Annotated in this window: 49 protein-coding genes and 1 pseudogene (2 of these 50 running past the window's edge); 37 read left to right on the forward strand and 13 right to left on the reverse strand. The window is 43.5% G+C overall.

The genetic code is table 11. The annotated features are described in order from the left end of the window. From NLBNIHML_RS03450 to NLBNIHML_RS03495, 10 genes are all read left to right on the forward strand, one after another. Positions 1-1942 carry the 3' portion of an alpha-mannosidase gene (locus NLBNIHML_RS03450; RefSeq protein ID WP_494353783.1) on the forward strand. It extends 1133 nt beyond the left edge of the window, so 1942 of the gene's 3075 nt are visible here — the last part of the coding sequence; its start codon lies beyond the left edge, outside the window; it ends in the stop codon at positions 1940-1942. A 25-nt stretch (positions 1943-1967) separates the two neighbouring features. Next, positions 1968-2882 (forward strand): ABC transporter permease, encoded by a 915-nt coding sequence (locus NLBNIHML_RS03455; RefSeq protein ID WP_472477832.1) that lies wholly within the window; start codon positions 1968-1970, stop codon positions 2880-2882. A 12-nt stretch (positions 2883-2894) separates the two neighbouring features. Next, positions 2895-3791 (forward strand): carbohydrate ABC transporter permease, encoded by an 897-nt coding sequence (locus NLBNIHML_RS03460; RefSeq protein WP_494353784.1) that lies wholly within the window; start codon positions 2895-2897, stop codon positions 3789-3791. Between the two features lie 80 nt (positions 3792-3871). After that, the gene (locus NLBNIHML_RS03465; RefSeq protein ID WP_494353785.1) at positions 3872-5527 is read left to right on the forward strand and encodes an extracellular solute-binding protein; all 1656 of its coding nucleotides are present in this window, start codon (positions 3872-3874) and stop codon (positions 5525-5527) included. Between the two features lie 45 nt (positions 5528-5572). Then, positions 5573-7579, forward strand: coding sequence for a glutaminase family protein (locus NLBNIHML_RS03470; RefSeq protein ID WP_494353786.1), 2007 nt, complete (start codon positions 5573-5575; stop codon positions 7577-7579). A 24-nt stretch (positions 7580-7603) separates the two neighbouring features. Further along, positions 7604-9628, forward strand: coding sequence for a glycosyl hydrolase (locus NLBNIHML_RS03475; protein WP_494353787.1), 2025 nt, complete (start codon positions 7604-7606; stop codon positions 9626-9628). Beyond that, a complete protein-coding gene (locus NLBNIHML_RS03480) occupies positions 9625-10893 on the forward strand; it encodes a hypothetical protein (RefSeq protein WP_494353788.1) in 1269 nt (422 codons plus the stop codon). The genes NLBNIHML_RS03475 and NLBNIHML_RS03480 overlap by 4 nt, the downstream gene beginning before the upstream one ends. Positions 10894-10919: 26 nt before the next feature. Next, positions 10920-12956, forward strand: coding sequence for a GxGYxYP domain-containing protein (locus NLBNIHML_RS03485; protein ID WP_494353789.1), 2037 nt, complete (start codon positions 10920-10922; stop codon positions 12954-12956). 437 nt (positions 12957-13393) lie between these two features. Further along, positions 13394-14278, forward strand: a complete 885-nt coding sequence (locus tag NLBNIHML_RS03490; RefSeq protein ID WP_494353790.1) for an aminoglycoside phosphotransferase family protein — start codon at positions 13394-13396, stop codon at positions 14276-14278. 155 nt (positions 14279-14433) lie between these two features. After that, positions 14434-14559, forward strand: coding sequence for a YjcZ family sporulation protein (locus tag NLBNIHML_RS03495; RefSeq protein WP_307535788.1), 126 nt, complete (start codon positions 14434-14436; stop codon positions 14557-14559). Positions 14560-14909: 350 nt separating this feature from the next. Here NLBNIHML_RS03495 and NLBNIHML_RS03500 read toward each other — a convergent pair whose 3' ends face one another. Then, positions 14910-15698 (reverse strand): SDR family NAD(P)-dependent oxidoreductase, encoded by a 789-nt coding sequence (locus NLBNIHML_RS03500; protein ID WP_494353791.1) that lies wholly within the window; start codon positions 15696-15698, stop codon positions 14910-14912. A gap of 220 nt (positions 15699-15918) precedes the next feature. Here NLBNIHML_RS03500 and NLBNIHML_RS03505 point away from each other — a divergent pair, with 220 nt between their 5' ends. The 3 genes and pseudogenes from NLBNIHML_RS03505 to NLBNIHML_RS03515 all read left to right on the forward strand — a co-directional run. Continuing rightward, positions 15919-16302, forward strand: coding sequence for a MerR family transcriptional regulator (locus NLBNIHML_RS03505; protein ID WP_494353792.1), 384 nt, complete (start codon positions 15919-15921; stop codon positions 16300-16302). Between the two features lie 729 nt (positions 16303-17031). Beyond that, on the forward strand, positions 17032-17760 hold the full coding sequence (locus tag NLBNIHML_RS03510) for a stalk domain-containing protein (RefSeq protein WP_494353793.1): 729 nt from the start codon (positions 17032-17034) through the stop codon (positions 17758-17760). A gap of 282 nt (positions 17761-18042) precedes the next feature. Then, positions 18043-18235: pseudogene (locus NLBNIHML_RS03515) on the forward strand (hotdog family protein); the annotation flags it as partial. 135 nt (positions 18236-18370) lie between these two features. Here NLBNIHML_RS03515 and NLBNIHML_RS03520 read toward each other — a convergent pair. Further along, positions 18371-19540 carry an epoxide hydrolase family protein gene (locus tag NLBNIHML_RS03520; protein ID WP_494353794.1) on the reverse strand — a complete coding sequence of 390 codons (1170 nt, stop codon included), beginning with the start codon at positions 19538-19540 and terminating at the stop codon, positions 18371-18373. Between the two features lie 118 nt (positions 19541-19658). Here NLBNIHML_RS03520 and NLBNIHML_RS03525 point away from each other — a divergent pair, with 118 nt between their 5' ends. After that, positions 19659-20510, forward strand: coding sequence for a helix-turn-helix domain-containing protein (locus NLBNIHML_RS03525; RefSeq protein ID WP_494353795.1), 852 nt, complete (start codon positions 19659-19661; stop codon positions 20508-20510). 396 nt (positions 20511-20906) lie between these two features. Here the strand turns inward: NLBNIHML_RS03525 and NLBNIHML_RS03530 are convergent, their stop codons facing one another. Beyond that, complete coding sequence (locus NLBNIHML_RS03530) at positions 20907-21866, reverse strand: hypothetical protein (protein ID WP_494353796.1); 960 nt, start codon at positions 21864-21866, stop codon at positions 20907-20909. 156 nt (positions 21867-22022) lie between these two features. Between NLBNIHML_RS03530 and NLBNIHML_RS03535 the strand changes: the two genes are divergently transcribed. The 4 genes from NLBNIHML_RS03535 (at position 22023) to NLBNIHML_RS03550 (ending at position 24312) form a co-directional block, all read left to right on the forward strand. Further along, positions 22023-22592, forward strand: a complete 570-nt coding sequence (locus NLBNIHML_RS03535) for a TetR/AcrR family transcriptional regulator (protein ID WP_339255568.1) — start codon at positions 22023-22025, stop codon at positions 22590-22592. A 271-nt stretch (positions 22593-22863) separates the two neighbouring features. Next, the gene (locus tag NLBNIHML_RS03540) at positions 22864-23034 is read left to right on the forward strand and encodes a hypothetical protein (protein ID WP_339255570.1); all 171 of its coding nucleotides are present in this window, start codon (positions 22864-22866) and stop codon (positions 23032-23034) included. A gap of 509 nt (positions 23035-23543) precedes the next feature. Next, the gene (locus NLBNIHML_RS03545; protein ID WP_339255572.1) at positions 23544-23873 is read left to right on the forward strand and encodes a hypothetical protein; all 330 of its coding nucleotides are present in this window, start codon (positions 23544-23546) and stop codon (positions 23871-23873) included. After that, a complete protein-coding gene (locus NLBNIHML_RS03550) occupies positions 23833-24312 on the forward strand; it encodes a hypothetical protein (RefSeq protein WP_339255574.1) in 480 nt (159 codons plus the stop codon). The genes NLBNIHML_RS03545 and NLBNIHML_RS03550 overlap by 41 nt, the downstream gene beginning before the upstream one ends. A gap of 592 nt (positions 24313-24904) precedes the next feature. Here NLBNIHML_RS03550 and NLBNIHML_RS03555 read toward each other — a convergent pair. Continuing rightward, positions 24905-25894 carry a YhdH/YhfP family quinone oxidoreductase gene (locus NLBNIHML_RS03555; protein WP_339255576.1) on the reverse strand — a complete coding sequence of 330 codons (990 nt, stop codon included), beginning with the start codon at positions 25892-25894 and terminating at the stop codon, positions 24905-24907. Between the two features lie 112 nt (positions 25895-26006). On the opposite strand from NLBNIHML_RS03555, the gene NLBNIHML_RS03560 reads away from it, so the two are divergent. The 8 genes from NLBNIHML_RS03560 (at position 26007) to NLBNIHML_RS03595 (ending at position 34569) form a co-directional block, all read left to right on the forward strand. Beyond that, complete coding sequence (locus NLBNIHML_RS03560; protein ID WP_105598965.1) at positions 26007-26426, forward strand: MarR family winged helix-turn-helix transcriptional regulator; 420 nt, start codon at positions 26007-26009, stop codon at positions 26424-26426. A 671-nt stretch (positions 26427-27097) separates the two neighbouring features. Next, entirely contained in the window at positions 27098-27766 is a 669-nt protein-coding gene (locus NLBNIHML_RS03565; RefSeq protein WP_339255578.1) for a Type 1 glutamine amidotransferase-like domain-containing protein, read from the forward strand. A gap of 521 nt (positions 27767-28287) precedes the next feature. Beyond that, positions 28288-29625, forward strand: coding sequence for an ABC transporter substrate-binding protein (locus NLBNIHML_RS03570; protein ID WP_494353797.1), 1338 nt, complete (start codon positions 28288-28290; stop codon positions 29623-29625). 84 nt (positions 29626-29709) lie between these two features. Beyond that, positions 29710-30606 (forward strand): carbohydrate ABC transporter permease, encoded by an 897-nt coding sequence (locus NLBNIHML_RS03575; RefSeq protein ID WP_472477818.1) that lies wholly within the window; start codon positions 29710-29712, stop codon positions 30604-30606. A gap of 31 nt (positions 30607-30637) precedes the next feature. Next, positions 30638-31456 carry a carbohydrate ABC transporter permease gene (locus NLBNIHML_RS03580; RefSeq protein WP_494354666.1) on the forward strand — a complete coding sequence of 273 codons (819 nt, stop codon included), beginning with the start codon at positions 30638-30640 and terminating at the stop codon, positions 31454-31456. A gap of 347 nt (positions 31457-31803) precedes the next feature. Then, positions 31804-31899, forward strand: a complete 96-nt coding sequence (locus NLBNIHML_RS03585) for a hypothetical protein (protein WP_494353798.1) — start codon at positions 31804-31806, stop codon at positions 31897-31899. A 397-nt stretch (positions 31900-32296) separates the two neighbouring features. Continuing rightward, on the forward strand, positions 32297-33133 hold the full coding sequence (locus tag NLBNIHML_RS03590; protein ID WP_494353799.1) for a class I SAM-dependent methyltransferase: 837 nt from the start codon (positions 32297-32299) through the stop codon (positions 33131-33133). A 497-nt stretch (positions 33134-33630) separates the two neighbouring features. Beyond that, positions 33631-34569: a VanZ family protein gene (locus NLBNIHML_RS03595; RefSeq protein WP_494353800.1), complete on the forward strand. Its 939-nt coding sequence runs from the start codon at positions 33631-33633 to the stop codon at positions 34567-34569. Between the two features lie 266 nt (positions 34570-34835). Here NLBNIHML_RS03595 and NLBNIHML_RS03600 read toward each other — a convergent pair whose 3' ends face one another. Next, positions 34836-35414, reverse strand: a complete 579-nt coding sequence (locus tag NLBNIHML_RS03600; protein WP_339255587.1) for an isochorismatase family protein — start codon at positions 35412-35414, stop codon at positions 34836-34838. Between the two features lie 130 nt (positions 35415-35544). On the opposite strand from NLBNIHML_RS03600, the gene NLBNIHML_RS03605 reads away from it, so the two are divergent. Beyond that, positions 35545-36426: a TetR/AcrR family transcriptional regulator gene (locus NLBNIHML_RS03605; RefSeq protein ID WP_339255589.1), complete on the forward strand. Its 882-nt coding sequence runs from the start codon at positions 35545-35547 to the stop codon at positions 36424-36426. 222 nt (positions 36427-36648) lie between these two features. Here the strand turns inward: NLBNIHML_RS03605 and NLBNIHML_RS03610 are convergent, their stop codons facing one another. From NLBNIHML_RS03610 to NLBNIHML_RS03620, 3 genes are all read right to left on the reverse strand, one after another. After that, entirely contained in the window at positions 36649-37539 is an 891-nt protein-coding gene (locus tag NLBNIHML_RS03610; protein WP_339255590.1) for an alpha/beta fold hydrolase, read from the reverse strand. 274 nt (positions 37540-37813) lie between these two features. Continuing rightward, complete coding sequence (locus NLBNIHML_RS03615) at positions 37814-38425, reverse strand: DUF2239 family protein (RefSeq protein ID WP_494353801.1); 612 nt, start codon at positions 38423-38425, stop codon at positions 37814-37816. A 1366-nt stretch (positions 38426-39791) separates the two neighbouring features. Next, positions 39792-40391 carry a TetR/AcrR family transcriptional regulator gene (locus NLBNIHML_RS03620; protein WP_494353802.1) on the reverse strand — a complete coding sequence of 200 codons (600 nt, stop codon included), beginning with the start codon at positions 40389-40391 and terminating at the stop codon, positions 39792-39794. A gap of 205 nt (positions 40392-40596) precedes the next feature. Between NLBNIHML_RS03620 and NLBNIHML_RS03625 the strand changes: the two genes are divergently transcribed. After that, positions 40597-41283, forward strand: a complete 687-nt coding sequence (locus NLBNIHML_RS03625) for an NAD(P)-dependent oxidoreductase (protein WP_494353803.1) — start codon at positions 40597-40599, stop codon at positions 41281-41283. A 727-nt stretch (positions 41284-42010) separates the two neighbouring features. Here NLBNIHML_RS03625 and NLBNIHML_RS03630 read toward each other — a convergent pair. Further along, positions 42011-42706 carry an ABC transporter permease gene (locus tag NLBNIHML_RS03630; protein WP_494353804.1) on the reverse strand — a complete coding sequence of 232 codons (696 nt, stop codon included), beginning with the start codon at positions 42704-42706 and terminating at the stop codon, positions 42011-42013. Positions 42707-42983: 277 nt separating this feature from the next. Here NLBNIHML_RS03630 and NLBNIHML_RS03635 point away from each other — a divergent pair, with 277 nt between their 5' ends. Next, complete coding sequence (locus tag NLBNIHML_RS03635) at positions 42984-44453, forward strand: amidohydrolase family protein (RefSeq protein WP_494353805.1); 1470 nt, start codon at positions 42984-42986, stop codon at positions 44451-44453. A 384-nt stretch (positions 44454-44837) separates the two neighbouring features. On the opposite strand, the gene NLBNIHML_RS03640 is transcribed toward NLBNIHML_RS03635, so the two are convergent. Next, positions 44838-45722 carry a LysR family transcriptional regulator gene (locus tag NLBNIHML_RS03640; RefSeq protein WP_494353806.1) on the reverse strand — a complete coding sequence of 295 codons (885 nt, stop codon included), beginning with the start codon at positions 45720-45722 and terminating at the stop codon, positions 44838-44840. 101 nt (positions 45723-45823) lie between these two features. Between NLBNIHML_RS03640 and NLBNIHML_RS03645 the strand changes: the two genes are divergently transcribed. After that, entirely contained in the window at positions 45824-46723 is a 900-nt protein-coding gene (locus NLBNIHML_RS03645; RefSeq protein ID WP_494353807.1) for a DMT family transporter, read from the forward strand. An 87-nt stretch (positions 46724-46810) separates the two neighbouring features. On the opposite strand, the gene NLBNIHML_RS03650 is transcribed toward NLBNIHML_RS03645, so the two are convergent. Next, positions 46811-47308: a glycosyltransferase family 2 protein gene (locus tag NLBNIHML_RS03650; RefSeq protein ID WP_494353808.1), complete on the reverse strand. Its 498-nt coding sequence runs from the start codon at positions 47306-47308 to the stop codon at positions 46811-46813. A gap of 431 nt (positions 47309-47739) precedes the next feature. Between NLBNIHML_RS03650 and NLBNIHML_RS03655 the strand changes: the two genes are divergently transcribed. Both NLBNIHML_RS03655 and NLBNIHML_RS03660 read left to right on the forward strand, forming a co-directional pair. Further along, positions 47740-47979, forward strand: a complete 240-nt coding sequence (locus NLBNIHML_RS03655) for an EthD domain-containing protein (protein ID WP_339255608.1) — start codon at positions 47740-47742, stop codon at positions 47977-47979. Positions 47980-48855: 876 nt separating this feature from the next. After that, positions 48856-49839, forward strand: a complete 984-nt coding sequence (locus NLBNIHML_RS03660) for an LLM class flavin-dependent oxidoreductase (protein ID WP_494353809.1) — start codon at positions 48856-48858, stop codon at positions 49837-49839. Positions 49840-51496: 1657 nt separating this feature from the next. On the opposite strand, the gene NLBNIHML_RS03665 is transcribed toward NLBNIHML_RS03660, so the two are convergent. After that, a complete protein-coding gene (locus tag NLBNIHML_RS03665; RefSeq protein WP_494353810.1) occupies positions 51497-52237 on the reverse strand; it encodes an SDR family oxidoreductase in 741 nt (246 codons plus the stop codon). 142 nt (positions 52238-52379) lie between these two features. On the opposite strand from NLBNIHML_RS03665, the gene NLBNIHML_RS03670 reads away from it, so the two are divergent. The 3 genes from NLBNIHML_RS03670 to NLBNIHML_RS03680 all read left to right on the forward strand — a co-directional run bounded on the left by NLBNIHML_RS03670 (position 52380) and on the right by NLBNIHML_RS03680 (position 55185). Further along, positions 52380-53276: a helix-turn-helix transcriptional regulator gene (locus NLBNIHML_RS03670; protein ID WP_494353811.1), complete on the forward strand. Its 897-nt coding sequence runs from the start codon at positions 52380-52382 to the stop codon at positions 53274-53276. A gap of 423 nt (positions 53277-53699) precedes the next feature. Further along, on the forward strand, positions 53700-54191 hold the full coding sequence (locus NLBNIHML_RS03675; RefSeq protein WP_494353812.1) for a MarR family winged helix-turn-helix transcriptional regulator: 492 nt from the start codon (positions 53700-53702) through the stop codon (positions 54189-54191). Positions 54192-54366: 175 nt separating this feature from the next. Further along, on the forward strand, positions 54367-55185 hold the full coding sequence (locus tag NLBNIHML_RS03680) for an NAD(P)H-binding protein (protein ID WP_494353813.1): 819 nt from the start codon (positions 54367-54369) through the stop codon (positions 55183-55185). Between the two features lie 440 nt (positions 55186-55625). On the opposite strand, the gene NLBNIHML_RS03685 is transcribed toward NLBNIHML_RS03680, so the two are convergent. After that, positions 55626-56090 (reverse strand): arsinothricin resistance N-acetyltransferase ArsN1 family A, encoded by a 465-nt coding sequence (locus NLBNIHML_RS03685; RefSeq protein WP_494354667.1) that lies wholly within the window; start codon positions 56088-56090, stop codon positions 55626-55628. Positions 56091-56686: 596 nt separating this feature from the next. On the opposite strand from NLBNIHML_RS03685, the gene NLBNIHML_RS03690 reads away from it, so the two are divergent. Then, on the forward strand, positions 56687-57016 hold the full coding sequence (locus NLBNIHML_RS03690) for an ArsR/SmtB family transcription factor (protein ID WP_339255620.1): 330 nt from the start codon (positions 56687-56689) through the stop codon (positions 57014-57016). Further along, positions 57013-57671 carry the start of an arsenic transporter gene (locus NLBNIHML_RS03695; protein ID WP_339255622.1) on the forward strand. The gene runs 769 nt beyond the window's last position, so only the first 659 of its 1428 coding nucleotides appear in the window; the start codon lies at positions 57013-57015; the stop codon falls past the right edge of the window. The genes NLBNIHML_RS03690 and NLBNIHML_RS03695 overlap by 4 nt, the downstream gene beginning before the upstream one ends.

Genomic DNA, 57671 nt, shown 5'->3' on the forward strand with positions numbered 1-57671 from the left:
GATGACCCAGAAGCTCTCCTGGAGTGAGTACAACCGCCATCCTCACCATTCCTTTCTGTGGGAAGGGATCGACGGTTCCTCGGTGTTAACACATATGCCACCTGAGGATACGTACAACAGTCCGGCCGCCCCACGTTCCATTGCCAAAGCAGAGCGGGAGTATCTGGACAGAAATGTTTCCAGCCACGCATTGATGCTCTTCGGCATTGGAGACGGCGGCGGCGGGCCAGGAGAAGAGCATTTGGAACGGTTGGAGCGGGAGAAGAACCTGCTCGGTCTGGCACCTGTTGTGCAGGAACCTTCCTGGAAATTTTTTGAACGATTGAATGAAGAAAGAGAGCGATTCCAGACCTGGCGTGGGGAGTTGTATCTCGAAAAGCACCAAGGAACCCTGACCAGTCAGGCACGGAGCAAGTGGTATAACCGCAAGATGGAGAAAGCTCTGCGCGAGCTGGAATTTGCTGCTGTACTGGCTGCCCGCATAGGCAAGTCTTATCCGGCCGAAACATTGGAGACGATCTGGAAGGAAGTGCTTCTGTACCAGTTCCATGATATCCTCCCCGGATCTTCGATTAATCGAGTATATGATGAGTCGTTAATACGGTATGAAGCATTGCTCCAGCAGACGGAAGGCATGATCACCGAAACCTACAGCTATATTACAGATTATATCTCTTCCCAAAAGGAAAACTCCAATTCAACTGCGGTATTCAACTCACTACCGTGGGAACGTCAGGAGTGGCTGCACCTCCATGGACGATGGCATAAGGTGCAGGTTCCATCCATGGGCTACACCGTGGTATCTAATCATGAAGATCAGGAGGTCATGGGGGAGATCGCAACTGGTATTGAAACGGATATTGCTGCGCTGGAAACAGATTTCCGTGAAACAGCCAAGGAGTACAGTATGGAGAATGACATTCTCATCGTGAAATTTGACCCCAATGGCGGCATTACCTCAATCCTGGAAAAGCTGGAGGCACGTGAAGTTATCCTGCAAGGACAGCGGGGGAACGATCTTCGTGTATATCATGACGAAGGCGATGCCTGGGATTTCCGCCATGAGTATTCAGCGCAAGTGGGGATGCCATTAATTCTGAATGATATCTGTGAGCTTCGGGATGGTCCGAAAGTTGGGCTGGTTTTTGATTACAGCTACGGAGAATCGTCTCTAACCCAAACCGTTATTTTAACGGAGGGCAGTCGGCGTATTGATTTTGAGACGATCGTGGATTGGCGGGAAAATGGTAAAATGTTACGCACTTCGTTCCCGGTGCAGATTCGTACCGATCAGGTACACTGTGAAATCCAGTTTGGCAGCCTGAGCAGGCCGACTCACCGCAATACGATGTGGGACTTTGCCAAGGATGAGATTTGCGCTCACCAATGGGTGGATATATCAGAACCGGATTACGGAGTCGCCTTACTCAACGATTGCAAATACGGGCATCGAGCCATTAACAATGTGCTTGACCTTCATTTGCTGCGCAGCAGTTCGTACCCGGATCCGGTGGCGGATCGTGCAGAGCACCAATTCACCTATTCGTTATATCCGCATCAGGGGAACCATGTTCAGGCTGAAATCTATCGAAGAGGCAATGAGCTCAATATTCCGCTGCGCCTGAGTTCCTTGCCTGCACCTTCAATGGATGTCGAAGAGGAAAAGCTGCCTTACACGAAAACATTCCTGCAGCCAGATCATCCGCACATCATGGTGGAGTCCATCAAAAAAGCCGAGGACAGCAATGACATTATTGTCCGTCTGTATGAGACCTCGGGAACCCAGGTTAAAACGAAACTGTCTATCGGATGGGATACTGCTGAAGTTTGGGCGGTTGATCTCATGGAAAATAACATTTCATCGCTGGAGCTTCAGGATCAATCTGACGTAGTTGTATCCTTCACACCATTCGAGATCATCTCGCTGCGATTGAAAGGTTAGTTTAAGAGAAAGGAGCGTTGGGAATGTGATTAAGAACAGTGTGTTAATGAAGCGAATCTGGAAGCATAAACTCTTTTACTTGTTCATGTTACCTGGCATTATCTGGTTTTTCTTATTCTCCTATGTTCCCTTATATGGAATCCAGGTTGCCTTCAGGGACTATACCTTCGTTGGCGGTTTTACCGGAAGCCCTTGGGCAGGTTTCAAGTACTTTCAACAGTTCTTTAACTACTATCAATCTGGTGATATCATCCGCAACACAGTGATCATCAGTCTCATGAAGCTGTTAATCGGCTTTCCGATGCCAATCATTCTCGCCATTCTTTTAAACGAAATCCGCATGATCAGGTTCAAGAAAACCGTTCAGACACTTTCCTATTTACCCTACTTTGTATCCTGGATTGTGGTTGTCACCCTGATGCAGAGATTGCTCACGCCATACGGTGGACCAGTGAATGATTTGCTGGGGTCGTTCGGAACTGATCCAATCCAATTCCTGAACAATCCCACCTGGTTCTATCAGATGATTGTTGGATCGGATATTTGGAAGAACATCGGCTGGAACTCCATCATATTCATGGCTGCGATTGCCGGAATTGACCAGCAGCAATATGAAGCTGCCAAGATCGATGGTGCAGGGCGTTTCCAACAGGTGTGGCATGTGACCCTGCCGGGTATCCGTAATGTCGCCATTATATTATTTATTCTCGCCGTGGGTAACTTGATGAGCGCGGGTTATGAGCAGCTACTTCTTCTGAATGGACCTGCGACCGCTGGCATGGGCAGTGTACTCGACGTGCACGCCATTAACTCGGGTATCCGGGAAGGGCGTCTGAGTTACGCGGCAGCTGTGGGGCTGTTCCAGAGTGTAATTGGGCTTATTTTGGTGCTAACGGTCAACCGGATTGCCCGCAAAGTCAGTGATGTATCCCTGTTCTAAGGAGGTGATGTGATGACACGCAAATGGTCCTTATTCTCAGTTATAAACTATACCATTCTCGCTTTGGTCGGATTCTCCATGATCTACCCGTTTATTTACATCCTGGCGTACTCGCTGAATGACGGCAAAGATTCCATGCAGGGCGCGATCTATTTCCTTCCACGACAATTTACATTGGAGAACTATGCCCAGGTATTTGATAATGCACGCATCTGGAAGGCGTACCAGATCACCATCATGCGAACCGTGCTGGGTACGTTCCTTCATGTGATTCTGTGTACATTGATGGCTTACGCGCTCTCGAAGAAATCATTGCCGGGCCGTGCATTTTTCACCTTTTACATCTTTTTGCCTACGATTTTCAGTGCCGGATTCATCCCGTTCTTCATTACGCTTCAGAAGCTACATCTGATCAATACCTTCTGGGTGTACGTCTTGACGCTGTTATTCAACTTCATGCATATCATCATTATCCGGACCTTTCTGCAAGGAATTCCCGAAGAGCTGGAGGAATCAGCCCACATTGACGGGTACGGGGATTTTCAAATCTTCATTCGCATCATTCTGCCTCTCTCGGGACCCGTACTGGCAACCATCTCCCTCTTCATTGGGGTCGCCCACTGGAATGACTGGTTCTCGGGTGCCTACTATGTATCCAACAAGGATCTGATTCCGGTGCAAACCCTCTTGCAGGAGATGCTGACCGAAGCGGAGTCGCTGTCCAATTCGATGCAGCGCGCAGCACAACAGGGCGGGCAGACGATTGGCAGTTCAGGCGGAGCGGGTGCGACACCCGAATCCCTGCGTATGGCTTTGCTTGTCATTACCGTCTTCCCGATCCTGTGTATCTACCCGTTCCTGCAACGATATTTCGTAAAAGGAGTGATGATCGGTTCGGTGAAAGGTTAGGTGATCCTAACCTGGAATTTGCTGAGTTTTATCAGGCTTGACCCAGATCATTCATCATCATATTTCAGGAGGCGATTGGTTTGAACCGAATTTGGTCGAAAGGCGTATCCGTATTACTCGTGTCCATCTTGGTTGGAGGATCGTTGAGCGGATGCACGGATTCATCAGGAAACGGGAATAGCGGAGAAGCAGCTGATGGTTCATACAAGCTCAAAATATTGCACAACTGGAACGGTTCAGGTGGTTCGGACAACGGAATAACGCCTGTGGAAGAAGTCATCAAGGAGAAGACTGGCGTCACGCTGGATTGGGAGTATACCAAAGGCAGTGAGACCGAGAAGGTAAACCATATATTTGCCACGCAGGATCTGCCGGATATCTATACCGGACCCGCATGGGGAGGTGAGCTGGATGGCATTATCAAGGCGGCCAAAGAAGGGCAGCTCGTCGATATTTCCGACAAATTGGGGGACTATCCTAACCTCGCGAAATCCATTGCTGAAGAAAATGTACCCCCAGCGCTCTACGAAAAAGCGATTAATGCCTATGACGGCAAAAAATATCTACTCCTGCAAAACCAGCCTGCCCAGAATGAAGATGGCATGGATTGGCTGTACGGCTTCTATGTTCGCAAGGATATCGCGGATAAGGTGGGTATAGACCCTCAATCGGTCGTGACAAAGGAGGAATTCTATAACTTCCTCAAAGCAATCAAGGATGCCAATCTGCAAGAGAACGGGCAGCCGGTCTTTCCACTGGGTGGCTTCAGCAACGGCTGGTCCGTCGGCATCGGCAATACCATGTTCAATTCGGGTGGCAGTTATGTTGACAAAGGTGACGGAACGGTAGAGCATAACTTTTTCACCAAAGGTTATGAAGAATACACCCTGTTCTATCGGAAACTGGTTGAAGAAGGGTTAATGGACCCGGAAGCATTCACCCAGACTGACCCGATCGCCAAGGAGAAAATCAATCAGGGCCGCATCGCCATTCTGGCCGCACACTATCCGGCCATTCTGGATGCCTCCAAAGAGTATGTTACTTCACACCCTGGAAGCGATTACATCCCGATCGGCCCTTTAGAGCGTGCAGATGTTGAAACGAATCGCCCTGCGGATCTGGGCATTCAGGGCAACAACGTAACAGTGATCACCAAAAACTGCAAGGGCGCATGTGTAGATGCGGCGCTGAAGTTCCTCGATTACATGGCTTCCGATGAAGGATTTATGCTGGCAAGATACGGAGTGCAGGGCGTTCATTGGGATATGAAGGAGGGTAAACCTGTTGCCAAAAAGGAGTGGTTCGATAAATTTACGGCAGATCAATCGGGTAAAGTTCGCAAGAACGAAGGCATTTCCATTGGTTTGGAATCCATCACGGGGCCTGATCGAATCAATTCGGTCGCAGGCGGAGATATCTGGGCCGATCAGAAACGGCTGGATGCGATGGAACAAGCCAGAAAAATTCTGCGTCCTAATGGCATTCATGTCATTACAGCCTATAACCCGGGCGATGTGATGACCAAAGCACCGGAATGGGAGATGCTGAAGCCTTCCATGGATCGGATGGGTGATGCCTGGAAGGAAGCCATCTTTGCGAAATCGGATGAAGCGGCGTTGGGCATTATCAACGAGCTTCGCGAGCAGCTTCGGAAGACCGGATATGATCAAGCCATGCAGTTTACGAACGAAAACTTGAAAGGAAAAGACGTAGTTACCGTTCAGATGCCGAACTGATCACCCCCCATATTCTTAATTTTAATTTGAAGGAGTTGCATTCATATGACGACTGAGTTCAGACCACCTGCCGTACCTCTGGTTACTGTGGACCCTTATTTTAGCGTATGGTCAGCCGCGGACCATCTGTATGAAGATCATACCCGGCATTGGACGAACAAAACGAATGGCATGGTGGGCTTGGCGGTGATCGATGGAAAGCTTCGACGATTTATGGGGAAAGTGGGATCGGAGGAGCGTACAGCTGTCCAGGAACCTGGAGTGCTGGTGCAGACCAACCTGACTGTCCAGCCTGTAACGACTCGATATACGTTTCAAGGGGAAGGAATTGAACTTCATGTTCAGTTCCATACACCTTTATTGCTGGATGATCTGGACCTGTTATCCAGGCCGGTGACGTATTTGACTTTTCAGGCCAAATCCATCGATGGGGCATCCCATCAAGTCAAAATATATTTTGATGTGACAGGTGAATGGTGTGTAAACACATCCGATCAACACATTACATGGGAACGCCATGTGATTGAGGGGCAATGGAATGTCATGTCCATGGGCACTGTGGATCAGCCCGTATTACAGCTTGCCGGTGATGATACACGAATCGATTGGGGATATATGGTTCTGGCTGTTCCCCAATCTTCCGATATCCAGACGGCCATTCATTCAGTAACAGGCCGTGAGCAGTATGCACGCACTGGACAATTGCCTATTGAAGATGATCATCCTCAGCCGCGAGCTGTATCGGACAACATGCCGGTTATGGCCGCCGAGATCGATCTGGGGGCTGTCCGGGACGAACCGATATCCGAATTTCTCATGCTTGCGTATGACGATATCCATGCGATTGAATATTTTCAACAGCCTTTACATGCCTATTGGAAAAGAAATGGATTAACGTTTCATGAAATGCTATTACTGGCAGCTCAACAATACGAAGAGATTCAGCAGCGCTGTGACAGCTTTAATCTTGAACTCATGGCAGAGAGTCAGGCCGCAGGCGGTGAGAAATACCGGGATATTGTGGCGCTAACCTACAGACAGGCGATTGCAGCGCATAAGCTGGTTGCCGATGAGGAGGGGAATGTTTTATTTTTCTCCAAAGAGAATTTCAGCAACGGATGTATCGCTACGGTGGATGTCAGTTACCCTTCGATCCCATTATTCCTGAGATACAACCCTGAACTGATCAAGGGCATGATGCGTCCAATTTACAAGTATGCGATGAGCCCGGATTGGACGTTTGATTTTGCTCCTCATGATGTAGGAACCTACCCTAGGGCCAACGGTCAGGTGTACGGTGAGAATAAGCTGGAATACCAGATGCCGATTGAGGAATGCGGCAATATGCTGCTGATGGCTGCGGCGGTCAGCAAATATGAGGGAGATATCGAATTTGCTCGGCAGCATTGGGAACCTCTTACGCGATGGGCAGATTATTTGCTGCACAATGGACTCGATCCTGTAAACCAGCTGTGCACGGATGACTTCGCGGGGCATCTGGCGCACAATACCAATTTATCGATCAAGGCCATATTGGGTATTGCTGCGTATTCCTACCTGTGTGAAAAGCTCGGTTTGCAGGAAGGGGCGAAGTACCTGGAGGAAGCTCGGAACATGGCTCAGGAGTGGGTGTCCATGGCAGATGCCGGGGACCATTATAAGCTGACGTTTGACAGTCCAACCGAGTCATGGAGCATGAAGTACAATCTGGTGTGGGATCATCTGCTCGACCTGCACCTGTTCCCGAAAGAGATCGCCGCCAAAGAACTTGAATATTACATGCACAAACAAAACCGCTATGGCTTGCCGCTGGATAGCCGTGAAACGTATACCAAATCCGATTGGCTGGTATGGTGTGCCTCCATGAGTTCAACGAAAGCGCAGTTTGAGTCTTTCATTTCACCGCTGTGGGATTTCATGAACGAAACCTCATCTCGTGTTCCCGTAACGGATTGGTATGACACGATCACCGCTAAGCAGATGAATTTTCAGAATCGTTCTGTGGTCGGCGGCTTCTTTATCCAATTACTCATGAGACAGTCTACAGACTAATGGGTGTGAAGGCAGGTAGTGAATATGAAGGCAGGCACAGAGGAAATCTGTGATCATTTACATCAGCTCAAGCAGCAATTTGCGAATCCGGATGCAACGTATCGTCCGCAGCCTTTCTGGTTTCTGAATCATGCGCTGGAGAAGACCGAACTGGAGCGTCAGATTCAATCCATGTATGAAGCGGGTGTCGGCTGTGTGGTTCTGCATGCCCGGCACGGAATGCTAATCCCATATCTCTCGCCGGAATTTATGGATGTGCTGGAGTTTTGCACAGCAGAATGCAAGAAACGGAATATGGTCGTCTGGCTGTACGATGAGGAGAATTGGCCGAGCGGAACCTTGGGCGGCAGACTGACACGGGAACAACCGGAATATCGCATGCGTTATTTGAGAATAGAGGAAAAGCGATATGTGCGAGATGCGCCGCAGGAAAGCTTGAAGCTGGATTTTGCCTACCATGATCACAATGAGCTGATTGCCATCCTGGCCTATCGCGCGGTTAACCGCAATGGAGAGTGGTTGCTTCATGATGAACCGGAAAATATCACGCATTATTGGGGAGAGGAGTGGAGTCCGGGTCACGCCCGTGATTCTTATATTGTTCTCGCCTGCTGGTCATGTGAGATTGCCGAGGGAATCACCTTCGCTAAAGGGTATTACCTGGATACATTGAATCCGGAAGCGGTTCAGTCTTTCATTCGGATGTCTTATGAACCGTTTCTGGCATTAAAGCCCTATTACGGATCAACCATTCAAGGGGTGTTTACTGACGAGCCGGGTCTTATGATTCACGATGGCTTCTTCGGGGTGGAGGCCATCCGTACCGCCGTTCATGACGTGGATGCTACGTTGCCCGGCCTCGTCTTCGCTTGGACCGAGGGAATGGCTGAACGATATCAGCAAGAGAACGGGTATGATCTAATCCCGCGGTTGGGGGCATTGTTGTATCCCATGGCAGACGGCAGCCGATCCGCAAGACAGCAATATTATGATACGATCACCCGCTGGTACGTGGATGGATATCATGCAGCGATTCGTACATGGTGTGAACAATCCGGTCTGCTCTATATCGGTCATACGCTGGAGGAGCCTGTCTGGGGGCAGGCTCGATCTCAAGGCAATCAGACCCGGGTATTGCAGCAATTCCACTATGCAGGCGTGGATTATCTCACTCCCGGCATCGGGTCAAAGGCGAATCCGCATCGCATTGTGTCCGTCAAGACGGCGGCTTCTGTCGCGCAGCTGAACAGGAAGGAACGGGTGATCTGTGAAGCCTTTGGTGCAAGTGGTCATGGTTATTCCATGCGCCAGCGGCGACTTGATGCCAATTTTATGGCTTTCTTGGGAGTTAATCTGTTTATTCCGCATGCATTCTATTATTCGTTTGCCGGGTATCGGAAGACCGACTTTCCACCGACTGAATTCAAACATGCACCCCATTGGCTGCATTATCGTGCTTTTGCCGATTATATAGGGCGATTGAGTCTGCTTGGAGCAAAAGGAAAACGAACGCCAGAAGTTCTGCTGTTATCGCCTATCCATACGGTATATGAAACCATGTTCACATCAGGCGAAGCAAACATGCAGCCTTCATCAGATGTGCTGTTCTCTCTTTTGTCAGATCGCTTGCTGCGATCATCTATCGACTACGACTATGTGGATGAATGCCAGCTTCGCGAAGCGCTCCTTGTTGAAGGAGAGGGTTTGCAATTTGATGGCCATGGCCATGGATATTCGATCCTCGTTATGCCGGAGATAGAGGTGATGTCAAGGGATGTTGCAGCCAGGCTTGTATCCTTTGTTAACCAGGGCGGCACGTTAATTGCGATAGGTACGATTCCGCAGCATAGTGAATCTTTGCGGCATGATCCGGTGTTGTTGAAGGATATCCAGCAGCTGTTTGGTTCCGATCCGCCGCACGGAAAATTACGTGCTGTTGGCAAGGGGCACACAGCCTCTTTTATTCCATGGATGACGCTGTTCATCAAGGCGGTCAGAGTCAGCGTCTGGATCAACTCGAAGCGTTTTGTATTCAATTCGGGGAGTTGATCAGAGAACCACCGGTAATACGATGGGATTGGATTGAAGGTCAGTCTGACGATTTGATTAGCGTCGAACGCAGAATTGGAAATCTGGTGTATGTATGGCTGATGAATTGGTCGGAGCACCCCGTGACCATTAAGCTCATTTGCGATGAAAAGAAAGGTGGCTTGGAAGAGTGGGAGTTGGAGAGTGGAACTGTATGCAGCATTGACGCTGAATCGTTCCTTTCATTCGTACCCGGAGAGCTGCGTGTGCTGTCGGTAAGCCCCCAAGAGAGCTCCTCTTTTCCGCAAGAACGTACAGATCATGCGGAGTATACAGAGCAAGCGTGCCTAGGAGATAAATCTTTTTCCACGAATGTGGTAGAGGTCATTCTAGATGAGCAGTGGGGGTTCAGGACCGCAGGCCCCAACGTTTTTCTGCTAGATCAATGGCATGTTACGTTGAATGACCGACATTCCAGGATGAACGCGACCATGCCCGGGCAAGTAAATACGTATCGCACGACGTTTGGCATGACGCCAAAATTGATTGAACGGCTTCAATCCCGGTATGCTTCGGATCGTTCCGGTAAGGCGGGAGAAGATTCATGGGGCAGGATGGAATTGCTTCTGGATGATGTAGATCAGAACATTCCATCCCATATCGGATTTTTGCAGCGTAGGCGTAATCTGGAAATATTCGTTAATGGGGTACGACAGAAAGCGTTAAGACGCTCTTCGTGGCAGGATGGTGATGTTGACAGTGTAGATATCACTCCACATTTGTTGGCTGGCGAGAATGAGCTGGAAATTCTGACGGTTTCGTTATTGGAACCGATGCCTGCTATTTCATTCCCAGCATTTCTGATTGGTCCGTTCGCGATAGAAAACGATACGACGTTAAATACCGATGTGGAACAATCGGGTGGATGTTGGAATACTGCTGGCTATCCTTATTATTCAGGTACGGGTGTCTACTCGCAGCAGGTGGATCTGTCTAACGTAAACTTAGCTGCAAATGAGGAGCTATGGCTGGAAGCCGAAGATATAAGGGAGACAGCAAGCCTATATGTGAATGATATTGAAGCAGGTATTCGTTTATGGCCGCCTTACCAATGGAACATAACGCCATATATTCAAGAAGGAATGAATGAAATGAACTTACATGCCGCAAATACACTGGAGAATTTGTATGGAAAATCAGCGCTGACATCAGGAATTAATGGACAGGTGAGGTTGATCCGACGAACGCGAAGAACATCACAGACGCAACATCACAACAAATCATAAAAACATTAAAAGGAGATATGAACTTTATGATTCGTAAATTAACTGTTTTGTGTGTTGCCCTGGTCTGTACAACCGTGTTATCGGCTAGTGCATTTGCTGCCACAGATGAGTTGAAGCATACCAACTCTTTGAAGTGGCCTCAAAATCAAGCACTGCCAACTTTCAATAAAGTAGAACGTTTGGATGTGGCGAATGTATATGAGGAATCTGGCGATATCAAATTGCTTTTGACGACGCTTGAAGGGGTAATCAATCGAGAAAAGCCGCGAATCTACATTCAACAGAATAAAGTAGACCCTTGGCTGCAGGACTTGAACGTCCCTTATAAGCAGCATGACAACGTAATGGATGTTCTCAAGAAATATGCGAAAGAGATCAAAGGCATTATCGTATATGATCCGCAGCTGCCGGACTCCATTAATGTGGCAACGACACTTGCCGGACTCAAAAAAGCTGTTGTTGCCAGTCCTGAACTGGCTCAACAATTGACTGCTGCACCGTATCACCTGTCGGTAATCGAAGACTTGCAGGACAAGTTCAAGAATCGTATGGATGCATACAACTGGCAGTATGAGCATCTCTGGAACCAGACGACTCAACGAATGTTGGTCGGATTGAGTCCAGACACCTCTATCCCGATTCCATCCGGAAATTTTGATTCATTCCAAACGGTTGGAGTCGAGAAGGAACAGATTCGTGATGCAAGTAACAGGAAGACCTATGACTATGACTTGTCATCCTATTTGGGAAAAGAAGCGGTCTACCTCCGCTTTAATGATGCCTTTCCTCAGGATGGCTGGGGACCTGCCGTTCATCAAGTGACGGTGAAAGCAGATGGACAGATTATTGCGGATTTCAAAACGGGTTCTTCTGAGGAAGAAGCATTTCTCTATGACCGACATAACTCCAAATTTTTGCCTGGAAGCGATCACCGCTTCGCAGATAATGGAAACTACTTTGTATACGAATTTAAGCCTGCAGCGGACACAAAGCAACTAACCGTATCGATCGAGATGTGGAACCAATACAAGGTATCTGCGAGCAATGTTCAACCACTCTCGTCTGAAGAAAAGGAACCTTATGGCTATCTCCGCGATTATGCTGTAGCGAACAAAGCCATGGTGTTCTGGTTGTCTACCAGTGTGCCAGAGGAAAAGGCGCTATTTGAGAAGATTCTGTCCGATGTAAAACCAGGGACACCTTATCTGGGTTGGTTCGACAATGATTTTGAAGGCGAAGTTGCTGGCATAGAACTCACATCTCGTCATGGTGTCTATGTTGTTCCTTCCGACTGGTTCCATAACATGACCGTATTTTCAGGAACAAACGTAAAACAACAGCCTGCTCCCAAACCGGTAAAACCCAAGCTGGAGAACAAAATCTATGTAACCTATACCTTTGGCGAAGGTGACAACCTGCAATACGATCAGAATCATATGCGCAACCTGTGGGCTGATCCCGCTCGGGGTAAAGTGCCTATCAACTGGACTTCCAGTCCGTTACTCTACGATGCAGCGCCTGCCATTCTAAACTATTACCGTTCAACGGCGACGCCAAATGATCAGCTAGTTGCAGGCCCATCCGGAGTGGGTTACTTCAATCCAAATGTCTGGCCAACAGACACATTCCCGGAGTATCTGAAACAAACCTTCTCTTATCTGAAGAAAACAAACATGTCGTACCCTTTTGTGCTCAATCGTGAACTTGGAAAAGACGTTCCGCTGAGTGATTCAATTGCAGCGGCGTATGAGAAGAACTATAAACTTCCAGGCCTGTTCCTCGCAGGCGAGGACAAAGCCAATGTTCAAATCATGAATGGTAGCTTTCCGGTTTCCATTCTACGAGGCATCTCAACGGTGCAGGATGGTAAAGATATTCTGAATCGTACCAAGACCGAATGGGATGGCAAATCTCCAACGTTTATTTCGGTTGGGATTAATGCATGGAGCATGACCCCATCGGATGTGCTTGCGATTACGGAATCTCTTGGAGCCGAGTTCCAGGTGGTTAAGGCGGACGAATATTTCTCGCTGATCCGAAAAGCGTACGGCTTGTCCAAGTAAGATGTCAAGGTGAGCTTAAAGATCTTTGGGCCATCTTCAAAGCAATCGGAAGCTCGACTCTCGCAAAGCGATTTATAGATATTCAAATATCACTCGACCAATAAAAGACCTGCCGGATCCTTGCGAATCAGGCGGGTCTTTTGCTTGTTAATACGTTTATTATAGTAGAGTTAATGAATGGATTATTTTGGATGACAACACGGAGGGATCTTTATGAAGCAAAATAATTACGATGAAGCCGAATTTTTCGGAATTTACATTGTTTTGCCCGTTAATCCATTCAACTAATGGAATAAGAAGTTCTTGTACTAGTAAGTATATGGTACATTAAATGTAACCAAGTTAAAGGGGTTGATAAGGTTGAGTTTATCAAATAAATTTGTGTCTGTATCTGGGTTTTGGGTGATGAGTAAATAAGATTAAAGGGAGAATTATATATGATAAAAATTGATGTAGATTTAGTTTCAAAGTTAATAAATAGCCAATTTCCAGAGTGGACTAATTTTGAAATTAAGTCTGTTAAAAAAAGTGGCAATGATAATAAAACTTTTCACTTAGGCAACAGCATGAGCGTTAGGTTACCAAGTGATGAAGCCTATGTACCCCAAGTTGAAAAAGAACAAAAATGGTTACCCATTTTAGCCAGGCATCTTTCTACACAAATATCTGAACCATTAGCTAAAGGAGAACCAAGTGAGGATTACCCGCACCCTTGGTCAGTCAACAAATGGTTGGATGGAGAGACGTTAACTTTAGAAAATATAGATGATTCAAATCAATTTGCAAATGATTTGGGGGGATTCTTAGTTGAATTACAATCTATTGACGCCAGTGAAGGTCCCTTAGCTGGCGAACATAATTTTTATAGAGGCGGAGATATTGCTGTATACGATTATGAGTGTAGAGATGCCATTAATAATAATGTAAATACTTTTAATAAACACCTATTGGAAGAAATCTGGGAATTGGCATTAACTTCAAAGTGGGCTGCTGGACCAGTTTGGGTCCACGGTGACATAGCCCCAGGAAATATATTAATTAAAAATGGTAAATTGTGTGCGGTTATCGATTTTGGAATATTGGGGGTGGGAGACCCTTCTTGTGATGCTGCAATGGCATGGACTTTTTTTGATGATGGTAGCAGAAAGACATTTAAGAATGCATTGAATTTTGATGCAGAAACTTGGAATAGAGCAAGAGGTTGGGCTTTATGGAAGGCTTTAATAACCTACAACTATAATAAACAATCTAACAAAGCAGTTGCAGATGAACAACGTAATATTATAGAAGTAATCATTAATGATTACGAAAGTGAGAGATAAAGGCATTAAAATAGTATTTTTAATTGCACTGAAGGGTGCGTTAGCGGAGCTGTGAGTAGATGTGGAATGGTTGAGGGCCTTTTTTTTTATAATGCCTTGTCAAAATAGATGCACCTGAATAATCTATCTCATACCACAAAGGAGGAGATGGAAGCATGAGTGAAGTAGGTTATGGTAATGTAGGAGGAGTAAGTGGAGGATATGGTAGTTTTACGTCCATTGGTGCAATACTCGTACTCTTTATTTTATTGGTTATTATCTCTAAAGCTTTCTTAGTGTAATAGCTCACTTCTTACTTTTCCCGCCAGCTTTGCTGGCGTTTTTTTATTTGCTCAAAGATGATTAAATAAATTAGAATGTACTAAGGTTGAAATGTAATCAAGAACTTTCAGAAGGAACTTTAACGGTACATGTTCTTGTTGTCGGTAGACAAGAACATTGTTCCATTCAAAGTCGCTATTCTTGTCCCAAGCTGAGGACAAGAACTTGTACCGATTACCGAAATGGACAAGAACATAGTCCGATTTCCGATTAGATTATTATCTAAATAGTTAAATGATGGAAATCATATTGTGTAAATAAAGCGAGTTTACATAAAAAGTGCAGGATATCATTGTGTTCCTATGAAAAATTAAATGTTTTGACCACCAGATATCTCGATTCTCTGTGCATTCACCCAGCGATTGTCAGGATCGAGTAGGCTGGCAACTGCAGGACCAATGTCGTCAGGTACACCCACACGACCAAGAGGAACCATCGAAGCAAACGCATCATTATAAGATGGCGTATCACGTACAGCGCCGCCTAAAAAATCAGTTTCGATTGCACCAGGGGCAATCGTATTAACAGTTATACCGCGGTGGCCGAGCTCTTTTGCCATATAGATGCTTAGAATTTCTACTGCACCCTTAGCTGCCGAATAAGCAGAGAATCCGGGATAAGAAACACGAGTAAGACCCGTTGAGAAGTTAACGATACGACCACCATCTGCAAGAAGCGGCAGTAACGCTTGAGTTAAGAAAAACACGCCCTTTACGTGTACATTGAACAAACTATCGAATTGGACCTCTGTTGTTTCGGTAAAGCTGATCATTTCTCCATGACCTGCATTATTCACCAGATGATTGAAAGTGGCGCTGCCCCAATTCGTGTCTAAAACAGAACCAACCGTTTCAGTAAAGTTAGCGAAGCTGGATGTGTTTTCTATATCAAGTTGTAGAGCGATCGCTTTTCGTCCTAGAGCTTCGATCTCAGCAACGACTGATTTTGCTTCTTCAGCTTGGCTACGATAGGTCAAAATGACATCACCACCATGTCGTGCAATGTTAATGGCAGTATTACGACCAATTCCTCGACTACCGCCAGTGACGATTGAAATAGTGGTCTGTGTAGCTTCATGTACAAAATGTTTCTTTTTCATCTGCATGCATCCCCTCAAAATTTTTTTTAATTCACCTTGCTATCATAGTCTGTAAAGTTCACTTCAAGTCAAAGGTTTTTTTTGAATAATAAAAGCTTTATAATAAAACCTGATTTAATCATAAATTTCTTCATTTTCCACATAAAATTAGAGGGTCTAATTAGTAAAGTTGAAGAATTCTTTTTAAAGTGTACTTTAATAGGAGGCGACGGAAGTAATTATGTTGACTATAAAAGAAGTTACTGAAATAACGGAAATAGCTGCACACACCCTCCGTTATTACGAAAAAGAGGGATTGCTCCCACATGTTAAAAGAAACAAAAATGGAAAGCGTTTATACGATGAAGAAGATCTAAGTTGGATACACTTTGTTACAGCACTTCGGGCTACAGGAATGCCTATTGCCCAAATTCAGAAATACGTTTACTTATACAAGGAAGGGGACTCCACAATTTCAGAACGAAAATTGATGATGCTCAATCATAAAAAAGAAATAGAGCAGAGTATAAGGGATCTCTATTTTAACTTGGATAAGATAAATTATAAGCTTGCTCTATATGATGTTTTAGAATCTCAAATTGAACGAACTAGTATTAAAATTTAGGATTAACATAAGAATTAGCGGTAGATATCGCTCTTACAAAGTTCTGCGTGGTAACCAAATATGATGGTTAAATTTAAACTTCATTTTTTAAGTGCGCACTTCAGAGACGCCCCTTCAAAAAGGGCGTTTTTTCGATATGGCTTTTGCCAGTTGAGTGCGTGAAGCACGCGAAACAAAAAGCAGCTGATCTAGATGATCGGCTGCTTTTTTCAACTAATGGGCAGGATAACGCAACAAATTCATTCCAGATTCGTCTAAAAAAGTACGTCAGATTATGGGGGGATTACATTATTTCGAAGGAAGACCAAAGAATCTTAGTTGCGAAGAATATCTCAAAGAAGGATTCTGAAAGTGAAACCTTTGCTGACTTCCGAAAGAATAACATCGAATTAATCAACTATATTGTTGAGGATACCCAACTCTATAACGAGCTTAGAGTAGGCTAACGGGCAGGTTAGTTGAATAACTCATTCTGGGTTTTGAGCACAGCTTGATTTCATCTAGAGCGTGTTGAAAATGAAAAAGCATAAACTACTTAAATATATGCCCAGCTGCGAGGGGAACGTAGAAGAGGGCTATATAATCGCTTTTTTAGGCACACGGATATAATAAATAAATTGCTGTTTCTCAACTAAAGGGTAAACTAATGGATAATTTTACCTTTTTTATTAATTGCTAATTCATGTAAAATTTATTGGTAGTATGAATAATTAATAGTGAGGAGTAAATATGAAAAACATTAGTTTGAAAAAACCTATTTTGTGGGTTGTTTTTATATCCTTGTTGAGTGGCGCTTTAATGATTAATCCAATGAGTTCTTATGCCGCAAATGATGACTATGATGCATATGACGGAGTAAACGGTTTGCTTTCTGAGGGTAGATTATATGCCCCTCTCCGTAGTATGGCCACAAATTATCAATTCAGATACGATGAACAACTTGATAAATATTTTGATGTAAAAATAACTTGGAATCAGAAGACGAAAACTGCTTCACTAACTAAAGGCGGGAAGACTTTTAATGCTACTGTTGGTAATGGAGTATTGTTGAAAAATGGCTCGGTGTATGTACAATTTAAAGCCTTAAGTAATTTCTTCTATCCGAACGATTATATCAAATGGGATAAATCTACTTTGACAGGAAATTCTGAGCACATTACGGTATACGCTCGTCCATTGACAGATAATCAAGCATTGACTCTTGCAACAAATGCGATGTCCAAAAAGAAATACTGGATTCAATTTCATAAAAATAACGTAGAAATTGGTCTTCCTGAGTCAGAGTATATTCAATGGAATAAAAGTCTTACTAAATTTAAAGCGGTCTATAATTCAGATGGGATTGTTGGCGACTATAACTATAGCTACAGTATTGAAGCTGTGATGACTAAGAAGGCCAATGATTGGAGTATTACTTCATTTAATTATTTCGATGGTACAAGGATATATTATCCTTAATCATTACCTGGTCATTAGTGGATAGGTATTAAACTCATTGATGGTGATGTCCGATGACGTGATAAGAACTGGTTAAATCGTGAAGCGCACGTACAAGAGAGCCGTATGGGAAAGCATCCCTACGGCTCTTTTAATTTTTGATAAACCAAGAAAACAGCTGATCATTGTCGAGGGACAAGAACATGTTCCTATTACCGATTAGATAAGTATCTAAGATATAGCGGGATTTTCTTGAATCGGTTAAATAAACTACAAGAGGAGGCAATCATGAGTAGCTATCACAAAACAGTTTTTTTGACTAGCATTGATAATTGTCGTATCAGATGACAAGTAAAACCAGGAGACCAACTCTTTTTGTATTCGATGTACCTCGAATTAAGGACAGATCGTCAAACAAAAAGGCGTTGCCACGGTAAACAATGAACTGGTTTGTGAAACTGAATTAATGTTTGCATTTAGTTCGATTACGTTTTAAGCTCACGGGCACGATGAATAATAAATCAAGTTAAAAAAGGGCCATCCGCGAAGGATGGCCCTAAACTTGCCGTAACAGACGGCGCAGAGACGCGTATCATGACCGTTCTTCGATATCTAACAATGATACATGTTGTTACGGACGAATCTTCTTGTTCCTTAGCGGCCGGAAAAAGGCGCGGATATCCTCTGCCAACGCCTCGGGTTCTTCCAAGGCGGTAAAATGGCCTCCGCGGGGCATCGGAGTCCAGCGAGTAATATTCATGCTGCGGGAAGCCCAAGACTTGGGAGGCAGTAGAATATCTGCCGGGAACAAAGCCAGACCTGTCGGGACTTCTATTCTGGCCAGCGGCGGCAATGTATTTGCATTTTCATAATACATCCGGGCTGATGAACCTGCCGTGTTGGTAACCCAATAAATCATAATATGGATAATCAGTTCATCCGAACTATACGTGCTCTGGAGGTCGCCGCTGCAATCGCTCCAGGCCCGGAATTTCTCCATGAGCCAGGCAGCTAAGCCTGCCGGAGAATCGGAAAGACCGTAAGCGAGCGTCTGCGGACGTGTCGTCTGCAGCGACATATAACCGCCTTCTTTGGCTATCCATTCTGCGGCGTTTTTCCTGTATTGGCGTTCTTCTTCGGAAAGTTTGTCCGGCTCCGGCGCAGCCATAAGATCCCGGATGATGCCGATATCCGTCAGGTGTATGCCAACTAACTGTCCGGGGTGGCTGGAAGCCAGGTAGCGGGTTACGCCGGAGCCGATATCGCCGCCGGCGGCACCAAACCGGTCATAACCTAATTCCTCACTCATGAGTTTAGCCCACATTTCGGCGACGCGAAAATTGTTTACGCCGGCATACCCGGGACGGCCGGAGAAACCGAAGCCGGGTAACGAAGGGACGATGACATCAAAAGCATCCGCTGTGTCTCCTCCATAGCTGGCCGGATCGGTCAGCAGTGGGATAATTTTTTGATAACGCAAATAGCTGTCCGGCCACCCGTGGGTGAGAATTAAAGGCAAGGGTGCGGGACCTTTCCCGCGTTCATGGACGAAATGTATATCGATTCCGTCGATTTGACAGCGGTACTGGGACAACTGGTTAAGGACCGATTCCTGGGCGCGCCAGTCATAATGGTCTTTCCAATACGAGATGAGCGATTTTAAAGCCTGCAGATTCGTCCCCCGTTCCCAATTGGAATTGACTTTCTCCAGCTGATCGGGATAGCGGACACGGTGCAGCCTGTCTTGCAGGTCATCAAGGACTTGATCAGAGACATGAATGTGAAATCGTTCAACAGCCATAGCGCTGCTCCTCCTTTTATTCAATGGATTCACAACGCCATTATATCCTTCGGTCCGGCGTGCTACACTGTTATAAATGAAGCATTTAACTATACGATTTGATAGGTGGATGACGAAGATGCCTCAAATAGACCGATACAAAAACCGGACCGTACACATAGAATTTGCTCCGGTGGAGAATTTTACGGAACTGCCTTATCCTGAGCGGCTTACGCTGATTTTTATTACGTCCGGAAGACTTAAAGGTACTCTCAATGAGCGACCTGTATCGATAAGCGCCCCCGGCATTCTTTGTCTGGCAGACGGGGATAAGGTGGAGGTAACGGAAAAATGCAGCATTGCTGCCCAATCTTTCAGCTTTCATCTGGAGTTTTTGAACTCGACTGTTTTGTCTGAAACCAAGTCGTTTCCGGCAGTGCCAAGGATTCATACAGGCTTTTCCCTATTTCAACGAGAGCAGGGCTGTTATGGTGTACCCCGTATAACCGAAACGGCTTATCCGCTGCTATTTGAATGGTTTTTTGTGCTGGGCACGGAGGTTCAAGCACAAAGCGACTCCCTTTGGGTGTGCAGGATCAAAAGATACCTGATCCAGATTTTAGGCCTGCTCGAGGAATTGAATCAGCAGAGGGAGCACTCGCCCGTCGATGCCGTGCTGGATTATATCCATACGCATTACTCGCGGAAGATTGCCTTGCAGGAACTAACGGATTGCGCCCATCTGAACCGTGTATCGCTGAATAAACGGTTTCAGGAAAGGTGCGGAAATACAGCGATGGGTTACCTAATTGCCTATAGGTTAAAGGTTTCGCGTGACCTTCTGACCCATACCGATATGAGCCTGATAGAAATTGCGCGTGCCACGGGGTTTGAGTATGATACTTATTTCATCAAACAGTTTACGGCCAAGCTGGGGATGTCTCCGACCACCTATCGGCTGACCTCCCGCAAGCTGGCAGGGGCTTTATAGACGAATGCCCTTAGGATTTCCAGTGCCCAGACATAGCTCTATTTTTTTCGACCATGTCTGCTGTTGTTCGATTCTAGGGTTACTCTACCCACCTAAAGTAGAATCTACGCTTTGAGGTGCGCTGAAATCAGTAAGCACGGAAAAGTGTTAAGGAGCAGCCTTTATCGAATCATATATTGGGGTGTATTGCTCGAATTAGTTGTGGCAGAGCCAAATTGTGTCAGTAGGAGCACGACTCCAGTGTACATTAACTACATAAAGAGTAGTGGTCGGAAATGAGTGTTACCTAAGGGTGGGCGGTCTACTTCTGTTCATGTAAGCAAGAAGCTCCAAAATAAAAATGCCGAAAAGGAATATTAATAAAAGTGTGTCTTTGCCACAATGCTTGGGTTTATGTTATTTCGTGATTGGACTTGCTTTTTTACCCATAATGTAAATTCCAATCCAGCCTAGTAATAATAAGATCTGAGCCAGAGCGACTAGCCACAACACCTCCGTGTAACTTCCTATAATGCAAAATATAGTATTGACTAGGGGGAACCCAACAAAAGTAAACATGATTGGAAAATCTTTTTTGGGAGTGATTGAATAATTAACCTTCCGGTCCCAAAACTTTATAAAAGCTAATGCTAAAATTCCGATTGTAATTACAGAAAGTGTAATCAACATCACCCATTGCATATTAGAGGTTCTTTCGAAGAACGGCCCCATATAATTAAAGAAGTTAGATAAAGGTGAGAACATACACGCTAATGACAGAATGGCCGCCAGAAACGGATAGATATAACCAATTGATTTACTGTAGCCTTTCTTTTTATGCCACCATTCTCCAATTAGAATAAAGACGGTCCAATATCCCGCTATATAAATCCATCCTGTAAAATTCATCACAGGTTCCCCATAGATCTGAGGCTCACCGGCTAGCGGATAATAAGTCCATCTTGCCATGAGTCCATCTGTAGTCTGAAATATCTGTTTAACAGCCACCGGGTCGAGTGAAAAGTCAAAAACCATAGCGCTCAATCCCGTAATAAATGGTTTAGTCCAGGACGGTATATTTACAGACTTTAGAACACGCAAAGTTGAATAAATGATCAAAAACTCAATAATAGGGACAGTAATCGGTATATTAAATAACATTAAAATACTCCGCCCATAAGCGTAAAAACCTTCCCCAAGCGATGAAGCAGTAATTTCAAAAACGGCTGCGTAAAAAAACACAAAACCTATAAACTGCAGTAGAACCGTTTTGGGATGTGTTTCCTTATCCAGGATATAGAAAACCATTAGAACAGCAGCAATTAAGACTATAATATCTTGAATTATCCATACAGGTACTACAGTTATATCACCCATATTTTACCTCCATTTAAGTTTAAAAAGTAGAATTGAACGTTCAAATAAATTATAATTTCACTGTGTTACTTAAACAACAGGCTGTTCGATTGAGATATGTTAGTTATCATACAAACCACCTTAGATTTGTTCATTATTTTAAATTAGGAGGATATTATGACAGACAAAAAAACAGATCACAGAGTGAGATATACAAAAATGGTTATCAAAGAAAGCCTATTGAAGCTGTTGACAGAACGGTCTATCAATAAAGTTACAGTGACCGACATTTGCAGAGAAGCAGGGATTAATCGCAACACCTTTTATACACACTATGCTAATCAGTTTGAGCTTCTTTCAACGATTGAAAATGATCTTTACGAAGACATTAAGCAAGTTGGGATGAGTTCTTCCAACCCTCAAACGTTATCTTATGAATTATGTAAGTACATAAAAGCGAATAAAACGATATGTGAGGTTCTGTTCTCAGAGCATGGCGATAAAGAATTATTAGAACGAATCCTTTATATCAGTCACGATTTAACTATTGAACGATGGAAGACGGAATTAAAATATTTTGATCCACAATTATTTGAGTCCTGGTATACGTTCACCGCTCATGGCAGTATAGCTATTATTAAAAAGTGGGTGAGTAGTGGTCTGAAGGAAAGCCCGAGTAAAATTGCAGCTTTTATTGATAAAGCTACGGAATCCGTATCTAAAGCTTTTTATTCTGAAGAATTGTAGGATTTCCCCGCTTCTCACCAAAAAGCCCGGCAGCTTATACGGCCGAGTAGGCTTTCCCTTTGTCGCGAAAGGTAATCCGGATCTACGCCTCCCGGTGATTGCCGAAATCAAAGATAATATTTTCATAATTTTCCCATTCCTTGGCCATCGGACGACCTTGGCCTGAATCGCAGGCTCTCCGTCCAGAAAGCGGACGCGTAGCGTTCTGCCGTTTCGCCAAAGTTTTCGGACCATAACGGCCATCTCGGGGCTGACTTCATTGCGGGAGGTCATGTTCTCCAAGGCGTCGGCTTCAAGTTCAAGCGAGCCGGCATTACCCGCGCGTTCTTTTATTGCGATGGATACCGCTTCGCTGATTTTGTCGGCAGGTGGCTTCAAGATGACACACATCTTCAATGAGTTCTACGATTCGGTCATTGACGCCGCTCCTTTTCGTGATTAGTATTTTTAACCAATCTATATTATGAACCAAGGATCACCCGGTACCCGGATTAATTTTTGGGAAATCGGCAAATGCGCTGCAGTGGCTTAACACGTTAACAAAAAAAAGGAGGGGATGATATGAAAAGAGGCACAAATAATAACCACGCAGCTAAAAGCTGAAATTTGTTACAAGAGGTTAATCATGTCAACTCGAAACGGTAAGTGTGCGGCAGCATGTGAAAAAAATCCCGAAAGGCATGCAGAGGATCCAAGCCCAGCAATTCTGGAAAATAGTTGTAATCATTGTGGAAGTACCGATGGTTATTACACCAAGGATTACGTGGTCGGGAAAACACAGTACAAGCACACAACTACGATGGATTCTTAAAACAGACAACGGAGATTATTACGAATGCCTGAAGTACAAGTGCGGGAAATTTGCATACTGTTGTGACTCCAACAAAAAACTATTCAAATTGAAAGAGGGGTAAACGGATGAGTGTTAAGCGGGATGAGAATGGTTAAAAGGTGTTCGAATTGATTGATGGAAGACAGTTGCTATGGTCTGAAGAAGACCGGGGGTCGTTCGCTAGACCGAATGAAAACTCCACTCCACTGATTAGTGCCCCTGATCAAATGCCTGTAACTTTAGCTAGGGTCAGTGAAGAAAAAGGCCTAACTTATAAAGATATGGATCTCTTACGTGAACAAGTTAAAGATATCCAACTTCAGTTTTCTTCTCAAGAATCTAAGAACATAATGGATAACTCACTCAACGTTTCAGTTTGTCCTGCAGTATCTAATGGTGTAGAATCTTGTGGAGCGTTTGATAATTATTATAGACACAATGTGGAATAACGGTGATTTCACTGCTCAAGTCTTAGGTTTATCTGGCGAGCCTAATATGTACACCAGCCTGCATGGTAATATCGGTAATGACTCTGGGAAAGCATCAAGACTCTCAACATTTAAATCTTATATTAATACTTACGAAAGATATGTAGTTGATGGCTTGGAATATAATAATAAAATGGAATCACTAAGCTGGGGCGGAACAATTGCATCTATGCTATTATTTTACCTCACATATTCCGGTCCTGCTGGATGGGTAACCATGGTTTTAAACTCTTCTAATGCATTAACTATACTAATTGGAATTACCTCATCAGCTTATAGAACCGCTTCTAGACTTACAATAACTAAAAATACAGCTCAATACCAACAATATGCTATTGATCAGGTTTATAATATGTTCAACGATGCTAATTACGGTATAAACTACAAACCGGGCTCTTAATTTTAAAAAAAGGGGGTGAGATCATTTTTCAAAGGATAGGATACGCTGTCCCCCTATTAATTATTATTATAGCAGACATCGGGTTACTCATATTTATCCTTAGAAATGGTAATGAATTATCCGAAAGCGGAATCTTTGGTATGATACTGTTCGTGTTTTGTTTATTGACTGTGCTTATTATAATCTCAATATACCGTTACTATACTTGGATTAGAGACAAAAAATTATTATAAATGTAGTAAAGACCGCCTTGGAGAATACCAGGCGGTCTTTACTACTTAACTGCACTCAAAAAACAAACCCAACGGACATTGGCGAACGCAGTATGCCTTCTTAGTCAAGTTCCGGTTTTGACCTTCGTCCGAATCTGCGGCTTAAGCTGATGTAAAGAGTGAGTATTATCTAAGAAAATAAGAGCATATGAATACATTACATTAATAGATATAAATTACGCCAACAGGAAACGATAGCTCAAATATATAAAGAAAGCAGTTGATCCCTATGATCGGCTGCTTTTTAGTCAACTACTTGAATGTGATGGAGGGGTAATTTATAAGAATAAAAAGTACTTTCATCTGATAAATACCTCTAGCTATGCGTATTTTATAATTGTTCTTCCTAAATGGTTTCCGTGTTTTATAGCTTCAATCGTTTGAGATAGTTCTTCAAGTGTAATTTCTTTCACGAGAGTACTTTGACAGATATTCCATTCATTTGCTAATTTACCCCATATATATCCGCGGTTTTCAATAGGTACATTTACAGAATCAATGCCCAAGAGGCTGATTCCTCTAAGTATAAACGGCAGTACGGTCGAGGTTAGTTTTATGCCGCCCGCATTCCCACACATACTCATACTACCACCATAAAAAATTTGGGGAATTAATATGGAAGCAATATCTCCACCTACAGTATCTAAAACAAAGTCAAACTTTTGCTTATTTAGTGGCTTAATTTGCTCACCTAATGTTTCTGCGTAAACGACATCTGTAGCACCTAAAGATCTTGCCACCTCTAATTGATGTTCTTTTCTAATTAAGGCAGAAATATTTTTGTAACCGATTTTAGATAAAATTTGTAAAGCAATACTACCTACTCCACCAGTTGCACCGGTGACTAGGATTTTAGGATTTTTATTTATGTCCATACCGTTTTTCTCTAAAGCCATTATAGAAAGAGCAGCCGTAAACCCTGCGGTTCCAAAAATCATAGCCTCTTTGGGGGAGAAGTTTTCTGGCATAGGAACAATCCAAGCTGCAGGGACCCTTGCATATTCCGCAAATCCTCCTGTATGACTCATACCAACAGCAAATCCTGTAACAATGACTTCCTGTCCCACATGGTAACGACTATCTGCTGTGTGAACAATCGTTCCACTCAAATCAATTCCTGGAATCATAGGGTAATCTCTTATAACACCACCATTTTTTTGAACAGCCAACATATCCTTAAAGTTTATTGAAGAGTAAGATACCTTAATTAAAATCTCCCCATAGGAGAGACTATCCAAATTAACAATTTCCAAACTGTAACTTACTTGACCGTTATCTTCATTTACGACGATTGCCTTGAAGTTATCCATAAAATCCCCCTTAGTTCTGTTATAAAATATTTCTGTGACAGAAATGTTTTATAACAGAATCTAACATGGTATAATAGGTATTGTCAAGATGGGGGAGAGTGGGACAGGGACTATGGAACTAAATGATTGCATGAACTTTCTATTAAGTGTTAGTCAGAACAAAGTTTTTAAATATTTCAGCAAGCTTTTAGAAGAATATGGAATAACACCGTCTCAATATGGCGTGTTAAATGTTTTATGGAGAGAAGGGCAATTAACCCCAAAACAAATTGGAGAAATGTTATTTTTAGAAGCTTCAACTGTCTCGGGGGTATTGGATAAAATGCACAAGGCAGAATTAATCGAACGTTCTGCAGATCCAAAAAATCGTAGAAATGTCTTCGTGATAGCCACTCAAAAATCTTTAGAAATCAGAAATGGTGTTGAAGCAGCAACTATTAAGTTGAATCAAAAGGTGCTTCTAAACATGACTGATAATGATAAATTAGCACTAAAAAATGCATTAAATACAATAATAATGACTGAATTTTAATATTGCTGTTCAACGAGTTGTATCACTCAATTATTTGTCGAGGGACAAGAACATGGTCCCATTGAAGTCGCTAATTTAGCGGCTTTTTCTTGTTATCGGTACAAGTTCTTGTCCCGAGCCAAGGACAAGAACTTAGTCCGATTGCCGATTAGGCGTATATCTAACTATGAGCTCATGCACCAAAACCTCATTAAGTACCATAATACATAAAAGTATTCACATTGTTATGGGACACAATGTAAAGTAAAACACGGGTGGTTAGGTATTAATGAAACGAAATAATGGTACTGGAACTAGCTGTTGAGGACAAGAACTTGAACTGATTACCGATTAGATAAGTATCTAACTATGTTTAAAGCAATATCATTAAGCTAATGGGCAGGATAATTCAATATTTTTAACATTTCGGTAGCTTTAGCTTGTTACTTTCAGCTCTTATCTATATAAGTCAGTTGGATGGCTCATCTTTTTTGTAAACATTGGTGTCGTATTGTACGTAGCATTCGCTAAAAAGTTTGATCCAGATAACGCTAAAGATCATAGCCGTAAGATTCATAGGTTAAACTAACGGGAAACGATAGTCCAATAATACGAAGAAGCAGCTGATCAATATGATCTGCTTTTATTCAGCTAACAGATTTTATTAAGGTCAAATGACTAGGAGTGAGGGTATGAAATTATTACTGACATCTGCAGGTGTTAATAATCAAAGTATACAGAACGCGTTAGTTGGCATGTTGGACAAGCCGATTGCTGACTCCAATGCCCTGTGCATTCCCACGGCGATGTACGGACATCCCTGGGTTGGCCCTGGCGTCAAAACTTGGGAGTTTATCAGCGGGAAATCCGAGAATCCCATGGTAGACCTCGGCTGGAAGTCTGTAGGCGTGCTGGAGCTCACCGCACTGCCAAGCATCAGTAAAGACCACTGGGAGCCTCTGGTCCGGGAAACAGACGTCTTGCTGGTATCGGGTGGCGACGCTCTCTTCCTATACCATTGGATGCGACAATCCGGACTGGCAGAACTCTTGCCTTCACTGAAGGCCGTTTATGTGGGAATGAGCGCCGGCAGTATGGTGATGGCACCTAAGATCGGGGAATACTTTGTGGGGTGGACTTCACCTACCGGTGGCGATGAAACATTGGGATTGGTTGATTTTTCAATTTTTCCGCATCTTGATCACGTCATGCTGCCAGATAACACTATGGCTACAGCTGAGAGCTGGGTCGCAGAGATTCAAGGGCCGGCATATGCAATCGATGATCAGACCGCCATTAAGGTGATCGATGGAGCGGTAGAAGTGGTTTCCGAAGGGAATTGGAGGCATTTTAAGCTCTAAGATTCCTCACTGCTGAGGTAACGGGATACAATAATTCAATATTACCAAGAAAAGCAGCCGATCTACGTGATCAGCTGCTTTTGTTCTGCTAACGGGCATTTGAATTGCTAACGCAGAAAAAGTGGCTGTTCCTATAGAAAAGGCAATTCCTCTTCCAGAGACTACAAAGCTCTTCGGTGGAAGGGTCTTTTTACTTACTCTGAATTCGTCCATTAGTTATTGTTCAGAAGGAATGCGGACCGTTGGCCGAAGCTTTTTCAAAGAGTAGCATCTCACCATAAACTTTATGATTTTATAATCAAATGGTTATATAAAGCCTATTTCATATATATTATAATACGGCATGTTAAGCGCTTACAGTACGGAGTCTAAGAAATTGTTGCGAAGGGGTCTTTTCTTTGAAAGGTTAGAATTATGTTAAGGATGGTGGTGCCAAGATGGATTGTAACCGCTTAAATCAACAGAACTAACTAGTCAGCCGACTTTTCAAATGCATAACAAAAAGAGAGGATGACGAACAAATGAAAAAACGCAGTGCTTTAATCTCCATCGTTACACTCCTTATTATGTCACTTGTTTTTACTGCATGTGGTAATCCTTCTGGTTCAAAAACGGAAACACGTCAATTAGGCGCTAATGCCGGTGAGAATGCAACAGAATTATCATTTTGGACATTTGTAGATTTGCACGGCAAGCATTTGGATAAAATGCTGGGGTTATGGAACCAACAGAATCCAGACAAACAGATTAAGTTAAATGTAACGGTTATGCCTTACGATGATATGCATAACAAGCTCTTACTGGCAGTTACAAGTGGAAAAGGTGCTCCTGATATCGCGGATATTGAGCTAGGTAAATTCCCGAAATTCTTGGAAGGTGACAACGTTCCCCTGGAATCTTTGAATGATGTATATGCACCATACAAAGACGCTGTTGTTCCTTCACGTGTCGAGATTTACTCCAAAGACGATCAGGTTTATGGCTTTGATTATCACGTAGGGGCTACGCTTGCTTTCTACAACACTGAAATTCTCGAACAAGCAGGTGTTGACTACAAGAAAATCATAACGTGGGAAGATTACAAACAAGCAGGTATCCAGGTTTACGAAAAGACTGGCAAGTACTTAGGTACTGCTGATACGTCAGCTTCGTTCCAAGCATCGCTGCTACTCGCTCAGCAAAATGCTGATTTTACAGATGAAAATGGTAATCCAAAAGTGAATTCGCCTGAAATGATTAAAGCGTTTGAAATGTTAGTCGATCTGCAGAAGAACAATGTTATTCATACGATCCCTGGCGGACAACCCGACACAGAAGAAGCGAAAGGCGAATATAACAAAGGCAACTACGCAAGTGCATTAATGCCTGAGTGGTACATGTCCCGCTTTGTAAACGAAATGAAAGACCTTAAAGGGAAGTATGCAATAGCTCCATTGCCTGTATTCGAAGAAGGTAACCCTCGTTCCGTTGGCTTAGGCGGTACTGGCACAGTTGTTACTAAAAATGGTAAAGACGTTCAGTTGGCAAAAGAATTTGTAGCCTTTGCTAAGCTTTCGAAAGAAGCTACGACTGAAATTTGGAATACACTTGGATTTGACCCAATCAACATGGAAGTATGGAAAGATGATGCCATAACGAAAAATCCTGAAAATGAATACGTCCAATACTTTAAAACAAATGCATTTGATACTTTGAATGAAATCAAGGACGAAATTCAAGCGATAAAGTCCGTTAAAGCTTCACCAACCATCGGCAATATATTCAATACGGTTACTTTGAACGCGATCTTTGAAGATGGCCAAGACGTGAAAGAAGCGTTGGATGAAGCACAAGCAGCCATTGAACAAGAATTGAAATAAATATAATACGTAAATGATTTGGTTAAACCTGTTGGCAGGTATAGTGGTCGGCAGGTTTAACCATAGTCAAGGGAGATTGAGAATATGATAAAGAAATTTGTATACTCTCAAAAAGTTGCACCTTATGTTTTTGTATTGCCATTTATACTCATATTTTTGATGTTCTGGTTTTTCCCGCTTGTAAATTCATTCATAATGAGTTTTCAAGATCGGATGTTGGGGCAGGATCCTAAATGGATTGGTGAAGCAAATTATTCGAAATTGCTTACAGATAAAGTGTTTTTGATATCGATTAAAAATAGCGTTGTGTACATGTTAGGAACCTTAGTGCTGTTAATTCCCTTTCCCATGTTATTCGCCGTTATGATCAACAGTAAGTTAATGATGGGAAGAGAGTTTTTTAAATCTTCGTTCTTTCTCCCTGCATTGACATCTGTCGCAGTTGCGGGTACCATTTTCCGCCTGACATTCGGTGAAATGGAAGGTTCATTAATGAACAGTTTCCTGGGTCTATTTGGTGTAGAACCTATTAAATTTTTGAAAGACGGAAATTGGAGTATGGCAGCACTGTTAATCCTCGCATGTTGGAGATGGACAGGCGTTAATATGCTTTATTATCTATCGGGTTTGAAAAGCATTGACAATGAATATTATGAGGCTGCTTCAATTGACGGTGCATCTGCTTGGCAAAAGTTTAGAATGATCACAATGCCATTATTGAAGCCGACCACGGTATATGTTACCACAATTAGTGTTTATGCTGGTTTAGCCATGTTTACCGAGAGTCTGATGATGTTCAACGGTAACAAATCACCCCAAAATATTGGCTTAACCATTGTTGGATATCTGTATAGACAAGGGATTGAGCAGAATAAGCTGGGTTACGCAGCTGCCGTTGGTATCATTCTGTTAGTCATTGCGATGGTTATCAATTTAACACAGTTGAAATTTAGTGGAATGTTCAAAAAGGAGGAGGATTAAAGTGGGCAGAAGTCAGACGAGGAGTGATTTCATCTCTAGAATAGTAATTATTGGTTTATTCATTATACTATTCGTTATAATTATGATCCCATTCTACGCAGTGGCCCTATCTTCCTTTAAACCAGGTGAATCATTAGTTAGATATGGTCTTAACCTAAGTTTGGATTTTGAAATCATGAGTTTTGATAATTTCATCTTTCTGTTTACTGGAGAACATGATTATTTTGTGTGGTTTTGGAATAGTATGATTCTAACAGTTTTTCAAGTGGTTTTAACACTTTTTGTAAGCGCATTTGTTGCTTATGGTTTTGCAGCATATGATTTTAAAGGCAAGAACTTCCTCTTTATATGTGTTTTGCTCATTATGATGGTGCCTTTTGAAATACTGCTGGTTCCTTTGTATAGCCTAATTAATGATTTGGGAATGGTGAATAGCTATTCGGCAATCATTTTGCCAGGTATAGCCAATGCCGCGACAATATTTTTCTTCAGGCAATATCTAAGAAGCATACCCAAAGAGATTATTCAATCTGGGCGAGTTGATGGGGCAAACGAGTATGCAATTTATTTCAGGCTAATTATGCCGATTATGAAGCCATCCTTTGCGGCAATGGCCATTCTGAATGGGATGAATAGCTGGAATAATCTGTTGTGGCCATTCATGGTGTTAGGAGATCAGAGTAAGTATACACTTCCAATCGGTTTGAAAACGTTATTAACTCCCTATGGCAATAACTATGATCTATTGATCGTGGGCTCTTTCTTCTCCATCATTCCAATTTTTATACTGTTCATTGCTTTCCAGAAATACTTCATAGACGGTATGACTGCAGGCGCTGTTAAAGGGTAGTATATATTATGATGAAACAGGTGATAAGATGGAAGTCCAACAACGAGCGAAAGTGAACGAAGGCGCGGCATTTCTTCGCAAGGGTAATATATCTATTAGTAAGGATGTAAGCAATCGGATTGAATTTTGCAGATATTTATAGAAGGAAAGGGATGAAATATTTGTTTACTTAGATACGTATTGTGTCTTATATTCCCCATAAAGATACATTTCGTATCTTTGAAAGTTGTATCACGCAAGTAATGTAAGGGTGCTCGCATCTTGGTTCCAGTTTTGTAGAAAGGAGGAGACGACCGCTGGAAACGAAAAAAGCGCCTTGGCAGGCACCGAAATTAGAGGTTCTGGATGTGCGACAGCAAACGATGGCTGGCCGTGGATACAAGCAAATTGATTGGATCTCCGAACATGATGCAGACCTATATAATCCAGCGTCCTCAAGTTGAAAATCGTATTCTTGCTCAAAAGGTCGCCTGTGGGCGGCTTTTTCGATGCTCAGATGAGGTGTATCCGCCTCCTGTTGATGTAACATTAGTTCGAATACATTGCGAAATTCATTACGCTGCTTGACAAACATTGTCCAATTGAGGCCTTCACGAAAAAATGATTTCTATACATAAGCGATTTCAACAAAATATAGTGATGCATCATCGTAAACGGCTCTTCTTTTGTCAGCTTCAAATGGACGGGGCAGAAGGAGTCAAAAAAATACTCTTCTCTAAATACGATTGAATTGTGCATGATCAGATTCCCTTCGCTTCGTAAGTCATTAAATTGGATTCGTTCGTTATGTTAGAACAGGTTTTACACCATTCATAGCGTTGTGAGAGGGGAGTGATGCTTTTGAATACTTCTAAACAAATGATGCCTCATAATTCCAATGATCGTTTTAGTAAACTAGGAATTTATAGCGTCCAAAGTGTCTTTATTATTCTGTTCTTGCTGTTAACCCCTGTCTACTATTTGAACAAATGGGACTTTAAACGTCACAAAAAGCGGAAACCTTTCTATACCAGTAAATTGGTTCGATTGCAAGAGCGTTATCCGATTTTCTACGAATTGGCCATGTACGTTCAAAATTTCCCTATTCCTCGTAATGTCTACAAAATTTTACCCCCTTTAAAGGGCGATGTTCTTCAGGTGGGCTGTGGTACAGGTTTATTGAACAAGTATCTTCGCAAGCAGAAGGATGTTCGTTTTCTCAACATGGATCCGAATTTAAATGCTCTAAAACTTGGAAAGAAATGGGGAAGGTTTAATTCTTATATCCATGCTTTCATTGATAAGCCAACTTCTTTACCTGATCATAGCTGCGATATGATTTTGTTTGCACGAAGCTTTCATCACATTCGCTATCACAAAAAAGCCTTCATAGAGAGCTGCAGACTGTTACGTGACGGTGGATCTATCATTATTGCGGACCCGGTTATTCTCAAGTCTCTTTCAGGTTCTGTAACAGACGGTGGTTATATGGCGAACTCTTCGATTGATGGTGTAATTTGGAGATTTACCAAAGAAACATTAATTACTCATATTGAGCGCTGTCTTCCTCCTGAATTAAAGATAGAATCCGTAACCGAAACGAGACAAGTGCATGTAACGAATTATAATTTATTTGTACCTCAGACAGATATCGTAGTGGTACTGCGAAAAAGGGAGGCTGTATACAATGACAACTAAATTTATTTATGGTGTTTGAAATCTGCAGCATGATTTAATGCTTATCCGTTGCTAAAGGTACCTCTCCACAGAGGTACCTTTTTTTGTATATGATAACGTTCAGCCACTAAATAATGATTCTGAAATATAACGGGGGTATACCTGTATTTATCGCAGAGTTTTCTTATCCTTCAGGTGAAGTGCAGGGCAGACTCCAAAAGTGATCCTATTGAATTCGCTATATTAGCGGCTATTTTTGTTTTATCGGTACAAGTTCTTGTCTCGAGCCAAGGACAAGAACTTGTACCGATTGCCGATTAGGCTAATATCTTTGCCTAAATGATAACACAAGCAAAAAGTGTACTATGAACGAGGGAACGTAAGGCGACGCTCCGATGAAGGGACACCACAAGGCGGCGTTCTCACCCCTGTTGGCAATTCTAATTAAGCTAAGGAGTGCATGAAATGGGTAAGTAAGTTATAGTAATAGATGGAAAAATAGAGTGGGGGAGTTAACCATGGCCAATCAACGTAAGATTTTAATAACTATAACCGTATTGTACACATTGCTTGTTCTTTATTTTATGTTTTTCGCTTTCGGCAGAGGAGAGGCTTCAGAGCATACTTCAGGCTACACCTTTATTTTTATGCCCGATAACTTCATTAGTTTGCCATCTCCATCCGAACTTCTGCATCCCAGCCTAATGAGCATGGTGGGTTTCGGAAACACTATTGCGTTTATTCCTTTCGGTATATTGATTCCATGGCTGTACCGGGTCAGCTTCGTCCGGTTCATCACCCTATTCTTCATAGCGATTCTTGTGCTGGAGACGATCCAGGCCCTTACATTCCTGGGTAGTTTCGATATCAACGATGCTCTTCAAAATTCTATTGGAGCAGTCCTCGGTTTTGGGGCATACAAGCTTGGTTTCCGTTACCGCAGCCTCGGGCGCAATCTGGTCGCAACGGCTATATCGGGTATGGTTCTTTTTATAGCTTTATGGGGAGTAGGGGCGGCGGTAGACAAAATAACAACAAAAGTAGAGGGCCCTTTTACGGCGATTAACGAATGGACGGATACTTCGGGCCATTCATCCGCCGGAGACAAGCCGGACAGCATCCTAATCAACGGACAGAAGGTGAAGCCCGATTCAAACATGTATGGCGCTGAAGGTGGAGATTCCAGAACGTTTACGTATAAGTCTGAGGGGCAGACGATTTTCTCCTTCGATTACGGAATCCCGGAACCAACGAATTATTCCGGAAGCATCAGCATGACCCTGGATGGCCGGGAGATCTTGAGCAGTTCTGGAGAACTTCAGCGTACTGATCCTGATCTGTTCCCGTCGTTATTCGAGATTCCACTTGAGCCGGGAAACGAGCTGAAGCTTACTATTAAGGGCGACTTGAAAGTATGGGATGTCGGGTATAAGAAGATGCAGTATTTCTGGAACTGATAAACTGTCGGGGGACAAGAACATATGCCCATTGAAAGTCGCTATTTTAGCGGCTTTTTTAATTTATCGGTACAAGATCTTGTCCCGAGCCAAGGAGAAGATCTTGTACCTGCCAACAGATTAGAAAAGTAATGCAAAGCAAAGATACCTGGTTGCGTGCCTTTGCTTTAATTTAGAAAGAATGGTTTCGTAAAAATTAACATGGTATCATTCCCGATACGTGCTTGTTATCGGACTTCTAATCTATTAAGTTCTTTTATGTGGATCTATGATTGAAGCGCTGCACAAGCGAGAATCTCGTCGGTAGTGCGGATTCGGCCGATACGTGGAAAGATGACTTTGCTTACGTGCTCATGTTCTGCCTCGCTGAATCCGGTCATTGCGTCTATTGCAAAAATCACCTGATACCCATGAGCAAATGCTTCTCGCGCAGTTGTATCAACCCCAATCCCTGAAGCAATTCCGCAGAGTATGATCGTAGTGATGCCTCTCCGGCGTAACTGCTGATCCAGATCCGTCCCGTAAAATGCACCCCACTGACGCTTAGTAATGAGATGGTCGTTAGTAGTGACTCCAATTTCAGGCACAATTTCATCCCATCCAGGTACCAGATTGATCGCTGGAGTTTCTTGATCCAGCACCGGATGGGGCATATCTTTGAAATCTTTCGAAGAAACACGTACGAGTCCAACGAAGGCACCAACCTCACGGAAAGTTTGGACCATGGCAGCGGCACGTTCGACAACTTGTTCTGCTGAATGAGGGGCATACTGGTTTCCGATCCATTTCTGCAAGTCGATTACGATTAAAGCCGTTTTAGAAAATTGATATAAATGCTCTTTCATGTTAGTCACACTCCAATTTCAATTTGTTCATCCTTAATAGTAAGTTCATAAAATTGAACTTTTGTTCATTGACTTAGTGTTCACAATTTTGTACTATTGGTTCAAAGTTGTCAAGAGGGGATGTCTGAGCATGAGCGTAACGAAGCAAGATATCATTTATTCGGCTTCTAAAATGTTTAAAGAAAAAGGTTACCTGGGAACATCCATTCAGGAAATCGCCCAGGACTGTTCCATAGCAAAGGGCTCCGTTTACAAATATTTCCCTTCTAAAGAGGATTTGTTGTGTGAGGTTTTCGATCATTGCCAAATGGCTTATTTTGATCGGGCTGAACGTTTGAAAGATATCGGAAAGGGAAGCCCCCAGGAGAGACTAGTGGATCAGATTGTATTTCGCTTTCAGTATTTCATGGAATATCGTCATATTATGGTGGATTTCATTGATCTACCAATTACGCAGTACGAAACATTCCGCAAATTGAGGAATCACGTTCGCGAGCGAATGATGGAGTGGCACAGATCATGGCTTTTAGAAGTCTACGGCCCTAGAATTAAGCCGTTTCTCTGGGATTTGATCTTTATTTACCGGTCTTTTATTAAAGATTATCTACAGCGCGTCATCTCCGAAGAGAATCTATTATCCATTGAGGATACAGCTTGGTTTATCGTTGATAAAATGGAAGCTTTAGTCAACCACATGTCCAAGTTAGGTTCGAATGGGCTGCTCGGGAAAAGCGCATATGATACATTTATTCATTCAGGCTCAAATGACTGGAATGGAGAAAAAAAACGGATCACCGAAGAGTTGCTCAGCAGAGTGATTGCTATCATTGAGGTCTGGAAAGGGGGGATTGAACGCCGTAAGGAATTGCATGAGATTTTTCAATTGTTGAATAGCGAAATTTCTCAGACTAATCCAAAGAGGTCGGTTATTCAAGCGTTGTGTGCTTACCTAGAACAAGAGAAAGAACTAAGAAGTTCAGTTATTCAGTTAAAGCAAACCGTCCTATCATAGGTAAGAAATATTGGTGTTGGTTAGAGAAATGTGATGTTGCTTTAACAATTGGACTTGAAAAACAATAACGTTGGAACCCTATAAGTCCAATGTTGCCCATTGGTAGCCATTGTAGACTGAATACTAGCTCAATAATACTATTAAAGCAGCTGATCATCGTGATCGGCTGCTTTTGTTAAGCTAACGGGCAGGTTAATTAAACCAAAAGAAAAGGAAGACGTGTCAATCACGACGAGCCGTTCGCTCTATGCCATCGGCGATTACTTTGTACAGTTGGTGTGGCAAATCATGTCCCATGCCGTCAACCAACATTAGCTCGGCGCCCGGGATGGCAGAAGCCGTGTCTCTGCCACATGCTGGGTGAAACAGGGGATCATCCACCCCATGAATGACAAGTACGGGTACTTTTATGGTCGCAAGCCGCGGACGACGGTCACCGGCGACAGCCATAGCAGCAATTTGTCGTCCGACACTGCCTGGATCGTAATCTCGTTGGATTTCCTCGAGAATGAGCGCCCGATAAGAATCCTCTTCAAACGGATAGCCGGTGCCGGCGATGAGTTTGGAAAAGGAGAGCTTTTGCGCCAAGAATCCTGCTTCATCCTCAAATGGGTTCGGCGCCGGTTTAGTCATCATCGCCATAACTTCTGGGGAAGTTTGCGGAAGTGCGGGATTACCAGTACTGGACATAATGGATGTGAGTGATAAAACCCGTTCAGGGTAATCACTGGCTATAATCTGGGCGATCATTCCGCCCATTGACCTGCCAACGAAATGAGCTCGATCAATGGATAGGGCGTCGAGCATTCCGATAGTGTCTTTGGACATGTCATCGAGAGTATAGGGGATATCTGGCCGCTGTCCCGACATGAGAGTAGTCGCAAGTGCGTTGAAATCCAGTGTCGGATAATGGCTAAAGTGCGTCGAGCAACCGACGTCGCGATTATCAAAACGGATTACACGAAAGCCCTTCGCTGCTAATAAACGACAAAACGAATCTGACCATCGGATCATCTGGGTTCCAAGCCCGGCGATTAGGATAATAGCCTCGTCATTTTCGTTACCGAAACTGTCATAGGCCAAATCGATGTAGTTGACTTTCAGGATGTTCATTATAATGTTCTCCTCCTTAATTTTGATATCAGAAGTTCTGTCATAGGTAGTAGGCATGATTCTTCAATTGCTGTAGTGCGATGCCCGATACCGGCCATGTACTCTTTCGGGTCTGATAAGAAACTCCCCGCCATCGCCAAGAAACATGATCTCACCTCCGCTTTCACGGAGAAATGGGAGGGTGTGCTCGATATAGCGAATAGGTTTAAACTCTGTCATAGTGAAACTCCTTTTTGTTCCAAGTTAAATGTTAAACGTCTACACATACTTTCTTTTATAAGTCCCCTTCAGGGAATACATTAGAAGCTAATTTTTTGATATGGTTTCTGATATCAGGTGCCCAGTCATCGATGAAGTGATAAAAACGATCGAGATCATAAGCATACAGTGCGCGCAGAGCTTCTTCATATTGATGAAAGTTCCCAGCCATAGCTGTCATAAAGTTATACGTTGCTTCTTGTGACTCTCGAATCTTACTCTGTTTACCTCCAGCACGGCGCGCCTCACCAACGAGTCTTCGTAATGTTACCGATGCTCCTCCAGGTTGACTCTTTAGCCATTCCCAATCCCGTGGCAATAACGTAACCTCACCGGATACAACCCCCAGTTTAGGCCGACCGACTCGCCGTGTAGGTTGGTTATTTAATTCGGTTCTGGACAAGTCGCCAAACTGTTCTCTTAATCGTAAAAGTACGTCATTGATCTCCCCACGAAAATCAACATCTATCTGTTTCCCCGTGGTATCGTCAAAAATAAACAGCTGTGTTAGGTCTCTGTCACCCAGAGCATCCTTCACTGTGGAAACAACGTGCTGTAACGTACCGCTGGCGACGACTTTCACACCCAAAAATGCCGTGCAGTAAACGCTCGTTTGATCATCTCTCATTCTATGTACAACCTCCTTTAAATACTATTGTTATTTTACCCGGGTAAAAATAAGAAGTCAATATTACCCGGGTAAAATATATTTATTATCGTTATAAAGGGGATAAATGTAAAAGATGCGGCCTAAGTGAAACCACGCTATTGAGGGCTAGTGTATGCATTATGTTGTACACACTGTGTTTTGTCGTAAACTGCCCGTTAGTTGAGCAACTAAAAACGGCTGTTTCAGCAATCACTGTTCAACTAATGAAGAAACGTTAGCTGCATAAAGTCAGGATTCACATGAGCGGAACGGATAATTCCAGATTCGTCGATCATGAAAGTGGAAGGAATGGGCAAGACCCAGCTGTTCATAGCGTTACATTCGGTTAGATCCATGCCTACTTGTTTCATAATATTCTGGAGGTAGTCTGGAACGTCGTAAAGAATATTATAGAAAGCAGAACCAATGGTGAGAATGATTAGAAGAGTGGCTTGAGAACCAAGAAGAATTGGTGAATTCAGTTCAGCGACGATGGGGTTTCCATCTGGAACACGGGTCAGGATTTTGGTAACAGTTCGCAACATCAACAGAAACGCGGTCAGGCAGAGGAAGATGGTTTAAAGGTACTTACCGGTTCGCCCAAAGCTTGAAATACGCCCGACACTGTAACCGGGCAAGCAAAAGAAAGATCGTTGCTGTACTAATGATATAGCTTACCGACTGATGAGCGATGGGGAATACCGTGATAGCGCCGACTAACATCAAAATGAAGTAGAGGATGCCCGACCTTGATCGAGGGACGATCTCTAGAGGCGAGCATTGTCTATGAACTAACCGGTAATGATAGTGATAGGAAGCTTCGACATTTAAACCTGAACATCTAATGAAGAATGTGCCGGCATAATGAGTCCGCCTTTTCATGGTCATCACAAGGCCATCATTAATGAGCAAATAGTGACCGAAACGTGTTATTGAGAGTTAAAGATGCAAAAGGAGGTATTGTTACTGAGGAATTCCAAGTATCTCCTGGGACCAGCAAGCATTTAGATGGCCTGATTAATGATACAGAATACTTATTTGAGATTAGAGCTGAAGAAGGACAATTCATTCTTAATGCAACATAAATAAGAACGTATTCATATTCGAGCCCCACTTTTAATTATTTCTAGAGGAGAGGGGATTGGAAGTTATATAAGTAAAATATTCATTCAACTAACGGGAAACGATAGCTCAATACAGACAGAAGTAGCCGGCCTTTGGACCGGCTGCTTCTCGTTACGCTAACGGGCAGATTAACACAATGATAAAATGAAACGAAGGCTATTCCTGGGGGGAGAAAATGGGCGATAATGAACATATAGCATCTTACCAGCCATTGCCTGTACTACTGGGCAGGGGCTATCTGATGCTTGTTGTGTTCCAGAAATTCGAGATTCCGTTCAAGCAATCCCCCCAACCGGCACGCCATTAAGGAAGGATGGAGAGGCTTTCCATTCTTAAACCACCATTCCACTACCCCTACGATAGCAGCCCCCAAAAACTGGATGTCAACATTCGCACCGTCAGTTAATCCTTGATTGCTCCTTTCGGGCTTACTGTTGTTCTCTTTCTCTAATTCTTGGAGGAAAAACTCAAGGAATCGATTGCGGAAAAATGGGCTCCCTTTACTCGCTAGCAATGCGGAGAAGAATAATGAATGACCCTCGAAATACTCGAACCATAGCAATACCGCATCTCTATAATCTGTATCATCGTCTGACGAATCGCAGAGTTCCCGTATATTGTCAATGTGTTCCTCGATGAGCTTATCCAGAAGGTCAAATTTGTCCGTGTAGTGAAGATAGATAGTTCTTCGGCTAACATCCGCTCTGTCGGAGATATCTTGTATCGTAATTTGATCAAATTCTTTTTCAATCATCAGTTCAATAACAGCCTTTTTTATTGCTTCTTGGGATTTGCGGATCCTTCGATCCATCTTTAACACTTGAGGATCACCAGCTTTCCTAATAATAAATTCACAATTTCAAAGGATCTGTGAACTAATGCACGGAACCTGTCTTTTTAAGAATTGTAGACTGTTTATTTCTGTATATAATTATACATAGTCGTTCCTTAATATACTAATGTGCATTTTATGAATATACGGGGATGGAGTTAATCATGATCACCAATCGAAGGAGAACATTTCCATGAAAATTGCGATTATTGGAGCCACAGGGGGAACTGGAAGGAAAGTGACGGAGCGGGCACTTGAGCAGGGACATGAGGTTGTAGCCGTGGCTCGCCGGCCGGAAGTCATCGCTCCCGCAAAGCGGCTCAGTACCCGGCTGGGGGATGTATTCGACGCGTCGAGTATAGCCAAAGCCATTGCCGGTACTGAGGCCGTAATCAGTTGCATAGGCCCGCCGAGTAACCTCTCACCGGATATGAATAATATTATGGCAGCAAAGAATGTCATGGCTGCAAACTTCTCACCGGGTACCGTCATGTCGGAAGGAATCCCGAATATTCTTGCGGCCTGTCAGCGTGCTGGAGTTAAGCGCCTAGTCATGCAGAGCGGCATTAATTTAAGCGATGGAAAAGAACTTTCCACCGTTAATCGGTGGATGGTAGGCATGATGCGCCGCATCTTTTGGAAGGCGATTGAGGATAAGGGGATTGCCGAGCATGCGGTAATACGGAGTGACCTGGACTGGGTCATTGTACGAGCGTCAGTGCTTAAATACGCGGAGGGCACTCTAAAATATACAGCAGGTCCATTAGCTCGTATCGCTCCACTCCAGGCGCTGCCCTTTGCAGACAGTGCCGACTGCCTTGTGCGGGCGGCGACGAGTGAGCCTACATGGATCAGGAAGATCGTTAATGTTGGACGATGACATGATATATGCTGGGTTTGATCATTTTTTAACGGGAAATTTGTCAATCAGGTTCCAAAACTTCAAGATGTGGAAAGGTCTCGTTAGATTGTTGCGTTAACGCATATAATAATTTCACCCCATCGCGGGCTTGGGAGTTGTTCACTAAGCACGGTTGGTTGCAAGAATTCAGTCATGTGTAATACTATAATGCTTGTTAAGCAACTGCAAATGACACACCCGACCAAGCTGAAGTTGGGGAAAAGGAACACGGGTCCGGCCGCCTTTTACTATAAAGGGATTTGGATAAACGTGAACTGTAACATGATTAATATTCTTATTGTGAAGATGAGAAGAACATATCCGAGCTGATCAAAATCAATTGGGATAGTTATATTAGACATATTTCGAGGGACAAGAACATTGTTCCATTCAAAGTCGCTATTTTAGCGGCTTTTTTGATTTAAGGAACCAAGTTAATGTCCCAAGCGGAGGACAAGAACTTGGTTCCTTTGCCGAAAAGGACAAGAACATGTTCCCATTTCCGATTAGAAAACATCTAAGTAGAAGTGGTGGTCTCTATTGAGTAAATAAACGGCACGAATGGCTGGAGTTTTTCATGTTGTTTTCAACTCATCAATTTGTTGCATAAATTAATATGTATTAATACCATATCGACATGTATTGTAGATCCGAATGAAATTCGTATAACGTTTCCGAGATATCATATTAAATAAACATCAAATCATTACACGTCCTTCATCTCAAGACGAAGCATTGATAGTAAGGCAATCAACAATCCGGCGGCTCCAAGCGACAAATGGATCGCAATGAAGGAGTTAATGGATACCAGCGGTCCATTAACTCCGGAGCATACGATGATCGTTAGCAGGATGGAGGTAACCATAGTGGCCGTAACCGAATTTTTGTGCATCCCGAATAACAAAGGAATAAGGGACATTGCGGCAGCAGACAGCGAGCTAAAGATGTACTCAAGCAATAGCACCCCAACTTGTTCCATCGTCAGCGAATCCGAAATGAAGGGATAGAAGCCATCCAGGGCAAACATAACGGAACCCATAAGCACGTCGGTGAGCAGGATCATTCCGGATGTAAAGACGAAGATGATGACCAATTTGGCAGCGATAAACTTGCGGCGTTTGATCGGATATGTGAAGAGCACGCCGAGCGTTTTGTTTCTGTATTCCCCAACAATCATAGTTGAGAGCAGCGCCCCAGCAAATATCATGAAGGTTGCCCTGACAAAAGTATCGATTAGCATGAACGACTCCGAGTAAGTGGCAAAAGCGTAATCCTGTGCCCCATAATCGGTAATACCTATCATCGTAAGGAACAGAAGGATCGCCAGGTTAGCCATGGCGGCATAGCCGATATAACGGGCGAACCGGTACTTCTTTAGTTCCATCGAGATCAGTTTAAGCAACGACTCCATCCCCCTTCCGCAGTTCTCTGGTGACGTTAATTCTACGTACAATAAATGTCATTACTTTTGCTCTCCTCTATGTACAGTCCCTTGCAGTCATTTTATCTATATTATAAAGGGGAAAGCCTTCATTTTTATTACTCGATTCTTACAAAACCCTTAAGCTTCGTGCAAGAGTGTAAGCTTTTTGTAAGAATGAATTAATAAAAAAGCAGGATCCGAACTCTATAATCAAATTATATCGGTTGATATGATTTATTTTACGAGGAGGATAAGGATGAGTTTAAAGAAAGAAATACGCAGCTTCAGAAAGTCCCTGTTAGGGATCTTGGCATTATTGATTGCATTAACGGGAGGTACAGATACTGGATATGCAAGCATTGAGCCTGTGACTAAGCAGACGCTGGTGCTTGAGCATGCAACGATCGTGGATGTAAGATCTGGAAAGTTAAGCAATGATCAAACCATTATCATAAAGGATAACAAGATCAGTTATATTGGAAACAGCAAGCAAACGGCTACTCCAGATTATGCGCAAGTACGGGATGCTACAGGCCAATATGTCATTCCTGGTTTGTGGGATATGCATGTCCATGTGGAAGATAACTATAAAACCGCTTTCCCGCTGTTTCTTGCAAACGGAGTGACCGGGATACGAGAGATGGGAGCATCTTTGAAGAACGTCGATATATGGAAAACAAGTATACGTGCCGGTATGCCTGCCCCACGTCTTGTCTACGCGGGGTCTACTTTAAATGGAGGTCCGGCTGATGAGGCTCCTCACATGTTTTATTTAAACACAGAGGAACAGGCACGGGAAGCCGTACGTCTTAACGTTGCACATGGAGCGGATCATATCAAGGTATACTCCTGGTTGCCTCGCCCTCTGTTTCTGGCGGTCATAGATGAAGCCCAAAAGTACGGTTTGCCGGTAGTGGGCCATTTGCCGGTTGAGGTACGGGCCACTGAAGCCATTCAACTAGGATTCAAGAGCATAGAACATCTGCACGGTTTGTTTATTGCCACTTCAAGCATTGAAGACGATATTTTCAAGAATGCCGACATGAGCGATTTACTCGGTTATTCGTTGGCGGAGATCGAGGCGTCTGAATCCTATGATTCTGTTAAGGCCAACAAGCTTTTTCGCAAATTTAAAGAAAAGGGAGTCTGGCCTGTACCGACCGTTGTTACCTATTTGAATATGGCCAAAACCGAAATCGATCAGCGGTCCAAATACGTACCGACGGCCGTGCAGAAGCAATGGGCTGAAGTGATTCGTGCCACTCCTCCCGAACAAACGGAATTAATGGAGGCCATCAATTCCCTAACGCCAGGCATGGTCAAAAAATTGAATGATGCCGGCGTGCCTATGCTTGCAGGTAGTGATTCCAGTTTCGAAATGACTAACTTCATATACGGTATTTCTCTGCATGATGAGCTGGAGTTGCTAGTTAAGAGCGGCCTCACCCCGCTACAGGCTTTACAGGCGGCAACGCTGAATCCGGCGCGATATTTGGAGAGAGAGCAGGAACTGGGCACTGTAGAAAAAGGAAAGCTCGCCGATCTCGTGCTGCTCGACAAGAACCCGCTGGAGGACATTCGAAACACGACAAGCGTATCCGCAGTTGTTTTGGATGGAAAACTGATGGAGAAGCAGACTTTGGACCGTGCGGTACAAACATACCCGGTGATAAAGGTTGCCGATCTAAAAGATGAACCGGAAGAATCCAAGCCTTCTGTCCAGTAAACCCTTTTTAAGTGTAGATCCTTTTATGAAGATAAACCTGGATAAAATAAATTATAAGCTTGGCTCTATATAATGTTCTGGAATCTCAAACTGAACGAACTAGTATTAAAATTTAGGATTAACATAAGAATTAGCGGTAGATATCTTTATCACAAAGTTCTGGTGGTAACCAATTTATGATGGTTAAATTTAACTTCATATTTGAGTTCGCTTTCCAGAGACGCCCCCCAAAGGGGCGTTTTTCGTTTTTTTTATCATTTTTTAGGGAAGTTACATGTTGAAGCTGAGTAAATAGTAAACAGGTGTAGGAATCGAAATGAAGGGGTGTGATTGATGGGATGTTTTGAGAATGTCTATAATACGCAAATATTATACACTAGTGGATCAACTCTCAGATAAATACAACTCTCTAGCGGTCCGAAGGAAGAGCTTCACCCCGTGCGATGACTCCTTCAACGAAGGAACAGCTAGGTGAATCTCTCTAACGGGTTGCGGATTAATTGTCCGGATGCGCACATTGGGCGGTATTGACGATAGTGACAAAGAAGTTCTTGAAACAATTGAGACGCCAAGCCCTTCTTGAATCATACTCAATGCCGTGTTTATGTTGTGGCCATTATATTTGGCGTACAAAGTGGTTCCGAATTCTTTGAATATCTCAATAATCGGCGTTACAAAACCACCTTGACACACAATCATAGGCTCATTATCTAAATCTGTGATATGAATGGTTTCACGACTTTGCAATGGATGGTCATCCCGATGAACCAGACATAATTCATCACGAAAGAAAGGAATCGTTTCGAGTTCATTACATGGCGGAATAATCCATCCGACATCGATTATTCTGGATTCTAGCCCATGTTTAATCTCTTCGATGGTTCCTTCAAACAGTTCGAATGCCATCCCCGGATGTTTCTCCCCAATAATTCGCATTATTTTTGGCAAGAAGTGCGCGGACACCATTGGGAATACACCAACACGAATGGTGCCAACTTCAAACCCTTTTTCAGCAGTAACCTCCTGCTCAACCCTATTAACTCCATTTAAAATCTCTCTGAACATGACAAGCAGACGCGTACCAATATCGGTAAGGTGAATAACCCCATTTCTTCGTTCCCGTATCAGGAGAGTAACTCCTAACTCTGATTCGAGTGTAGAGATGGCACGGCTTACAGCAGGCTGCGACATATGCAGTAGTTCTCCAGCTTTGGTAAAGCTACCGGTCTCAATGATCTTCACAAACAAGTTAAATTGAGAAATATTCATAACAAATTTGATATCTCCTTAATAATAATAATGCATTTTATTTATTTTTCAGAGCATTGTACCATAAGTAAACATCATTATACAAAGGAGCCTGATCATTCATGCAGCTTTCAAAGACACATACTTTTTTGCTTTTAACGTTTTTAGTAGCGATGTGGGGGGTGAATTGGCCGCTATCTAAATATGCGCTCGAATTTGCAACACCATTGCTCTTCGCCGGTTTGAGGATCACGATTGGTGGTTTTATTTTGCTTCTGTTCGCTTTACCACGTTATAAATACATTAATTTGAAAGATACTTGGCATATTTACCTGATCTCCGCATTGTTAAATATTATTCTCTTTTTTGGTTTCCAAACGTTTGGACTAAATTTGATGCCTGCTGGTTTATTTTCGACGATCGTATTTATGCAACCCGTTTTACTTGGAATCGGAGCATGGTTGTGGTTAGGTGAATCCATGAACAGTTTCAAAATCGTTGGTCTTATTCTAGGCTTCATAGGGGTTGCTGTGATTAGCATAAATGATGGCTCTAGCCAAATTTCCATCCTGGGTATCATACTTGGTTTAGCCAGCACCATTACTTGGACATTCGGTACGATTTATATGAAGAAAACATCTACTAAAGTCGATGCAATCTGGTTGACTACTCTTCAGATGATCTTTGGTGGAATTGTTTTGTTAAGTGCAGGGACAACCGTTGAAACCTGGACTGATATCATATGGAATCAGCAATTCATCACGACGTTATCGATTATTGCGATCTTCTGTACGGCCCTAACCTGGCTCGTTTTCTTTTTGCTTGTCAGATCGGGTGAAGCTGGGAAAATCGGATCATACAATTTTCTGGTTCCACTCATTGCAATAGTGATCAGTGTTATCTTTTTGGGAGAAACGATTACTACGAAGATGGTGGTGGGACTTGTTCTGATTATCATTGGTATTGGACTAGTAAATCTTAAAATAAAATCCCTGAGATATCACAAAGGAAGCGCAGGTTAAAGATGTAGATAGGGGCTTTTTGTTGTATAAAAAAAGTGAATGCAATTGGAGCAGGAGTAGTATGGGCGAAGTTATTGATACAGCTAACTACTCCACCAGTTTTTCAGACCTCTGCGCCATATCCTGTAAAACGCGAGCCACCCGACTTTTTCTGCCTTTTGCTTTTCTCTGTATTCTTGCGAGAGATTTTTTATATGCTTCCACATCTGTTTGCAGCATGAAGTGTTTGGCGGCAATCCGTAATGTTTTTTTTAACAATCGTGCGGAAGAACGTGTTGTTCTGGACCGGAAGCCTCTGCGCAAGATTCGCAGCGTTTTTTTGTAGGTTTCGAGGTCAGCTGATGGTGGTACAACGTAGAATAAATTGAGTGCGGAATCATTGAATCCATAGGTTTCGAGCATGATTTTTAGATTCTCTGTATTGAGCACTTCCCCTCGGAAATGAGTGGGATGTTCCTGATGATAACCTACGACCTCTTTCATACAGTAGAAGGGCACTTTCAAACGATGCAGCCTGTAACCCAGATCCCAGTCTTCAAGCCCATAGAGTACAAACCGTTCATTGAAACCACCGACCCGATTCAATAGGTTACGCCGGATGGATACACACCGAGTAACAAGCAATTCTGTAGTAACTATATCTAACCGAAAAAGGAAAAGAACTAGAAATACCAGTTGATGAAAAATGGAGGGAACAGCAAAACCAATTGCTTCAGTCTATTTCTGAGGAAGACCGTTTGATTCTAAGAACGTTAATGCAACAAATGGAAAGGAACTTAACAAAACTCTCTTTGAGACAGCTTCATTGTTGAGAAGTATATAGACGAATCTGTACAATTAAACCAAAAGATGAAGAAGCCACCGATACAGTACAGAGGCTTCTTCGAAATGAATATCGAGCAACAAGGCAAAGTTTCGAGGGAGTTTGTTCAAACTAAAATTAGACAAAAGGAACTGCCAGTGAAAATGGCAGTTCAGTATATATTGCATACAATTTAATTTCAAGAAATAGACTTGTGTGCAGAATAAAGACTCTATGTGTCCGGAAATATGTGGTGTCTCACCCGGTTGCCGCCGAGGGCTATCCGCAACCAGCGTATGATGGGCTTACTGAAATCTGGTTCGACAGTTGGACCGAACATGACGCGTTCTTTACATCGGACAACTACCTGCAAAAAGTTCAACCGGACGAAAAGAAGTTCATTGACTTCAGCTCTGTCGGCATCATGGTCATAGAAGAAAAAACAGTGATTTAACTTTGTGAACCCTTCATAGCATCACCGGTAACGGCATGAAGAGAATCAACTGTTTGACTCCGGGAGCATAGCAGGGAGTCGAGGATGACAGGCCAGAGGTAGAAGTAACAATGCATGAAATTAACAGGTACTAATCGGTCCTGGGATTATCCAAATTCACCTGGAAGAATAAAGCAGGGGCTAAAATACAGATTTGTTTCGTATCCAGTTTTCAAGGGTAGTACTTAAAACGATGAGAAAGTGCAGCAGTGAATTTCTCGCGGGAAACTTTTTTTGAATAACGTTTGCTAGGTGGTGATGTTAGAGCTGTCCCGGGCATACCCATCCCGAACACGACAGCTAAGCATCTAGCACGATCGTACTTCGACCGAAAAGGACGCAGCCAAGCAACGATTCGGCAGTGCTATTTTGTAAGACACAAGAACATACACGCTTAATAGCCGCTTATCATGCGGCTTTTTTTGCTTTAACGAAATCTGTTCTTGTTGAAACCCAACGACAAGAAAGTACATCGTTATCCGAAAAGGCGATTCACAATTATTATGCAGCAGGGTGGTTTGAGGGAATTCTCACTAATCTGAAGGTGCAGGCAGAATAGTCCCGCTGCGGAAAAATGTAATACGGAAAGGAAGGCTGTGTATTAACAGAAGATGATTCCTGTGCTGGCGTCGCAGGGGGCGCCTTTTTCGTCTTTGGCGGCATGAATCACGGGGCAGGGAATAAACGCTAAACGTATTTAAAGGGCGTGGCCTGACGGCATTCTATTCCTCCATTGGACGCCTGGGCATAACATGGATAAACTAAACAGGAATGAATAGAAATCAGTGAGCACCGGCGTCGGAAAGAAGGCGCCTGTTGTCATAGGAGGTATCATAGATGAAGTTGTCGATCCTGGATTATTCGGAAATTGCCGAAGGAGAGACTCCCGAACAGGCTTTAGCTCATTCCGTCCGGCTGGCCCGGCTTGCGGAGGGGTGGGGGTACCACCGGTATTGGGTATCAGAGCATCACGGCAACAATGTGCTTGCAGGCTCTGCGCCGGAAATTCTCGCAGGGGCTATTGCTACCGGCACCCACCGGATCCGGACCGGATCCGGTGGCGTCATGCTGCCGATGCACAGCCCGTTCAAGGTGGCCGAAAGCTTCGCGGTGCTGGCCGCCCTTTACCCGGGGCGGATCGACCTCGGCGTTGGCCGCTCTACCGGAGGCCCGGCGGATGTATCGCGGGTGCTGCTGGACGGGCGCAGCGGCTCGTTCCGGCACTATCCGGATCAGATTGCCCGGCTGACCGGTTATGTCCGCCGCTCCGGCGAGCAGCCCTTGCCAAGGCCGGTTCCAACGGAGCCGCCGGACTTATGGCTGCTGGGCTCCAGCTCCGGCAGCGCTGAAATTGCCGCGCGGCACGGGATGGGCCTTGCGTTCGGTCATTTCATCAGCGGGCAAGGGGGACCGGAGGCCGTGAAGGCATACCGGGAGCAATTTGTTCCCGCAGCTCCAGGCGGGAAACCGCAGGTGCTGGTGTCCGCTTTTGCCGTCTGCGGGGAGACGGACGAGCAGGCGGAGAAGCTGGCCGGCGTGTTCGACGATTATCTGCTGAACATCCGGGAAGGCGGCGGACTGCTGAGGGTTCCGTCCATCGAGAATGTCGCTGCCAGAGAGTATACGCCGGAGCAGCGGCAGATCATGGCGGCCGGCCGCGGCCGGATGCTTGTCGGCGGCCCGGAACAGATGAAGCGTCAGCTGATCCGGCTGGCGGACCGGTACAATGCCGATGAGATTATGCTGGCTACGGTATCGCCGGATTTTGGACATAAATGCCGGATGTATGAGCTGCTCGCTGAGGTAATGAGGCAGGCGTGAGCCTTTCTTTGCTGGCTGCGTACGTACTTTGGACATAGGACTTTTCTGCCGAAACGGTTTAACCTCCGGCTGGAATCGATAGCTGCATAACCATTTTTTTGGGGGAAGATGTGTTGAAAATAAACGTTCGGTTTGGCAATGAGGCGGACAAGGCCTATGTTCCAGCTGTGGATCGGCAGGTCTGGTCCGTTCGCAGGGCGTCCTCACCACGAGCTAACGTATCTCCAACTCAAAGGGGATGTCTCAAGCAGCCATTTCATGGCTTTTGAGACACCCCCTTCTTATTTAACTTCCAATTACATTGATCTGTAAGTAACCATTGAAAGTGAAGGGTTGCATTCAGCGTTGGTAAGGGTACAGGCAGAGGTAACTAGATACCAAATAGGATATTTAAAATTACGTATGAGGATTTTCATTTAATGCAAAGCCAAGGGGAATAACTTTCTCCAAGAGATAAAAAGAAATTCTTGTATTCATGCCTTATTGCAATTCATAAGGTATAATTTTATTGTAATGATTCTTTGATTTAGCAGTGAAACACAACACCTATAGGAGACTCTTATGACCACTGAACAGTATAGTGATATTTTATTGGACTCGGTTCCAGAGGTGACTCAGGTTAACTACACTTACAGACAAAGTGCGAATGTACTTTTCAATTTCATGCCTAAACTGTACGCATCCTTTGTTAAGGAAGAGCCATTTAGAGAGAATATAAAGTATACTTCGATTTTCATTTGATCCTTTTGAGAATATCAACCTACTTGGGGTAGATCTGGAACTGTTTGAAGTGATGGGCGTATATGATTTGCGTATTACAGATATAATCCCCAGTAAAAAAGAGCAAGGAAAGTGGGAATGTATAGTTGAGAATAGGTCTGATCAAAAGAGCTTCAAGTCGATGATTACCTTAAGTCGTATGAAGAGGCTTTGGAGTTTCAAAAGAACATAAAAGCGCTTCATGAGGCTCGAGATTTGTTTAGCACATTTGAAGAAGATAAATAACTTTAAATTATACTGTGATGTGTAGATCCAATTGGTCGATTCTTTCATTAGGGATAAGATCGGTCCAATCCATATGGTGATACAAGAGCGGGTCGTCCAAAAGATGGCTCGCTTTTTTGCGCAAAAAACTTGTTTACGGTTAGAGATAAGAGGCGAATCCTCTCGAAACAAAAGGAGGTTTCGCTCAAGTTTGCACCCCATTTATTACTCGATTTTTCCTAAGCGCATTATAATGGGTGAAATAGCAGTGACACACAGTTTCGTAAAGGCATTCAGACTTTTAAAACTAACACACTGAAGGGAGCGTAAGGGAGATACGTGGCTATACTTTAAACGCAGAAAGTCGATCCAGATGACTACCTAAGATACGATAGTACTTCTACAAAAACAGTGAATCCTTCAGTAGACATAGTTACTGAACAAATCAGATTTTACAGCCGGTCTTGTCCCAAGCCAAGGACAAGAACTTGTACCGATTGCCGGAATGGACAAGAACTTGTACCGATTTCCGATTAGATAAGTATCTAACTATGTTCAAAGCAATATCATTAAGCTAACGGGCAGAATAATTCAATATTTTTATGGAATATAACAATAAATGGTATTAGGGACGTCGTTTGTGATCTGCGAAAATAAGGCATAATCACTTTTCTTAGGCATAGTTTTGGGCATTCAGCTGTTTGAAAAGCTCGTCCCGCTCCTGGCGGGAAGCATTCGCGGAAATTTTGGAAAAGTCATAAGTTATTTCTTCTTCGCCTCGTGCCAATCCGGCCATAACTTCGTCCGCAAAGAGGTCCACAGGAACGCCGGTAGTATTTGCCCCGGGAATGCCCAAATCGGTGTTCGTGAGCGTCGGAGAAATCTCGATGACTCTGATTTGACCGTTGAACTGATGTCTCATCGATTGTGTATAGGAATGTAGGGCGGATTTCGTGGCGCTGTACACGGGGGCTGCAGCCAGCGGTACATGAGCCAGGGCGGAAGTCACATTTAAAATCGCTGCATCCTTTTGCTTAAGCAGATGAGATGTGAACAACCGGGTTAAGTGAATGGGCGCCCCTAAATTGGTTTTTACTTCCAAATCAATATGCGACCATGGCTCCACGCCATCATAATTCAGATAGTGCATGATCCCGGCATTGTTGAGTACAACGTTCAATTGGGGGAAATTACGGGTCACTTTTTCAAAAAGTGCAATGCGCTCCTCCTCTTTAGACACATCGCTAACATAAGTAACCAGTTCAGGATGGATGTCTTTTGCCTCCTGCAGCTTATCGGCTCTTCTGCCGGTGATGATTACTTTGTTGTCGTTTTTCAGGAATCTCGAGGCAAGCGCAAATCCGATACCAGTAGCACCGCCAGTGATCAGGATGGTGTTATTTTGTATATTCATTGAGTATCGCTCCTTTATTGTCTTATACTGTATCTGCTCGAAACCCATTGTATAATCAAGTTGAATGGATATGCAGAGGTGCATTTATTCTAGTATTGTCACTACCAAGCTACGTTGGATGAACATAAGGAGGGGGATAAACATGCCGGAATTACAACCGAATCGCTACAGTGAATTGGCTCAATTCCTGCGCAACCGCAGGGCACGTATATCACCAAAGCAGCTTGGCTTGCCTGAAGGGCGGCGGCGTACGCCGGGTCTTCGCAGGGCTGAGGTAGCGACGCTAGCAGGCATCAGCCTTGAATGGTATACCTATCTGGAGCAGGGGCGGGAAATTCATGTATCCATTGAAGTGCTTGAAAGCTTGGCGAGAGTGCTGCAGCTGGATGAAACGGAACGCAAGCATATGTTTCTGCTGGCTCACCGTCAGCATCCTCCCGAACGCCCCCGTTCTTTGGATGTGCAGGTTAGCCCGGTGATTCAGCGGCATCTTGATAGCCTGGGAACATCTCCCGCTGCGGCTATGGATGTCAGAATGAACATACTTGCCTGGAATGATGCATTCATTGCGCTTCAGGGCGATTTTGTGAACCTGGAGGGCAATTCGGAAAGAGAGCGGAACTTTCTTTGGATTACGTTCACATCGGAATATTTTCGCACATTAAAAGGGGATCAGTGGGAGGCTCACGCCAGACGTACTACTGCCAGATTTCGGGCAGAATATGCAAAGTATGTGGATGATCCTTGGTGGGCTGAACAGGTTGAATTGTTAAGTGAGGCAAGCCCCGAATTCAAAGAGTACTGGCAGAGCTATGAAGTATTGGATGCTTACGATGCACATAAAATCATGTATCATCCAGAGGCAGGCATATTGAACTTTGACCATCTCACACTGCAACCTTTAGAATCCCCAGAGCTTGAAATATCGGTCCAAGTGCCGCTTCCGGATGGCACAGCCGGAAAGATTCAAGTGCTGATGGAGGATCGGAGTAAAAAGAGTTTTGTAAGGGAGAGTGGTTTCGAGGATCTTATTATTTAGCAGATGAGATGTTGCACATTTTTGATTGGAAGTACAAGATTCGTTTACGGCTCAAAGAAAGAGTCCATGTTTTGTTACCCTGTTCAACAAAACAGGACTCTTTCAAACAGTGGGTACAAAAGTAATATCAATTACGTATCAAAGACGTTAAAAATATATCTTTTTATAACATCTCCTTGGGGTTGATTAAGAGGGTAATATTCGGAATATGTATCAATTTGGATCCAAAAGCAGCTCCTGCAGCCAGGTTCATTTTGTTGTCTATGGGTCATTTTAAGGAAACGGCTATCTTTAATCGACGAAGTCCAGCATACGAGCGTTTTGATTTTCATAGAAAAGAAATAATGATTTGACATTTTCTATGGGGGAAGTTATCTTTGCCTATATAGTTAAGCTATTAACTAAATGGAGATGACAGAACACATGGATAATCTGCAAAAAGAGAACATACTGCCAATTGATCCTAAACAAGATACGCTGCAAGAATATTTGCTTAGTCTGCCACTGCCCAATGAAGCTTTTTTTACGATGGTTGAGGCGACTGCCAATCTGGTGGCCGTGTCGGAGAAATACTGGCAATCCCAAGGACTGAATGGAGCAAGAATTCGCATACTTGTAGAGATTGCAAAAGATGGGGGAACGATGCTGCCTTCAGTGCTTGCCGAAAAAATCGGTGTCACCAAGGCCAACATTAGCTTGCTGCTGACTCCGCTGGAGCGTGATGGATACATTGCGAGGGCTGAGCATGCCCGAGATGGTCGCAAGACGGTGATTTCCATTACCGATGCAGGACAGACATTATTGAGGGAGCATCTGCCGGGTAATCGTGAAGCTGTGGCTTTACAAATGGGCAAGTTGGATGAACAGGAGCAGCATCAGTTGATTGTTCTGTTACAGAAGCTGAACAGGTCTTGATCCTTAATACACTTTAAAATGATACTAAGACCAATGAATTTTGAGGCAGGACATGTGTTGGAAAGGGATGGGATTGGTTCAGCGAGGAATGTGTTGTAGTCCAGTGAATCATTCTGTTCATTTAGTTAATAACTTAACTACTTGATGCAATTCATTTACAGGAGGGAAAAGCAGGATGTCGATCATGATTACAGGAGCCACAGGACAATTAGGCAATCTGATTATTGCAAATCTTCTAGTCCGGGTCCCCGCTACAGAAATTATCGCAGGTGTCCGTAATGGGGGGATGTCCGAAACTTTAAAAGCTTTAAAGGATCAGGGTGGGGAGGTTCGCTGTATTGACTATGACAGGCCGGAAACGCTACAGAATGCCTTTGCCGGTGTGAGTAAATTGCTGCTGATTTCCAGCTCACATACCGATGATACAGTCCGGCTAACTCAACATACAAGTGTAATCAATACGGCGAAGAACTCTGGAGTTGAACATATCCTTTATACCAGTTTTGCTTTCCCACAGACGAGTCTTAAAGGTTCGAGTAGCGTGCATAGACTTACCGAGCAGGTCATATTTGATTCGGGGATGAAGTATACGATTTTGCGCAATGGGCTGTATATTGATTTTGTGAATGTCCTTGGACTACAGGAAGCGATACAAAGTGGCGTGCTAACAACTTCAGTTGGGGATTGGCGGTTTAATGCGGTTACACGCGGTGATCTTGCATGGGCCATTGCGAACGTGCTTGCAGAGAAAGGGCATGAGCAGAGGATATATGAGTTAGCCGCACCAAAGACTTGGAACTTTGCTGATCTAGCTGAGGTGCTCACAGCATTGGCGGATAAACCTGTCATGCACATCGAGGATGTGTCGGTACAGCATTGGATCTATCCTTTTTTAAGCAGTATTGATACCGGATCTACGTCTAAGGACCTTGAGCAATTGATGGGCAAACCAATAACTTCGTTGGAGGAGAGCATTGCACCTTTTCTGAATTAATCAATTTACATTGGAGTGACGTTAAGCCCGTATGATTGTGAAGACATCAACTTCAAAAAAATGAATCATTCGAACAGTATTTTGGCGTACCAGCAAATTATTCAGCGCGGTTGGACGCAGCGAAATCAGGGGCAACCATATGGATCATAACCATGTATTACGCCGGATACGATTGCGGTGGCTGCGCCAACGACAGATTCGGTAATTACCTTTTATTCGGAAGGTTATGTTCAGAAATATGTAATCGATCTCACGGATTTGGCACCGGGGTATGGCTGCAGGTGTCGAGGGACAAGAACATGTTCCTATTGCCGATTAGACGTATATTTAAGCGGCGTCTTGCCCTTCAATACATTAAACTAACGGGCAGGATAGTTTATTGTATCGTGTTCAAGTAATTCGAAAACCTAGTATTGTAAGATCAATACGGCTCGCGATGCTTATAATAATTTTTCCATAGCCATCACGTCCACAAATTTCCCCTCTAGAATACCTTGATTCTGAAATACACCTACTTCTCGATATCCAGCTTTGTGATATAAGCTCTGACCTAGCGTGTTAAATGGAAAGGTAAAAAGAACAAACTTATAAAAGTTATTCAGATTACCGATTTCCTCTAATCTCTGAAGTAACTGTTTTCCGACCCCTTTACCGTGATGATCACGATGAATATAAATGGAGAGGTCACCGACACCGTCATATGCGCTTCTAGGGTTATATGAATTGATAGAAGCCCATCCAACCACTTGATCATTCTGTTCGGCTATAAGTACCGAGTAACGTCCCTGGTGCTTGTTAAACCATTCAGACATGTAAGCTTCATCTTTTATATCTGTTTCTAGCGTGGCAATACGGTCTTCAATACCTTGGTTATAAATAGTCAGCTTATGCTTGATCAATCCAATTTGGGTAAACGATTATTGCAAAAAAGCAGTGACGGTGTCCTTGATACAGGTATATACAAAAATGCTTTCGATCAAGGTAAGCTGGATGCCAAACTGATGTTTAAAGCTTTTACGGAAAACCGTGGCAGACCTCATTTGCGTCTGCGACGATTCGAGGTTCTGGGAAAGACGCGAAAAAAGCTGTACAATCGCTTGTGAAAAGAATGTGAGCTATCGAATTTCAGGAGGATGTTATAATTGGTAATTATAACTATTCTCGAGGTGACTAAATGAAGGTACACTTTTGTATACCGCAGCACAACTTAATGATGCAATCATCAAACAATGGCATGTAGAGGTGTATCAGCATGATGAATTATTAGATCAAGGTGGAGTCATTAAGTATCAAACGAACGTTATAGTTAATATGAAAGACGGTCATTATTTTATTAAGTCAAAATGTGAATTTTTAGTTCGAGAGTAAAGTCGGTAATCTTTATTGCCGACTTTTTTGATGCACTAAAATTCCTTATATTCGTATTTGCTTATATAAGTGATTAATAATATGCTTATATCATTAAATGAAGCCGACAAGACTAAGCACAGGGGGTGTACATATGGAACAAAACATTCAGGAGATGGCTGAGGCGTATAAGTTATTAGCTGATAAAACACGTTTGACCATCATTGCGCTACTTCAGGAACAGGAACTTTGTGTATGTGATATCACAGACATTATTGGCATGTCACAACCAAACGCCAGTCAGCATCTTCGAAAACTAAAGGCAGCTGGTCTCCTTAATGAAAAGAAAAAAGGGCAGTGGGTGTACTACTCTCTTAATTCAGATGCAGAAGCATATGTTCAGTGTGTGTATCCGTATCTGCCATCCATGAAAGATAAAATAGCAGGATTGAAAAACTGCTGCGTTCCTCAGGAGGAAGCATGACCATTATCGCTATTCTAATCTTTCTACTTACACTGACTTTTGTGATTTGGCAACCTAAGGGGCTTAATATTGGATGGTCAGCGTCAGCTGGAGCTGTCCTTGCACTTCTTTTTGGAGTCGTCAGTCTATCCGATGTAGGTACGGTCACAGGGATCGTATGGAACGCCACGCTTGCTTTTGTAGCTATTATTTTAATTTCACTGATTTTAGATGAAATCAAATTTTTTGAATGGGCTGCACTACACATGGCAAGGCTCGCAAGAGGTAACGGTAAGTTGATGTTCATTTATGTTGTGCTGCTTGGGGCAGGGGTGGCAGCGTTCTTTGCAAATGACGGTGCCGCACTGATCTTAACGCCTATTGTGCTGGCTATGGTCAGAGCGCTCAAATTTGATCAAAAGATGATTTTACCTTTTATCATCGCAAGTGGTTTTATTGCAGATACAACTTCACTTCCGCTCGTCGTTAGCAACCTCGTCAATATCGTTTCTGCCGATTACTTTGGCATTGGCTTTGTGGAGTATGCAAGTCGTATGATTGTTCCCAATTTCTTTTCAATATTAGCGAGTCTTCTGGTCTTATTCTTGTTCTTTAGAAAGAGTATTCCAGGGAACTACGAAGTCAGTCAGCTCAAAAAGCCAGCCGAAGCGATCAA

The organism is Paenibacillus sp. JNU01 (assembly GCF_059130585.1).

Coding starts and splice junctions, on each gene's coding strand:
- NLBNIHML_RS03520 (WP_494353794.1), bottom strand. CDS start 19,540: ATGGCTGTTGAACGATTTCACATTCATGTCTCTGATCAAGTCCTTGAT.
- NLBNIHML_RS03625 (WP_494353803.1), top strand. CDS start 40,597: ATGAAAATTGCGATTATTGGAGCCACAGGGGGAACTGGAAGGAAAGTG.
- NLBNIHML_RS03495 (WP_307535788.1), top strand. CDS start 14,434: ATGAGTGAAGTAGGTTATGGTAATGTAGGAGGAGTAAGTGGAGGATAT.
- NLBNIHML_RS03690 (WP_339255620.1), top strand. CDS start 56,687: ATGGAACAAAACATTCAGGAGATGGCTGAGGCGTATAAGTTATTAGCT.
- NLBNIHML_RS03510 (WP_494353793.1), top strand. CDS start 17,032: ATGAAAAACATTAGTTTGAAAAAACCTATTTTGTGGGTTGTTTTTATA.
- NLBNIHML_RS03475 (WP_494353787.1), top strand. CDS start 7,604: ATGAAGGCAGGCACAGAGGAAATCTGTGATCATTTACATCAGCTCAAG.
- NLBNIHML_RS03665 (WP_494353810.1), bottom strand. CDS start 52,237: ATGAATATACAAAATAACACCATCCTGATCACTGGCGGTGCTACTGGT.
- NLBNIHML_RS03570 (WP_494353797.1), top strand. CDS start 28,288: ATGAAAAAACGCAGTGCTTTAATCTCCATCGTTACACTCCTTATTATG.
- NLBNIHML_RS03615 (WP_494353801.1), bottom strand. CDS start 38,425: ATGAGAGATGATCAAACGAGCGTTTACTGCACGGCATTTTTGGGTGTG.
- NLBNIHML_RS03490 (WP_494353790.1), top strand. CDS start 13,394: ATGATAAAAATTGATGTAGATTTAGTTTCAAAGTTAATAAATAGCCAA.
- NLBNIHML_RS03565 (WP_339255578.1), top strand. CDS start 27,098: ATGAAATTATTACTGACATCTGCAGGTGTTAATAATCAAAGTATACAG.
- NLBNIHML_RS03460 (WP_494353784.1), top strand. CDS start 2,895: ATGACACGCAAATGGTCCTTATTCTCAGTTATAAACTATACCATTCTC.
- NLBNIHML_RS03575 (WP_472477818.1), top strand. CDS start 29,710: ATGATAAAGAAATTTGTATACTCTCAAAAAGTTGCACCTTATGTTTTT.
- NLBNIHML_RS03645 (WP_494353807.1), top strand. CDS start 45,824: ATGCAGCTTTCAAAGACACATACTTTTTTGCTTTTAACGTTTTTAGTA.
- NLBNIHML_RS03595 (WP_494353800.1), top strand. CDS start 33,631: ATGGCCAATCAACGTAAGATTTTAATAACTATAACCGTATTGTACACA.
- NLBNIHML_RS03560 (WP_105598965.1), top strand. CDS start 26,007: ATGGAACTAAATGATTGCATGAACTTTCTATTAAGTGTTAGTCAGAAC.
- NLBNIHML_RS03640 (WP_494353806.1), bottom strand. CDS start 45,722: ATGAATATTTCTCAATTTAACTTGTTTGTGAAGATCATTGAGACCGGT.
- NLBNIHML_RS03485 (WP_494353789.1), top strand. CDS start 10,920: ATGATTCGTAAATTAACTGTTTTGTGTGTTGCCCTGGTCTGTACAACC.
- NLBNIHML_RS03470 (WP_494353786.1), top strand. CDS start 5,573: ATGACGACTGAGTTCAGACCACCTGCCGTACCTCTGGTTACTGTGGAC.
- NLBNIHML_RS03600 (WP_339255587.1), bottom strand. CDS start 35,414: ATGAAAGAGCATTTATATCAATTTTCTAAAACGGCTTTAATCGTAATC.
- NLBNIHML_RS03555 (WP_339255576.1), bottom strand. CDS start 25,894: ATGGATAACTTCAAGGCAATCGTCGTAAATGAAGATAACGGTCAAGTA.
- NLBNIHML_RS03500 (WP_494353791.1), bottom strand. CDS start 15,698: ATGAAAAAGAAACATTTTGTACATGAAGCTACACAGACCACTATTTCA.
- NLBNIHML_RS03635 (WP_494353805.1), top strand. CDS start 42,984: ATGAGTTTAAAGAAAGAAATACGCAGCTTCAGAAAGTCCCTGTTAGGG.
- NLBNIHML_RS03535 (WP_339255568.1), top strand. CDS start 22,023: ATGACAGACAAAAAAACAGATCACAGAGTGAGATATACAAAAATGGTT.
- NLBNIHML_RS03505 (WP_494353792.1), top strand. CDS start 15,919: ATGTTGACTATAAAAGAAGTTACTGAAATAACGGAAATAGCTGCACAC.
- NLBNIHML_RS03605 (WP_339255589.1), top strand. CDS start 35,545: ATGAGCGTAACGAAGCAAGATATCATTTATTCGGCTTCTAAAATGTTT.
- NLBNIHML_RS03660 (WP_494353809.1), top strand. CDS start 48,856: ATGAAGTTGTCGATCCTGGATTATTCGGAAATTGCCGAAGGAGAGACT.
- NLBNIHML_RS03675 (WP_494353812.1), top strand. CDS start 53,700: ATGGATAATCTGCAAAAAGAGAACATACTGCCAATTGATCCTAAACAA.
- NLBNIHML_RS03540 (WP_339255570.1), top strand. CDS start 22,864: ATGTTCTCCAAGGCGTCGGCTTCAAGTTCAAGCGAGCCGGCATTACCC.
- NLBNIHML_RS03610 (WP_339255590.1), bottom strand. CDS start 37,539: ATGAACATCCTGAAAGTCAACTACATCGATTTGGCCTATGACAGTTTC.
- NLBNIHML_RS03680 (WP_494353813.1), top strand. CDS start 54,367: ATGTCGATCATGATTACAGGAGCCACAGGACAATTAGGCAATCTGATT.
- NLBNIHML_RS03670 (WP_494353811.1), top strand. CDS start 52,380: ATGCCGGAATTACAACCGAATCGCTACAGTGAATTGGCTCAATTCCTG.
- NLBNIHML_RS03525 (WP_494353795.1), top strand. CDS start 19,659: ATGCCTCAAATAGACCGATACAAAAACCGGACCGTACACATAGAATTT.
- NLBNIHML_RS03530 (WP_494353796.1), bottom strand. CDS start 21,866: ATGGGTGATATAACTGTAGTACCTGTATGGATAATTCAAGATATTATA.